This is a genomic window from Acidovorax sp. 94 (assembly GCF_003634645.1).
GTDB classification, from domain to species: domain Bacteria; phylum Pseudomonadota; class Gammaproteobacteria; order Burkholderiales; family Burkholderiaceae_C; genus Acidovorax; species Acidovorax facilis.
Map to the genome: position 1 here is coordinate 3,424,721 of NZ_RBJA01000001.1, position 54,375 is coordinate 3,479,095.

Here is a 54,375-nt window from a genome sequence, read left to right on the forward strand (position 1 = left end):
GGCGCGCAAGGCGCCCTTTGTATGGAAATAGCAATACTGTTCGCCCTCATCCTTCTCAACGGCCTGTTTGCCATGTCCGAGATCGCTCTGGTCACGGCCCGCAAAGCCCGGTTGCAAAAGCTGATTGATGAGGGCGATAGCGGCGCCGCCGCTGCCGTGAAGCTGGGCGAAGACCCCACGCGTTTTCTCTCCACCATCCAGATCGGCATCACATCGATTGGCGTGCTGAACGGTATCGTGGGTGAGGCCGCCTTGGCTGGGCCCTTGGCGTTGTGGCTTGAAGCACTGGGCGTTCCCATGCCTTTTGGCAGCTACGCGGCCACCGGCCTGGTGGTGGTGCTGATCACGTATTTCTCTATCGTGGTGGGTGAACTGGTGCCCAAGCGCATCGGCCAGTCGTACCCCGAGACCTTTGCCCGCCTGGTGGCGCGGCCCATCAACTTTCTGGCGCTGGCCACCAAGCCGTTTGTGCTGCTGCTGTCCACCTCCACGCGCACGCTGCTGCGCCTGATGGGTGTGAAGGAAACCAGCGGCAGCCCGGTGACCGAAGAAGAGATCCACGCCATGCTGGTGGAGGGCACCACTGCGGGCGTGATCGAATCGCACGAGCACACCATGGTGCGCAATGTGTTCCGCCTGGACGACCGACAGATCGGCTCGCTGATGGTGCCGCGTGGTGATGTGGTGTGTCTGGACATGGATGCGTCGTTTGAAGACAACCTCAAATGCATCGAAGAATCCGACCACGCACGCTTTCCGGTGGTGCGCGGCGGCATGGACAACATCCTGGGCGTGATCAACGCGCGCCAGTGGCTGTCGCGCACGCTGCGCGACAAGGCGCGCGGCGGCCTGGCCGACCAGCCGCTGCAGACAGCACTGTATGTGCCCGAAACCATCACGGGCATGGAGCTGCTGGACAACTTCCGCCTGTCGGACGTCCACATGGCGTTTGTCATCGACGAATACGGCGAGGTGCAGGGCATCGTCACGCTGCAGGACCTGATCGAGGCCATCACCGGAGAGTTTCAGCCGCGCGACCCGGAGACCTCCTGGGCGCTGCAGCGCGAGGACGGCAGCTGGCTGCTGGACGGCCACATTCCCGTGCCCGAGCTGAAAGACCGCCTGAACCTGGATGCCGTGCCCGAGGAGGAACGCGGCCGCTACCACACGCTGAGCGGCATGATCATGCTGCTGACTGGCCGCCTGCCCAAGGTGACCGACACCGTGCAGTGGGAGGACTGGAAGCTGGAAGTGGTGGACATGGATGGCAAGACCATCGACAAGATCCTGGCCACGCGCCTGACCCCCGAGGAAAAGGCCGAAGCAGACGATAACGGCGCGGGCTGACCTGGCCCCTCCATGGGGTACCGTCTCCGCCAGGGCCCGCCCTGGCGTTCTCTGCGGGCGAAACGGCTCAGTCGCTCAGCGGGCGTTCGGGTCGTCGTCAACGAAAACGGTGAGCACCCCGGTGTAACCATACAAGTGGTGGTGCGCAATTTCCCCACCGGCAAAGAACCCGGCCAGCGGCACGTCACCCAGCGCGTGGCGCACGATCTGCAGCTCGGCGCTGGGCCCGCCAAAATGCGGGCCGCCCCGGCCCGAACAGCTCACATAGATAGCCCCACAGATTCGCTGCCCTGTCTGCGGCGCCGCGCTGGCGCCTGAGGCGCTGTTGGCAGCTGCCATCTCGCCATCCGCGCTGGACGACGACACCAGCGACGCGGGCTCCAGCTCTTCGGGCGAGAGTTCTTCGCGGATCTCGGCGCAGATGCGCATGAGGTCGGCACGCGCCGCTGCCACGTTGCGCTGACAGAACGCCAGGTGCATGCCCGGCTCCACATGGTCGGCCAGGGCCACGCCCCGGCGGCTGCCGTCCAGCCCCACGATGTGGCGCACGCGTGTGTCGGTACCAAAGTGGCCTGTGCGGCGCTGGCCCTGGGGCTGCTCGCCCGCGCTGACCAGCCCGGCCAGCGTGGCGCGCACCTTGCGCAGCGCGGGCTGCGGGTCGCCACCATCCAGCGACACCTGCAGCGTATCGAGCAGCACGTCCAGCGCGGGCTCGCCATCGAGCGCTAGCACCACGTTGTCCTGCGCGGCGGTGATCGTGCGCAGCGCGCCCACGGGCTGGCAGCCCTGCGTAACGCGCGACACCAGCGCCACCCCGGCACCAAACGCCACGCCCGACAGGCCACCGTCAAACACCCCGCTGGCACCGCCCTGCCCGGCCATGTTGCCGTCGCCACCCACGGCAAACTGCACACTGCTGGTGCGGCTGGCAGAGAGGCCACCAAACAGGTAGCCCGTGTCGGTGCGTGCAGCCATCTCGGTCAGCAACTCGGCCAGTTCGGGCGTGCGGCCATCGGCATGCACCAGGGCGGTATGGGCCACAAACCCACTGCCCGGGTGTGGCGCATGCGTGGGCAGCGGCGCCACGCCCGAGAACACGCGGTACTGGTCTGCGGGCACATCCAGCAGCATGACCGACAGCGCGGGCTCGTCAAAGTACTCGGCGTTGTTGGCCGACACGCCCACCCCCACGGTGCCGCTCCAGTCGGTGACCTCGGGCAGTTCGCCGCTCAGGTAGTCGAGCAGCGCCTGGGCGTCGTTGCCATAGTGGTCGGTGATGTAGAGCAGGCCCAGGGTGGGCGCTGCAGCGTAGTCGGGCAACGCCATCTGGGCGCGCAGCTGCGCCAGCACCAGCGCGGCGGCCATGCGCCATTGGGGGTGGGTGGCATGGCCAGTGGGAAATAGTTTCATGGTGGTGATCTCCATGCCAGGGCGGTGGCGGGCAGATATTGCACCACCTGCGGGTTGTCACACCCGCCCACGTTGGCGTCAGCCCGCTCGCTTGCGGGCGGCTGGGCTGCGGGTGCTGCTGCTGGCCTTCTTGGCGGCGGGTTTTGCCGGGGTTTTGCGGGCTGCAGGCTTCTTGGCAGCGGCGGTCTTCTTGGCGGTGCCCGATGCAGCGGCGCGCTTGGCACCGCCCTGCATGGTCTGCATGCCCTTGGCGGCAAACTGGCTGGCCATGCCGGTCGCCGTCTTCAGGGCTTCTTTGGCAAGGCCCGTGGCCATGTTCTTCGTGGTGTCGATGGCGGTCTGCTTGGCCGCATCCTTCATGGCGTTGGCGGCGATCTGCTGGAACTGACCGGTGAGTGCGCCCCACCACTGCATGGGGTCCACCACGGTAGGCGCGGCAGCGGCCGATGCCTTGCTGCCTTTTGTTTTGGCCTTGGCAGGCGGGGCAGCGGGTTCGGCGTCGTCACCCTCGTCTTCGGCTTCTTCTTCGGCAGCACTCACACGTCCCGTAGCGCGGGCGGCGGCACCAGCCACAGCCTCGGCGGCGCCCGTCACGGTGTCGGCGGCTTTCTGTACGCCGCTCATCACGGTGTCAGCCGTCTTGAGCTTGAAGGCGTTGGCCACGTCCCCCATGCTGAAGTTCATGCCCTTCAGGGTGGCCAGGGTCATCTTCTGCACTTCCAGCGCCTGGATGGTGGCGGCCAGCGCGCGTGAGTTCTGCTCCAGCCAGAACTGCACGGCCTTGAGTTCGTCGATGCGCTTTTCCAGCTCTTCGACGCTGATGGTGGGCGCCACCCAGTTGCTGAGGTTGGGCAACTGCGGAATGCTGCTGGACGCCCCCTTGGCCAGGCTCTGCAGAAAGTCAAAACCGGGGACAAGTTTGCCGAAACCGAAATTCGATGTATCGCTCATAGCCGCTCCGCAAGAGGTGGACGAGGGTAGTCTGTGGTGGAGTCACAGCTTACTCCAATGCGTTGCGCAGGCGAAGCGGCCGGCGATGCGGAGATGTCAGTGTTTATGCCCATTCATCATGGTGCCTGCGGTGGCGCCACCGGGTGCTGCCGTGCCCACGGGCACGGTGAGGTCGAGCTTGCTTTCCACGCCCTTGGCGTCCTGAAACACCAGGGTGAGTGGCACCGAAGCGCCTTTGGCCAGCGGCGCCTTCAGGTCCAGCAGCATGACGTGGTAGCCACCGGGCTTGAGCTCCACCGTCTTACCCGCAGGCAGGTCAAGCGCAGGCACGGCGCGCATCTTCATGATGTCGCCTTCCATCTTCATCTCGTGCACTTCGGTGATGCCCGCAGCGGGCGACTCGGCGCGCACCAGGCGGGCGCCGTCCTGGGCGGTGAGGCGCATGAACGCACCGGTGGCCTTCTGGCCCTGCACGCTGGCGCGCGCCCAAGCACCTTCGACTTTGACGGCAGCGGTCTGTGCCCATGCGGGGGCGCTGGCGAGTACAGCGGCCAGTGTGGAAACCAGGGCGGCAGTGTGAAGCAGTTTTTTCATGATGGATGCCTTTCGGTGAGTGAGAGAACGAGAAGAAGCGAAGAAACGAAGAAGGGAAGAGGGACGGGAAAGGGAGAACAGGCCGTGGGCCGGACTGTCAATGATGGTGGGCAGCGGCGCCGCCCGTGGGCAGAATCTCCAGCGCTGCAGCGGGGGACTTCAGGTCCGAGAGTTTTTGGCCCGCCTTGGGCACCTCGGTCCAGTCGTTTTTGCCTTCCGCACAAACCTGGCGCACAGGCCAGTACACGGTGCCGGCCTGCTCGGGCGCCTGGGCCACGAGCACGAACTCATCGTAGTGCGCGCTTTGCAGCATGTCGTCCGGCGTCTTGGCCGTCCAGGTCACACGCACCACGTCTTCGGTGATGCTGCGGCCGTGGCTGGTATAGGGCTGGGCGAGCTTTTCGCGCTGTACATCGAGCGTCCAGCCCGGCTTGGGCATGGGGCGCGCGCCGCGCATGCCCGCCGGGATGTCCACCGCAATCTGCCGCGTGGGCGACGCACCGCACCCGTGGCCCACCTTGAATGTGGCCTTGTAGCCTGCGCCCGCCGGGGCGACCTGGTATTCGAGCACCACATGGGCGGATGCAGAGCCAAAAAGGCCTCCTGCGCCTGACAGCAAAGCGATTACAGCTATCTTTTTCATAGTATTCAGAGACATGGGATGTATTCCTTTCAGAGACTGACCTTGAGCTCAGCGAGGTAAGTGCGCTGCGGGTAGGGGTGGAAGTTCCAGAACTGGTAGTTGTTCAGGTTGTCGATGCCCACGGCCGCGCTGACCTGCTTGGTGATCTGGTAGCGCACGCGCACATCGGTGGTGAAGTAGCGGCTGGCGCCCTGGTAGGCAAAGCCGTTCACATCGGTGTTGTCCAGCGTGCTGTACTGCCGGCCGCTGTAGCGCGCGCCCAGGGTGTATGACCAGGTGTTGTCCGGCCGGTAGGTGGCCACGGCAGTGGCGCGCCACTCGGGGATGCGAGGTTGCCATTTGCCCACGCTGGCAGGGAACTTGTCGTTGCGGGTGATCTTGGAGTCCGTCCAGGTCAGGCTGCTGCCCAACTCCAGCCCGCGTACGAAGACGTTGGCAGCCTGGTACGACAGCTCAATGCCACGGGTAGCGATGGCGTCCACGTTCTGCACGTTGGTCACGTTGGGTGTGACGAGCACATTGGTCTGGGAGTACAACGCGTCTTTCGTGCGCTCAAAGAACGCTGTGAGGCGCAGCAGGCCATTGCCCATATCGCGCTCGGCGGTCAGCTCGGTGGTCCAGCTTTTTTCAGGCTTCAGGTTCGGGTCGTTGTTGATCAGCGTGCCGCTGCCACTGATGCCACCCTGGTACAGCTCGGACACGGTAGGCATGCGCACCGCACGGCCGGTAGAGGCCTTGAGCACCCACAGGTCATTGGCCTGGTAGGCCACCGCAGCCTTGGGCGACACATAGGTTTCGTTGCGCTCGGGGTGGCCCACGGTGGTGGTGGCGTTGCCGGTCTGGCCGTTGCTGGCGCTCCAGCGTTCGGCGCGTGCGCCGAGCACGGCCTTCCACTTCGGCGCGATCTTCCAGGTGTCTTGCGCCCACAGGCCCAGCAGTTGGGTGTCGCCGTTGAAGGCCTGGGTGCGGGCGCCTGCAGCGCCGTTGATCCAGTTCGTCGTGGCGTTCTCCACCGTTCGCAATTGGTAGCTGTCGCGCTGCAGGCCAAAGTCCACAATGTGCGCGCCCTGCACCCCATCGGGCCGCCAGGTGCCCTTGGCGGCCAGGGTGTTCCAGCCCGTGCCCTTGCTGTTGACGATGCGCCCTGCCCCGCCGTTCAGCGCCGCAGGCAGCGCGACGGTGGCAGCGCGCAGGGTGTCGGTCTGGTAGTCATACAGGCTGGCGGCCACCTCCCAGTCGAACGCGCCCTTGGTATTGCTCTTGACCGAGAGCCCGTGCATGAAGTGCGTGAGGTCTTCGTTGGAGACGTTGAAGTCCGTGGGCGCCAGCGCAAACGAGCGACCGTTGATGTTGACCGTGCCGCCGTACACCGCATTGCCATTGGCGTCGCGCAGGTAGCTGGTGGGGCGCCCCTCGGATTCGTTGTGCCACCAGCCCAGGGTGTAGGCCGCACGCACGGTGGGCGAAAAGTCGTAGGCGATCTTGGCCTTGATGTGGTCTTGCTGCGTGTGGTACTGCGTGGCCGTGCCCAGCAGGTACCAGGGCTGGTTGCTGCGGTTGAGCCCAGGCACCGCGCCCGTCACCGGCGTGCCCGCATTGCCCACGGTACCAGCGGACACGAGGCGCGTGGGGAAGGTGAGCGGCTGGCCTTCGCTGTCGGTCTTGTTGAAGTTGAGGAACCAGGACCAGTCGCCGTTCTTGTTGCCGACGGATGCGCTGACCTGCTTGCCAGCGTAGGTGGCGTTGGTGCCGTACAAATCGAACGGCTGATGCTGAACGCTGACCTGCCCGTGGGCCTCGAACTTTGTGGGCATGCGCGTGACGTAGTCCACCACCGCGCCCACCGAGTTGCCTGCGTAGGCGGCCGAAAACGGGCCGTAGAGCACGTCCACGCGCTCGATCTCTTCGGGCGTGACCAGCATCCAGCGCGGCGCGTTGGTGGGGCCGTTGCCCAGGTAGTTGCTGAGCAAAATGCCGTCGGCAAACACCATGGACCGCGCCGGGTTGCCCGTGCCCGAGGCGCGCGTGGACAACACGGCGTGGTTGTAGTCGCCGATGTAGCGCTTGCGCACCAGCAGGCTGGGCAGGTACTTGAGGGCGTCTTCGCTGTCGGTGGCGTTGATCGAATGCTCGATCTGCTCGCGCGTCACGCCCTCGACGGTGGTGGGGATCTGCGTGGGCAGCGAGGTGGGCTGGCCGCCGCTGATGGTGACCACGCCCAGTTCCTTGACGGGGGCATTGCTGTTGCCGGTGCTGTCGGCGGTCTGGGCCAACGCGGAAACACCCACGCAGAGTGCGAGGGGAAAGGCACTGGCCACGGCCAGCGCCATGCGGCTTTTGCGCATGGGAACTCCTGAATTTCAAGCCAAATAGGCTGCCAGCGCTTATCTATCAAGCGCAATCAGCTATTAAAAATATAGCAACTTCAGGAGAAGACCGGGGGCCCACGCGGCGGCAGCGGCGCGGCGGTGCGCGCAGCAATGTGCGCGGCAGGAATGGGGCGCAGGGCATGCGCCAGGGGGTGGACCACAGGCAGCAGGGCCTGCGACACGGGAGGCGGAGCGCCGACATGCGCGCACAGGGGGCAGTCCAGCGTGTGGCTGGACATCTCCTTGGCACCGTCATCGGTCTTGACCAGCAGCTTGATGGCGCCCGAGCCCGAACAGATCAGTTCCATCGCCTGCGGATTGACCAGCGGCGACGCCACCGCCACGCCGATGGACAACACAAACCACGCCAGCACAAGGCGGGCGAGCCAGCGAAGGCTGCGAATGGTTTGCAGGGAGGGCATGGGTGCGAATTGTAGGGGGCCTGGGTGCGCACCCCTTGACCGGGGTCATCTGCGCGACGGACTGCGCCCCCGCCCCCACCTAGGATGCGTGCTGCATTCACCACCACAACGGAGACGCCACCATGCTCACACTCTGCGGCTTTTCGGCCAGCAACTACTACAACAAGATCAAACTCGCCTTGCTCGAAAAGGGCCTGCCGTTCACCGAAGAACTGGCCTGGGTGGGCGAGACCGACCGCAGCGCCAGCCCGCTGGGCAAGGTGCCCTACCTGCGCACGCCCGAGGGGCCGCTGTGCGAATCGGCCGTGATGGCCGACTACATCGAGGCAGCCCACCCACAGCCAGCGCTGATCCCCGCCAACCCCTACCAGGCCGCCAAGGTGCGCGAGCTGATCACCTTTCTGGAGTTGCATCTGGAGCTGGTGGCACGCAACCTGTATCCCCAGGCGTTTTTTGGCGGAACCGTGAGCGACACCGCCAAGGAAAAGGTGGGAGCGCAGCTTGAGAAAAACATTGCCGCCTTCGGTCAGCTTGCGAAGTTCAGCCCCTACGTGGGCGGCGACGCCTTCACCCTGGCCGACTGCGCAGCCATCGTGCACCTGCCGCTGGTCAGCTCGGCCACCAAGATCATCTATGGCCGCGACTACCTGGCCGATCTGCCTGTGCGCGAGTACCTCACGCGCATGGCAGAGCGCCCCCACGTGCAGCGCGTGAACGCCGATCGCAAGACCAACACCGCTGAAATGCTGGCGCGGCCGCCCAAGCGCTAAGACCCTGTTCTAAACCCGCCCCCAGGCGCTGGGTCTTCATCCCTTGACCTTGGTCAACCGAGGTCATCGCGCACAAGCGCACCATGCAGGTATCCGATCACCCTTGAGGAGACACCGCATGGACAAGACCCAGGCCGCCCCATTCCGCCAACAATTGCTGGCCCAGCAATCCGAGCTGCTGGCCCAGTTGGCCGCGCAGCGCGGGGGCGTCATCGGCCGCGCCGAGGCCGCTGCCGACCACTTTGGTCAGCCCGAGGACCCGCGTGCCCAGCTCGCCACCGAGCGTGAACTGGAGTTTGCGCTGGACGAGCGCGAAACCACCCACCTGGCCGCCGTGGAAGCCGCTTTGGCCCGCATTGAAGCGGGTACGTACGGCGAATGCACAGACTGTGGCACCCACATCACCGCCGCACGCCTGCACGCCACCCCCGAGGCCGCACGCTGCGTGCATTGCCAGGAAAAGGCCGAGCAACACCGCCGTGCTGCGTGAGTTCGCTCACGCATTCAGGCCCCTTTTCCCTTCTTTCCCCGTTTTTTTTTGTCACTTCAAGAAAGCCGATTCATGAGCACTTTTCACGCAGTTGTCTGGATGGACCAGTCCGAAGCCCACGTGGTGATGTTCGACCGCGAGCATGCCGAGGCCCAGCGCATCAAGTCCCGCAGCCACCACAAGCACCAGGGCAAAGCCGACGACCTCACCGCTTTCTTTGCCGACGTCGCCCAGGCCTTGGCCGACACGCGCGAAGTGCTGCTGGCTGGCCCGGGCCTGGTACGCAACCAGTTCCGCGACTGGGCGGCCAAGCACCATGCTGCGGTGGCCGATGTGGTGGTGGACTCTGTGGCTGCAGACCACCCGACCGACGCCCAGCTGGTGGCCATGGCGCGCCAGTATTTCAAGAAATTTGACAACATGGCCGCCGACCCGTCTGTCGCCTGACAGGCCTCCAGGCCGCGCCCGCAGCGCAGCCTTGGCTGCTATCCTTTACGGGATGCGCAGCCTCTTTCACCTCGCCTTTCACGTCACCGACCTGGATGCCGCGCGCCGCTTTTATGGCGGCGTGCTCGGTTGCCAGGAAGGCCGAAGCACCGATACCTGGGTGGACTTCGATTTTTTCGGCCACCAGATCTCGTTGCACTTGGGCACCCCGTTTGCCAGTGCCCGCACCGGCCATGTGGGCGACCACCTGGTACCCATGCCGCACTTTGGCGCCATCCTGGAATTGCCCGACTGGCATGCGCTGGCCGCACGGCTGAAGGCCGCCAGCACCACCTTCGTGCTGGATCCGCAGGTGCGCTTTGAGGGCCAGCCCGGCGAACAGTGGACGATGTTCTTCCACGACCCCAGCGGCAATCCGATCGAGATCAAGGGCTTCCGCTCGCTGGACGCAGTGTACGCAACGTGAGCTACACCTTCGCGTCCGCCACCATCCTGCTCCTGCTGATCACCGATCCGCTGGGCAACATCCCCATCTTTGCCAACGCCCTGCGCGGCGTGGCGCCCGAGCGCCGGGCGCGGGTGATCCTGCGGGAGGTGCTGATTGCGTTTGCGCTGCTGCTGGTGTTTTTGTTTTTCGGGGCGCAGTTTCTGCAGGTGATGAACCTGAGCGATTTGTCGTTGCAGATTGCGGGTGCGGTGGTGCTGTTTCTGATCGCGCTGCGCATGATTTTTCCGTCGGCTGACGGCCCACAGGCAGAGCTGCCGGGCGAACCCTTGATCGTGCCGCTGGCCATCCCTGCCTTGGCGGGCCCCTCAGCGCTCGCCACTGTCATGCTGCTGGTGGCCCAGGCGCCGGAACGCCGCTGGGAATGGGTGGGCGCGCTGTGCGTCACCATGGCCGTGTGCGCCGTGGTGTTGCTGATGGCAGAACGCATCCAGCGCCTGGTGGGCGAACGCGTGGTGATGGCGTTTGAACGCCTGATGGGCCTGATCCTGGTCGCCATCTCGGTAGAGATGCTGATCCGGGGAATCAAGCAGCTCGCGCAGCAGCTGTAGCCGCCCCACGCACGCAAAACTGTTAGAGGGCGGGCCAAGGCCACCCCCGGAGCACTGGCATGCGCCCGCAACTGCGGAGCGCAACCGGTGTGCGGTCTCAACGGCGTTGCAGCTGCGGGATCGAACCCAGTGCGAACACCGAGTTGGGCACGCCCACCCGCGCCATCAAGGGGCGCGGCTTGGCGCTCAGCTTGGGGCGGGGGGCAGCAGGGGCCATCTCCTCGGCCACCACCCCCTTGGCATGCTGCTGCGCCACAAGGTCTTGCAAAGTCACCGACTGCAAGTACTCCATCACCCGTGCGTTGAAGGTGGACCAGAGTTCGCCCGTCATCGACTTCACTTGCGCAGCCTGGCCGGCACCCAGGCTCTGCAGATCGTCGGTCTTGAGGTTCTCGACGGCCAGGATGATCTCGGCCACTGAGATCTGGTCTGTGTTTCGAGCAAGGGTGTAACCGCCACCCGGGCCGCGTGTGCTGTCCACGAGCCCGGCACGGCGCAAGGCGCTGAACAGCTGCTCCAGGTACGACAGCGAGGTACCCTGCCGGGCGCTGATCGTCGAAAGCGCTACCGGCCGCATCTTCTGGCGCAGCGCCAGGTCGGTCATTGCCGATACCGCAAGTTGTCCTCGGGTGGTAATCCGCATCGTTGCTACTCCTTGTGAACGTTGACAGTTCCAGACCGCAACACCAATGGCTGCGGAAAGGGGCCAAGCGTTCAATGTAGGCGGTTTAATACTTCGCGTATATTCGTTTTATCAAAGTTGATTGATCGTTTTTTACGAAGCATTTATCACCATGAACTTCAAGCATCTGCGGTATTTCTGGACGGTTGCAAAGGCCGGAGGGGTGATGCGGGCAGGCGAGCAGCTGCACACCACGCCCCAGACGCTTTCTGGGCAGATCAAACAGCTGGAGGAATGGCTAGGCCACGACCTCTTTCGCAAGCGGGGGCGTGGGCTGGAGCTCACCAGCGAGGGTCGTGTCGCCCTGGGTTACGCGGAGCAGATTTTTACGCTGGGGGACGAGCTGGAAAAATCGATCCGCCTCTCCCGCGGCCACGCCAAACCGCTGGAATTTCGCGTGGGGGTTGCAGACTCGATCGCGAAGTCCGTGGCCTATCACCTTCTGGAACCCGCCTTGGGCATGCCTGAACAGGTGCACATGACCTGCCAGGAAGGAAAATTTCCAGAACTCATCGCCCAACTGAGCCTGCACAAACTCGATCTGGTGCTGGCCGATGAACCCGTTTCCAAAAAAATCGGCGTCAAGGCGTTCAACCACCCGCTAGGAACCAGTGGGATGAGTTTTTTTTGCGCTCCTGGCCTGAAGACGCAGCTACAGGGGTCCTTTCCCCAATGCCTCCAGGGCGCCCCCATGCTCATCCAAGGCCCCATGTCTTCCGTGCGCCAACAGCTCGATCACTGGTTTAACAAATACCAATTGCAGCCACGGCTCGTGGGTGAGTTCGACGACAGTGCGTTGATGAATGCTTTCGGCCGCGAAGGCCGTGGCGTTTTCACGTCCCCGACCGTTCTGGATGAGGAAACCACCGCACAGTTTGGTGTCGAAGTGATCGGCCGCACGACGGAACTGGTCGAGGAGTTTTTTGCGATTTCTGTGGAGCGACGCATCACGCACCCCTGCGTGGCAGCAATCACCAAGGCTGCCAAGGCAGATCTGTTCGGGAAATGAGTTTGCCGGGTGCCACCCCGCGCAGGACTCCACGATCGAAGACCTCCAGGCGGGCTCAGGATCGCCGAGGGGTCAGGTTAAGGCAGCTTTTTGCAGCCTCTCAACAAAACTCGGCCTCAGTCAGCCAACTCATGGAGCTGCTGTGATCAGCCCTGCGGCAAACACCAAGGCTCCCCCGATAGCCCAGGGCCAGGCCCTCGTTTGTGAAAACATGCCATGCCGGATGACGGCGACATGAAAGGCCATTTGCCGGGTTGGAAGAAATCACCTGGCAAGCCAGAGTGCCAATCCCGCACGGTCCGAGAGGCAGAAACAAAAACGCCCACTGTGTAGTGGGCGTTTTGTTCAGCAGAGGCCTGCCATGTTGGTTGCGCGAGAAGGATTTGAACCTCCGACCTTTGGGTTATGAGCCCAACGAGCTACCAGACTGCTCCATCGCGCGGTAAGAAATAAATTATACCCTATTATTCAGCTGCTGCCGAATTATTTTCGGTTTCAGCAGCACGGTCGACCAATTCGACCAGCGCCATGGGAGCGTTATCGCCCACACGGAAGCCCATCTTCAGAATACGGGTGTAGCCACCGGGACGCACCTTGAAACGAGGGCCCAGGTCATTGAAGAGCTTAGTCACGCTATCACGGTCGCGCAAGCGGTTGAATGCAAGACGGCGGTTTGCTACGGAGTCTTCCTTGGCCAGGGTGATCATGGGCTCGATCACGCGGCGCAGTTCCTTGGCCTTGGGAACGGTGGTCTTGATGACTTCGTGCTCGATGAGCGAATTCATCATGTTCTGCAGCATCGCGAGGCGGTGCGAGCTGGTACGGTTGAGTTTGCGGAGGCCGTGTCCGTGGCGCATGGTGCTTTCCTTTGAGTAATTAAATCAGGCAGCCGTATCAGGTACTGCCCGAGGCACTGTTCCCGGCGGGGAACCAAAAATTATAACTTAACGCTTGTCCAAGCCAGCTGGTGGCCAGTTTTCCAGTTTCATGCCCAGCGTGAGGCCACGCGATGCGAGCACTTCCTTGATCTCGTTGAGCGACTTGCGGCCCAGGTTAGGGGTCTTGAGCAGCTCATTCTCGGTGCGCTGGATCAGGTCACCGATGTAGTAGATGTTCTCGGCCTTCAGGCAGTTGGCGGAACGCACGGTCAGTTCCAGTTCGTCCACAGGGCGCAGTAGGATCGGATCGAACGTGGCATTGCCGCGTGGGCCTGCCGGTGCGTCGAACGCAGCCAGCTCGCCACCTTCCAGCTGTGCAAACACAGCCAGCTGTTCCACCAGGATCTTGGCCGATGCACGCACCGCGTCTTCAGCGGTGATGGCACCATTGGTTTCGATCTCGACCACCAGCTTGTCTAGGTCGGTGCGCTGCTCCACACGAGCGCTTTCCACGGTGTAGCTCACGCGCTTGACGGGCGAGAACGAAGCATCCAGCACGATGCGGCCGATCGACTTGGTCGATTCGTCAGCATAACGGCGCAGGCTGCCAGGCACGTAACCACGGCCCTTTTCCACCTTGATCTGCATGTCCAGCTTGCCGCCTGCCGACAGGTTGGCAATCACGTGATCGGGGTTGACGATCTCGACGTCATGGGGCGTCTGGATGTCGCGCGCGGTGACAACGCCTTCGCCATCCTTGCGCAGGCTCAGCGTGACTTCGTCGCGGTTGTGCAGCTTGAACACCACGCCCTTGAGGTTCAAGAGGATGTTGACCACATCTTCCTGAACGCCATCGATGGACGAGTACTCGTGCAGAACGCCTGCAATGGTGACTTCCGTCGCTGCGTAACCCACCATGGACGAGAGCAGGACACGCCGGATGGCGTTGCCCAGCGTGTGGCCGTACCCACGCTCGAACGGCTCCAGTGCGACCTTGGCACGATTGTGGCCAAGCTGCTCGACATTGATCGCCTTGGGTTTCAGCAAATTGGTTTGCATTCAGACTTCCTCTCAATACCCCCAGCTCGTTACACCGGTAAGGCTGGTGAAGCGCCTAAACCGCGATGCCTCGCGGTTCAGGGACGGTTTTCTCGAAATATGTACCGAGCGATTAGCGCGAATACAACTCAACGATCAGGGATTCGTTGATGTCGGCGCCAAACTCATCACGGTCAGGCACCTTCTTGAAGATGCCTTCAGCCTTGTCGGCATTCACTTCCACCCAGGCAGGCATACCCACTTGTGCGGCCAGTTGCAGGGCTTCCACAACGCGGTTTTGCTTCTTCGACTTTTCGCGCACAGCCACAACGTCACCCGTCTTCACGAGGTAGGAAGCAATGTTCACGGACTTGCCGTTCACGGTAATCGCCTTGTGCGACACCAGCTGACGGGCTTCAGCGCGGGTCGAACCGAAACCCATGCGGTACACGACGTTGTCGAGGCGGGATTCCAGCAGGAACAGCAGGTTGGCGCCGGTATTGCCCTTCTTGCCTTCAGCGGCTTCGAAGTAACGGCGGAATTGCTTTTCCAGCACGCCGTACATGCGCTTGACCTTCTGCTTTTCGCGCAGTTGCAGACCGTAGTCAGAGGTACGGGCACCCGAGGTGCGGCCGTGTTGACCAGGCTTGGAGTCGAACTTGGACTTGTCGGCGATCGAGCGACGGGCGCTCTTCAGGAACAGGTCCGTGCCTTCACGGCGGGAGAGTTTGGCCTTGGGGCCGAGGTAACGTGCCACTTGAGCTTCCTTTGTGTCATCTGCCGCAAACCATTGCGGGAGCCGCCTGAGGCGCTTGCGCGTTCACAGGCGGCGGTGGGCTTAGAGAGATTAGATACGACGACGCTTCTGAGGGCGGCAGCCGTTGTGCGGCACTGGCGTCACGTCAGAAATCGACGTGATGCGGATGCCCAGGGCACCCAGTGCGCGGACCGAAGATTCACGGCCAGGACCGGGACCCTTGATTTCAACGTCAAGGTTCTTGATACCTTGATCGATGGCAGCGCGGCCGGCCACTTCCGAAGCCACTTGGGCTGCGAATGGGGTGGACTTGCGCGAACCCTTGAAACCTTGTCCACCGGACGATGCCCACGACAAGGCATTGCCTTGGCGATCGGTGATCGTGATGATGGTGTTGTTGAACGAGGCGTGCACGTGTGCAATACCGTCCGAAACGTTTTTCCGGACCTTCTTGCGAACGCGCTGAGCTGCGTTATTGGCAGGAGACTTAGCCATGATGATCTTTCAATCTTTATTTCTTCAGTGCAGCTGCACCCTTGCGCGGACCCTTGCGAGTGCGAGCATTGGTACGGGTGCGCTGACCACGCATTGGCAGACCGCGGCGATGGCGGAAGCCACGATAGCAGCCGATGTCCATCAAACGCTTGATGTTCATCGTGGTTTCGCGGCGCAGGTCACCCTCAATGGTGAACTGCTCGATTTGCTCGCGAATTTTTTCCAGATCGCCGTCCGTCAGATCTTTGATCTTCTTGGAGTAAGCGATACCAGTTGCTTCGCAAATCTTGCGAGCGCGGGTGCGACCAATGCCAAAAATGGCGGTCAAACCGATTTCCGCGTGCTTGTGCGGCGGAATGTTAATGCCAGCGATACGTGCCATATGCGTCCTCTAATACTTTCCAATCAACCTTGGCGCTGCTTGTGACGCAGATCCGTGCAGATCACGCGCACCACACCCTTGCGGCGGATGATCTTGCAGTTGCGGCAGATTTTTTTGACCGAAGCCGAAACTCTCATTGCATTCTCCTAAAACTCTTCCATCCGTCCCGGCTGCTTCGCACGGAACACAATTTGTGCCCGCGAAAAATCGTGGGGCGCCAACTCAACCGATATTCAGTTCCTTGCAGGCAGTGTCGCAAGTGCAGCACTGCCTTCCTCATCATCAACCGCCTGCGTTGCCCTTGAAATTGGCTTTCTTGAGCAGCGACTCATACTGTTGCGACATCATGTAGTTCTGAACCTGGGCCATGAAATCCATGGTCACCACCACAATGATCAACAGCGAGGTTCCACCAAAGTAGAACGGAACGTTGTACTTCAAGATCAGGAACTCTGGCAGCAAGCACACAAAGGTGATGTACACAGCGCCTGCCAATGTCAGGCGCACCAGGATCTTGTCGATATAACGGGCCGTCTGTTCACCTGGGCGAATGCCTGGAATGAACGCACCGCTCTTCTTCAGGTTGTCTGCAGTTTCACGGCTGTTGAATACCAGAGCCGTGTAGAAAAAGCAGAAGAAGATGATGGCTGCAGCATAGAACATCACGTAGATGGGCTGACCAGGAGTCAACGCACCCGAGATATCCTTCAACCAGCGCATCGATTCACCTGCACTGAACCAGTTCACCACCGTTGCCGGCAGCAGAATGATCGACGAGGCAAAGATCGGAGGAATCACACCTGCCATGTTCAGCTTCAGGGGCAGGTGAGACGATTGACCACCATAAACCTTGTTGCCTACTTGCCGGCGAGCATAATTCACCAGTATCTTGCGCTGACCCCGCTCGACAAACACCACGAAGTAAGTCACCAGACCAACGACGAGGACGATGAAGATAGCGGCCAGAATACTCATGGCACCCGTACGAACCAGCTCCAGAAGGCCACCGATCGAACTAGGCAAACCAGCGGCAATGCCCGCAAAGATCAGGATCGAGATCCCGTTCCCCAAGCCACGCTCTGTGATCTGCTCACCCAGCCACATCAGGAACATCGTGCCAGCCGTCAAGCTGACCACAGCGGTCATGCGGAACCCGAAACCGGGGCTCAGGACCAAACCAGCAGAGCTTTCCAGCGCTACGGCAATTCCCAGCGACTGGAACAGGGCCAAGCCCAAGGTGCCATAGCGGGTGTACTGAGTGATCTTCCTGCGACCGGCTTCGCCTTCCTTTTTCAACTGCTCGAATGTGGGAACCACATAGGTCATCAACTGCATGATGATCGACGCCGAAATGTACGGCATGATCCCCAGAGCGAAAACCGTGAAGCGCGACAGCGCACCACCGGAGAACATGTTGAACAGATTCAGGATGCCGCCTTGCTGGCCACTGAAGAGCTGCTGGAGTTGGGCTGGATCGATGCCTGGCACAGGGATATGAGCCCCAATGCGGTACACGACCAGCGCAAGCAACAGAAAAACCAGACGACGACGGAGGTCGCCGAATTTCCCGGTCTTTGCAATTTGAGCCGCGCTAGTAGCCACAGATGCCTTCCTTCAGAGCCACACTCAGGCGACGCTGCCGCCAGCAGCTTCAATCGCTGCTTTGGCACCAGCCGTAGCACCCACGCCATTGAGCTTGACAGCCTTGGTCAGGGAACCGCTCTTGATGACCTTCACCACCTTGGCCAATTCACCAACCAGGCCTGCTTGCTTCAGAGCGAGGACATCCACTTCGGCCAGGCCGAGTTGATCCAATGCCGTCAGCGTCACTTCTGCGTTGAACTTGAGCAAGTGCGACTTGAAACCACGCTTGGGCAAGCGGCGTTGCAAAGGCATTTGACCGCCTTCAAAACCAACCTTGTGGTAGCCACCGGCACGAGACTTCTGACCCTTGTGACCACGGCCAGCGGTCTTGCCCAGGCCGGAGCCGATACCACGGCCTACGCGGCGCTTGGCATGCTTGGCGCCGTCTGCGGGCTTGATGCTATTGAGTTCCATGATCTATCTCTCAGAGGACTTTGACCAGATAGCTGATCTTGTTAATCATGCCGCGCACTTCGGGCGAGTCCTGCAGTTCGCTCACGCTATTGAGCTTGCGCAGACCCAGGCCACGAACGGTGGCGCGGTGCGATTCCTTGGTGCCAATCGGGCTGCGCACCAGTTGAATCTTGACGGTTTGTTGCGTTGTCATTTTCAAGCTCCGGTTCAGGCGAAGATGTCTTCGACTGTCTTGCCGCGCTTGGCCGCCACATTCGACGGGGTGGTCGAATTGACGAGCGCGTCAAACGTTGCACGGACCATGTTGTAGGGATTGGACGAACCATGGCTCTTGGCCACGATGTCAGTCACACCCAACACTTCAAAAACTGCACGCATAGGGCCGCCAGCGATGATGCCGGTACCCTTTGGAGCAGGTGCCATCATCACAACAGCAGCGCCATGGTGGCCGGTCACATTGTGGTGGATGGTGCCGTTCTTCAACGAGACCTTGACCATGTTGCGACGAGCTTCTTCCATAGCCTTTTGCACGGCAGCTGGTACTTCTTTCGACTTGCCCTTGCCCATGCCCACGCGGCCATCACCGTCGCCAACCACCGTCAGTGCGGCGAAACCGAGAATACGGCCACCCTTCACGACTTTGGTCACGCGGTTGACCGCGATCATTTTTTCGCGCAGACCGTCGTCTTGACCTTCGTTCTGCACTTTGGGTTGAAATTTAGCCATTTTGTATTCCGCTCCGCTTAGAACTGCAGGCCAGCTTCACGGGCTGCGTCGGCCAAAGCCTTGACGCGACCGTGGTAGGCAAAGCCTGCGCGATCAAATGCAACCTTCTCGACACCTGCAGCCTTCGCCTTTTCAGCGATACGCTTGCCGATGATCTGGGCTGCTGCGGCATTGCCACCCTTGCCCGAACCGCCGAGCGACTTGCGCACGTCGGCTTCCGCCGTGGATGCACTTGCCAGCACCTTGCTGCCGTCGCCGGAGATCACACTGGCGTAGATATGGAGGTTCGTACGGTTCACCGTGAGACGTGCCACGCCTTGCTGTGCAATGCGGATGCGGGTCTGGCGCGAACGACGAAGACGCTGCTCTTTCTTGGTCAACATGTTGCAGCTCCTTATTTCTTCTTGGTCTCTTTGATCGTGATCTTTTCGTCCGCGTAGCGGATACCCTTGCCCTTGTAGGGCTCAGGTGGACGAACAGCACGAATCTCAGCAGCGATCTGACCGACACGCTGACGATCTGCACCCTTGATCACCACTTCCGTGGGCGTCGGGGTGGCAACCGTGATGCCTGCGGGCATTTCGATATTGACCGGATGCGAATAGCCAACAGCCAGATTCAGCTTGGAGCCTGAGGCAGCGGCTTTGTAGCCCACACCTACCAGGCTCAGCTTCTTTTCAAAGCCTTTGCTGACACCGACCACCATGTTGTTGACCAACTGGCGAATCGTGCCGCTCATGGCATTGGCTTCGCGGGATTCGTTAGCAGGCTCAAAGCTGAGCTTGCCGTCATTGCTGGACACTTTCACCAGCGCGTTTTGCGCCAGCGACAGAGCGCCACCAGTACCCTTGACAGAGATCTGGTCATCTTTCACGGACACATCCACGCCTGCGGGGATGGTCACGGGCATTTTTCCTACTCGGGACATTTCAGTTTCTCCTCAATGCCGCGGGTTAGGCCACGTAGCAGAGCACTTCGCCACCGACACCGGTAGCACGCGCCTTGCGATCAGTCATCACGCCCTTGGGCGTCGTGACAATTGCCACACCCAGACCGTTCATGACTTGTGGAATGGAATCACGGCCTTTGTAGACACGCAGGCCAGGGCGACTGACACGCTCAATGCGCTCAATCACGGGGCGACCTGCGTAGTACTTCAGGGCAATTTCGAGTTCCGACTTGCCGGCTTCGGTTTTCACCTGGAAGCCGTCGATATAACCTTCGTCCTTCAGCACCTGGGCGATGGCAATCTTCACTTTGGAAGAAGGCACCAGAACCGTGGCCTTGGCGACCATCTGTGCATTACGGATGCGGGTCAGCAAGTCAGCGATGGGATCACTCATGCTCATGTTTAATCTCTCCTGCCTGCTTACCAGCTGGCTTTGGTGACACCGGGGATGTCGCCTGCAAAAGCCAGTTCGCGGATCTTGGCGCGAGCCAGACCGAATTGACGGAAGGTGCCACGTGGACGACCGGTGATTTCGCAACGGTTGCGCTGACGCGTCGGGTTGGCGTTGCGAGGGAGCTTTTGCAGGCCCAGGCGGGCTGCATCGCGCTCTTCATCGCTGCGCTTGGCATCGCCAGCGATTGCCTTCAGCTCCGCATACTTGGTTGCGTACTTGGCTGCCAGTTTTTCGCGCTTCAGTTCGCGCTGGATCAAAGCTACTTTAGCCATGCTTCGCCTCAGTTCTTGAACGGGAAACGGAAACCAGCGAGAAGCGCCTTGGCTTCTTCGTCGGACTTGGCCGTCGTGGTGATGCTGATATTGAGGCCGCGCAAGGCATCGACCTTGTCGTACTCAATCTCAGGGAAGATGATCTGTTCTTTGACGCCGATGTTGTAGTTGCCACGACCGTCGAACGCGCGACCAGAGATACCACGGAAGTCACGAACGCGAGGCAGAGCCACGGTCACGAAACGGTCCAGGAACTCATACATCTGCACGCCACGCAGCGTGACCATGCAACCAATGGCTTGGCCTTCGCGGATCTTGAAACCAGCGATAGCTTTCTTGGCCTTGGTCACCACAGGCTTTTGACCAGCAATCTTGGTCAGGTCAGCCACAGCGTTGTCCATCACCTTCTTGTCCGAGACTGCCTCGCTCACGCCCATGTTCAGCGTGATCTTGGTCAGACGGGGAACCTGCATCGGCGAGGTGTAGCCGAACTGTTTGGCCAGTTCGGGAGCGATCTTGTCGCGGTAAATTTCTTGGAGTCGTGCCATGTTTACCCCTTAGGCCGCCTTGATTTCAGCACCGCTGGACTTGAACACGCGAATGCGCGAACCGTCAGCCTGCACCTTGATGCCCACGCGATCAGCCTTGCCCGTAGCGGCATTGAAGATGGCCACGTTGGACTGATGAATTGGCATGGACTTTTCAACGATGCCGCCCGTCGTACCCTTCATGGGGTTTGGCTTGGCGTGCTTCTTGACCAGGTTGATGCCATCGATGACCACGTAGGAGTCATCCTTGCGCAGCGACACCGTGCCGCGCTTGCCCTTGTCACGGCCGGTCAGCACGATGACTTCGTCGCCCTTGCGAATCTTGTTCATGGCGCGTCCTTAGAGAACTTCAGGAGCCAGAGACACGATCTTCATGAACTTCTCGGTACGCAGTTCACGCGTCACGGGTCCAAAGATACGGGTGCCGATAGGCTCCAACTTTGCATTCAGCAACACTGCGGCGTTGCCATCGAATTTGACGAGCGAACCATCGCCGCGACGAATACCCTTCGCCGTGCGAACCACCACTGCACTGTAAACCTCGCCTTTTTTGACGCGGCCACGTGGAGCGGCTTCTTTGATGCTCACCTTGATGATGTCGCCAACGCTTGCATAGCGACGCTTCGAGCCACCCAGCACCTTGATGCAAAGGACGGACTTGGCGCCGGTATTGTCGGCAACCTCTAACCGAGATTCTGTCTGGATCATTTCAATATTCCCAACTTGCACCAGAAGACAACAGCCCCAGAGAACTTCTCAAGGGCTGCAAATCAGCCAGTCAGTCTTGGGCCCGTCGTCCGCACCGCAAACCATTTGCAGCACTTCCCGCTGGGCAGAAACTTCACGTAGGAAACGCGAAGCCCTCGATTATTGCAAAAGACTTTTACGAAGTCAAGCGCCCCATCAGGCCGGAACCTGCAAATACTGTTGCGCCAGCTCCAAAAAGGCATCCAGGTGGGGGTCGGCACCCAGCTCCGCACGCAGGATGTCAGCGACCGCTGGGGCTAGCTCGATGGCCTTGCGGGCATCGAGGAACAATAACCGGGAGCGGCGGGCCAACACATCCTCTACCGTGCAGGCGTATTCGTAGCGGGCGGCAAAGCGCACCATGGCTTCTGTCAGCCCCCCACCAAGATCGGTCTGCGCACCGGCAATGTCCCGGACAACCGCCGCCTCGCTCCCGTAGGAGTGCAGTCCCTGGGCATCACTGATGCGATGTTGAACAGCCCCTTCAGGGGTTCCCACCAAGGGCAAATGATTGGTCACACCCGACGGTTTTTCCGGCAGCAGGCCCGTGGTGAAGCATTTTTGCAACACATCTTCAGCCATAGCGCGGTAGGTGGTCCATTTGCCTCCCGTCACGGTGATCAGGCCACTGCGACTGGCGAGCACGGTGTGCTCGCGGCTGATTTTCTTGGTGTTGTCACCATCGTCGTCCTGCGGCTTCACCAGCGGGCGCAGGCCCACCCAGATACTCCGGATGTCTTCCACCTTGGGCGCACGGGTGAGGTAGCGCGCCGATTCGTCCAGGATGAACCGGACCTCTTCGCGGAAAGGCTGCGGCTCACGCACGATGTCCTGGCGCGGACTGTCAGTGGTCCCGAGAATGAGCTTTCCCAGCCACGGCACGGCGAAAAGAACCCGGCCATCGGCCGTCTTGGGAACCATCAAGGCATGGTCGGACGGAAGAAACTCCCGATCCACCACGATATGCACCCCCTGGCTGGGCGCCACAATGGGCTTGACGGGGCGGCCTATGGCCTCTCCATCCATCTGGCGCAAGGCATCCACCCATACGCCGGTGGCATTCACAACCGTACGCGCGCGCACGGTGAACTGCTGGCCACTGTCTGCGTCTTCACACACAAAGCCTGCAACCTTGCCAGCTTCGTGAATCAACGACCGCGCAGGGCAGTAGTTGACCACCAGGGCGCCCAGGCTGGCGGCCGTTCGCGCCAAGGCCAAGGCCAGACGGGCGTCATCAAACTGTCCGTCCCAGTACTTGACGCCACCCTTGAGGCCTTCGGGGCGGGCCGTGGGCAGGCACTCCAACGTGCGTGCGCGCCCCATGAATTCGGTGGCGCCCAAGCCCGCCTTCCCTGCCAAAGCGTCGTACATCTTGAGGCCGATACCGTAAAACGGCGTCTCCCAAAAGTGGTATGACGGCATCACAAACGGCAGGGGCTGCGCCAGGTGGGGCGCGTTGTGAAGCAAGGTCGTGCGCTCATGCAACGCCTCGCGCACCAGTGCGATGTTGCCTTGCGCCAGGTAACGAACACCGCCGTGTACCAATTTGGTCGCCCGGGACGAGGTTCCCTTGGCGAAGTCATGCGAGTCCACCAAGACCACGCTGAACCCTCGGGCCGCCGCATCCAGCGCCACCCCCAGGCCTGTAGCCCCACCGCCAATCACAGCCAGGTCATAGTGGTGGGGCTGGGCCAAACGCGCCAAAAGGTCGGCACGCCGTGTGGGAAGGGGAGCAGAGGCAGTAGTCATGGGGTGATTGTCCATGGGCGAAGCAAAAAATAAGGGTTTACCCTTGAATTTTTGTCACTTCGGGGGGAGATCCGGCCCCAGGCCTGCAAGGCACTGGGGACGGTCTTGAATGAAAAGGCAGCCAGAGACCTTGTGAGCCACGGCTGCCTGAAGCATCGTCACAGTAAGCAGGACGGCGGGTTAGACAGGCTTACCGCGCCTTGCCATCCTTCCAGGCCTGCAACAAGGTGCCGTACGCAATCGTCTGGCCCTTTGGCTTCTCGTTGGCCAACTTGGCCCACGGCGCTTGCTTGTCGCTCAGCCACTTGGCGGTGTCGCTCTTGGGGTTGAGCTTGGGAGCGCAATGGGCCATCCCAGCGCGTTCCAGACGGGCCATCACCTGGTCCATCTCGTCGGCCAGCGTGTCCATGGCGCCTTGGGGCGTCTTTTCCCCCGTCACGGCCTGGGCTACGTTCTTCCACCAGAGTTGGGCCAGCTTGGGGTAGTCGGGCACATTGGTGCCAGTGGGCGACCACGCCACGCGGGCAGGGCTGCGGTAGAACTCCACCAGACCACCCAGCTTGGGCGCCATGTCGGTCATGGCCTTGGACTGGATGTCGGACTCGCGGATCGGCGTCAGGCCGACCATGGTCTTCTTCAGCGACGTGGTCTTGGCGGTCACGAACTGGGCGTAGAGCCAGGCGGCAGCGGTCTTGTTGGCGTCGTGATCCTTGAAGAAGGTCCAGCTGCCCACGTCCTGGTAGCCGTTTTGCATGCCTTGCTTCCAGTAGGGGCCGTTCGGGCCGGGCGCCATGCGCCACTTGGGCGTGCCGTCGGCATTCACCACGGGCAGGCCGGGCTTGGTCATGTCGGCCGTGAAGGCGGTGTACCAGAAGATCTGCTGCGCGATCTGGCCCTGGGCAGGCACGGGGCCGGCCTCGCCAAAGGTCATGCCCGTGGCTTCCTTGGGCGCGTATTTCTTCATCCAGTCCACGTACTTGGTGAGGGCGTAGACGGCTGCGGGCGAGTTGGTCGCACCGCCACGGGCCACGCTGGCGCCCACGGGCGTGCACTTGTCGTCGGCCACGCGGATGCCCCATTCGTCGATCGGCAGGCCATTGGGCGCGCCGATATCGGCCGTGCCCGCCATGGACAGCCAGGCATCGGTGAAACGCCAGCCCAGGGATGGGTCCTTCTTGCCGTAGTCCATGTGGCCGTAGATGGGCTTGCCGTCGATGTTCTTCACATCGTTGGTGAAGAACTCAGCGATGTCTTCGTAGGCGCTCCAGTTGAGCGGCACGCCCAGGTCGTAGCCGTACTTGGCCTTGAACTTGTCCTTGATGTCCTTGCGGTCGAACAGATCGGCACGGAACCAGTACAGGTTGGCAAACTGCTGGTCAGGCAGCTGGTACATCTTTCCATCGGGGCCGGTCGTGAACTTGGTACCGATGTAATCCTTGAGGTCGATGCCGGGGTTGGTCCATTCCTTGCCCGCAGCACCCATGTAGTCGGTCAGGTTCAGGATCTTGCCGTAGCGGTAGTGCGTGCCGATCAGGTCCGAGTCCGAGATCCAGCCGTCATAGATGGACTTGCCCGACTGCATGGAGGTCTGCAGCTTCTCGACCACGTCGCCTTCCTGGATCAGGTCGTGCTTGACCCTGATGCCGGTGATTTCCTCGAACGCCTTGGCCAGCGTCTTGGACTCGTATTCGTGGGTGGTGATGGTTTCAGACACCACCGAAATTTCCTTCACGCCCTTGGCCTGGAGTTTTTTGGCTGCGTCGATGAACCACTTCATCTCGGCCATCTGCTGGTCTTTATTCAGCGTGGATGGCTGGAATTCGCTGTCGATCCACTTCTTGGCCTCGGCCTCGCCGGCCCAGGCAGCCTGCCCCATCGCCAGAGCCGCGGCGGCGAAAGCGATCGCCTTGAACTGCATCTTCATTGCTGTCTCCTCTCAGATTGAGACCCCCATTGGTAGACCGGCACCAACCCGGGGGGGAACCAGGCCAGGCCTTCGACACTACAAAAACAATAGCTACAAATGCTTACCCATCAGGCGCAAACGGCCATTTTTTCCTTAACCCTTGCGCATGATCAGCGCCAGCAGCGCCATCGACACCACAAAGCTGATCCAGATCGACGGGTCGCCCTGCAGGCTGAACCACTGGGCCAGCTTGCCGCTGATGCCCACAAAGATCAGGTTCACGTAGGCGGCCGACAGCAGCCCGATAAAAAGCCGGTCGCCGCGCGTGGTCTCCAGGGGCAGGAAACCCTTGCGCATGGTCGTGGGCGACTTGAGTTCCCACACCGCCATGCCCACCAGCATCAGCACGATGCACGTAAAGAACACTGCCACCGGCAGCGTCCAGGCCATCCAGTCAAACATGTCGCTGCCTCCTCAAACCCGGCCCATCGCGAAACCCTTCGCGATGTAGTGCCGCACAAACCAGATCACGATGGCACCCGGCACGATGGTCAGCACACCCGCCGCCGCCAGCGTCGCCCAGTCCATGCCCGAGGCACTCACGGTGCGTGTCATGGTGGCCACGATGGGCTTGGCGTTCACGCTGGTCAGCGTGCGGGCCAGCAGCAGCTCCACCCAGCTGAACATGAAGCAGAAGAACGCCGCCACGCCCACACCGGCCTTGATCAGCGGCAGGAAGATGGTCATGAAAAAGCGCGGAAAGCTGTAGCCATCGATGTAGGCCGTCTCGTCGATCTCGCGCGGGATGCCACTCATGAAACCTTCCAGAATCCACACCGCCAGCGGCACGTTGAACAACAGATGGGCCAGCGCCACGGCAATGTGCGTGTCCATCAGCCCCACGGTGGTGTAGAGCTGGAAGAACGGCAGCAAGAACACGGCCGGGGGTGTCATGCGGTTGGTCAGCAGCCAGAAGAACACATGCTTGTCGCCCATGAACTGGTAACGGCTGAACGCATAGGCCGCGGGCAGCGCCACCGTGAGCGAGATCACCGTGTTGATCGCCACATAGATCAGGCTGTTGATGTAGCCCGAGTACCACGACGCATCGGTGAAGATGGTCTTGTAGTTGGCCCAGGTGAAGTTCTGCGGGAAGAACGAGAAGCTCGACAGGATCTCCTCGTTCGTCTTGAAGCTCATGTTGACCATCCAGTAGATGGGCAACAGCGCGAACAGCAGGTACGCAATCAGGAACAGCGTGCGCTTCTGGAAACGTTTTTCATTCATGGCCGGCTCCTTCGTCGCTGACGGTGCCAACGCGCTGCATCCAGTTGTAGAGGATGAAACACAGCAGCAGGATGATGAAGAAATAGATCAGCGAGAACGCTGCGGCAGGGCCCAGGTCGAACTGGCCGACCGCCTTGGTCGTGAGGTACTGGCTGAGGAACGTGGTCGCATTGCCCGGTCCGCCCCCCGTGAGCACGAAGGGCTCTGTGTAGATCATGAAACTGTCCATGAAGCGCAGCAGCACCGCAATCATCAGCACGCCGCGCATCTTGGGCAGTTGGATGTACCGGAACACCGCGAACTTGCTCGCACCGTCGATGCGGGCTGCCTGGTAATACGCGTCGGGGATGGAGCGCAGCCCGGCAAACGCCAGCAGCGCGACCAGCGGCGTCCAGTGCCACACATCCATCAACAGCACCGTGAGCCACGCCTGCGTGGCGTTGCCGGTGTAGCTGTATTCAATGCCCATCTCCTGCAACATCCGGCCCATCAGGCCAATATCGGCACGGCCATAGATCTGCCAGATGGTGCCCACCACGTTCCAGGGAATCAACAGCGACAGCGCCACCACCACCAGCACGGCGGACGACTTCCAGCCCTGCGCGGGCATGGACAGCGCCAGCAGGATGCCCAGCGGAATCTCCACCGCCAACACAGCCAGCGAGAAGGTGATCTGCCGCCACAAGGCCGCGTGCAGCTCCTCATCGCGCATCACGGCGGCAAACCATTCGGTGCCCACAAACACGCGGCGCTCGGGCGAGATGATGTCCTGCACCGAGTAGTTCACCACTGTCATCAGCGGCAGGATGGCCGAGAAGGCCACGCAGATGATGACCGGCAGAATCAGGAACCAGGCCTTCTGGTTCACGGGCTTGGTCGTCGTGCTCATGCCAAAAGCTCCTCATTCTGGTAGTAGCAGGTGTGCTCACCCAGCACCTGCAGCCACACCGTGTCGCCCGCCGAGGGCAGTCGCGTCTCGGGGCTGAAGCGGGCCTTGAGCGTGTGCTCGCCCACCTTCGCGGTCAACATCAGGTAGGTGCCGATGTCCTGCACTTGCGCCACCGTGCAGGCAATGGCGCCGGGTTGCTCTGCCGATGCCAGCGCCAAATATTCGGGCCGAATACCCACCTGCACCGGGCCCGTTGGCAAAGTACGTCCCACAGGGGCGTGCAGGCGGTGGCCGACGATGCTGAGCTGGCCTGCGTCCACCTGCGCGGGCAAAAAGTTCATGCCTGGGGAGCCAATGAAATGCCCCACAAACACATGCTGGGGCCGCTCGAACAGTGCATCGGCCGAGCCCACCTGCACGGCGCGGCCACGCGTCATGACCACCACCTGGTCCGCAAAGGTCAATGCCTCGACCTGGTCGTGCGTCACGTAGATCAGTGTGAGCTTGAGCTCGTGGTGGATCTGCTTGAGCTTGCGCCGCAGTTGCCACTTGAGGTGCGGGTCGATCACCGTGAGCGGCTCGTCGAACAGCACCGCCGCCACATCGGCGCGCACCAGGCCACGGCCCAGTGAAATCTTCTGTTTCTGGTCTGCTGACAGCCCTGCGGCTCGCAGGTTCAGCTGATGGCTCATCTCCAGCATCTCGGCAATCACGCCCACGCGCTGCTTGATCTGCGACTCGGGCACCTTGCGGTTCTTCAGCGGAAACGCCAGGTTCTCGGCCACCGTCATGGTGTCGTAGATCACCGGGAACTGGAACACCTGCGCAATGTTGCGCTCCTGCGGGCTGGCGCGGGTCACGTCGCGGCCATCAAACAGCACCTTGCCATGCGAGGGCACGAGCAGGCCCGACATGATGTTGAGCATGGTGGTCTTGCCGCAGCCCGAGGGGCCCAGCAACGCATAGGCACCGCCATCCTCGAACTCCATCTTCAGCGGCAGCAGCGCGTAGTCGCTGTCCTGCTGCGGGTTCGGCTTGTACGAATGCGCCAAATCCAGACTGATGCGGGCCATCTCAACGCCCTCCTTGTACAGCGTTCGGGCGCGCGGGCGCCCATGCCAGCCGGCCGTCAGCACCAAACACATAGGCCTGGGCCGGGTCCAGGTGCAGCGTGATGGGCGTGCCCAGTTCAAAGTAATGCACCCCGGTCAACTGCGCCACCAGGTCGCCCCAGGGCGTGGCCGCGTGCACAAAGGTGTCCGAGCCCGAAATTTCGGCCAGCTCGACCACTCCGCCCACGCTGATGTCGCCCGGGCGCGCCACCACGCGCAGCGCACTGGCGCGCACACCCACCGTGAGCCCTGCCGCCGTGGCCACACCTTGGGACAGGGGCACGGCCAGTTCTGCGTCGCCCTCCAAGCGCACACCCCCTGGGACCGCCGATGCGGCAATGAGATTCATGGGCGGGTCGCTGAAGGCACGCGCCACACGCAGCGAGTTGGGCGCATGGAACACCTCGGCCGTGGGGCCGTACTGCAGCAACTGGCCTTCGTCGAGCACAGCGGTGTAGCCGCCGAGCAGCAGGGCCTCGCCCGGCTCGGTGGTGGCATAGACCACGGTGGACTGACCTGCAGCAAACAGCTGGGTCAGTTCTTCGCGCAACTCTTCACGCAGCTTGTAGTCCAGGTTCACCAGCGGTTCGTCCAGCAGCATCAGCGGCGCACCCTTGGCCAAGGCGCGGGCCAGTGCCACGCGCTGCTGCTGCCCACCCGACAGCTCGGCCGGGTAGCGGTCGAGGAACATGTCGATGTGCAGGCGGCTCGCAATTTCGCGCACGCGGGCGTCGATGTTCTTTTCGCCGCGCAGCTTCAGGGGCGACGCAATGTTGGCCGCCACCTTCATGGAGGGATAGTTGATGAACTGCTGGTACACCATGGCCACGTTGCGGTCGCGCACTGGCATGCCGGTCACGTCCACGCCATCCACCATCACGCGCCCGGCCGTGGGCGTATCGAGCCCCGCCATGATGCGCATCAGGCTGGTCTTGCCCGCCTGCGTGGCGCCCAGCAGCACCGTGACGGCGCCGCTGTGCAGCGCCAGGCTCATGTCGTGGAGCCAAGTCTGCGGCCCTACCTTCTTGCTGATGCTGTCCAGTGCCAGCTGCATCACGCAACCTTTCTAATGGCCCCCTGGGGGCTGTGTGGATCTGGCTTTCTGCTGCGCACGCAGCAAAGTGCCTCGTTTTCGATTGCGTTCATTTTTGTTCTTTTTTGATCGTATCGAATCAAGGTTTACCCTTAATGAGTTCCTTTTTGTTCGATTTAAAGTATCTCCACCCCATAAGCCGATTGATTCGCGTGAATACGAACCCCCGACAACTGCTGCTTCTCGAAGAAGTCCGCGCGCGCAAATCCGCCACGGTGGAACAACTGGCAGACACCCTGGGCGTGACCCTGCAGACCGTGCGACGTGACGTGCAGCGCCTGGCCGAGTCCGGCCTGCTCACGCGCTTTCATGGTGGCGTGCGCGTGCCCAGCTCCACGGTGGAAAACCTGGCCCACACCCAGCGCGAGACACTGCACGCCGAAGGCAAGGCCCGCATCGCGCGCGCCGTGGCCGAACAAGTGCCCAACGACTGCTCGCTGATCCTGAACATCGGCACCACGACCGAGGCCATCGCCAAAGCCCTGCTGCACCACCGCGGCCTGCGCGTGATCACCAACAACCTGAACGTGGCCGCCATCCTGAGCGGCAACCCCGAGTGCGAGGTCATCGTGGCCGGCGGCGTGGTGCGCGCCCGCGACCGGGGCATCGTCGGCGAAGCGGCGGTGGACTTCATCCGCCAATTCAAGGTGGACATTGCGCTCATCGGCATCTCGGGCATCGAGCCCGATGGCTCCCTGCGCGACTTCGACTACCGCGAAGTGAAGGTGGCGCAAACCATCATCGAACACGCACGCGAGGTCTGGCTGGCGGCCGACTTCAGCAAGTTCAACCGCCCAGCCATGGTGCAACTGGCCACACTGGCGCAAATCGACCGCCTGTTCACCGACGCGCCGCCGCCTGAGCCCTTCCCGGCCCTGCTGCAAGATGCTGAAGTCATCTGCACGGTAGCTGCATGACAGAAGGCCCTCCCGAGTCGCCTGCGGCGCCTTCCCCCGGTGGGGGACGATGCCCTCGCTGCGGGGAGGCCCTTGCACAGCGTCCGCTGGCCTGGGCCGCGCGCTGATCGACCGCTGTAGACACTACGTGGATTCATACATTTCGGAGCCCCTCGTCACCATGACCTACCTGCTCGCACTCGACCAAGGCACCTCCAGCTCCCGCAGCATCGTTTTCGACGAAGGCGGCCACATCGTGGCGCAAGCCCAGCTGGAGCTGCCGCAGATCTACCCCCAGCCCGGCTGGGTGGAGCACGACCCGCTGGAGATCTGGCGCACCCAGCTCGCCACCGCCCGCGATGCGCTGGCCAAGGCGGGCATTGCGGCCAACGCCGTGCGCGCCGTGGGCATCACCAACCAGCGCGAGACCACGGTGCTATGGAACCGCAAGACAGGCCAGCCCGTGCACCACGCCATCGTCTGGCAGGACCGCCGCGCCGAGCCCGCCTGCGCGCAACTGCGCGAACAAGGCCATGCCGCCACCATCCAGGCCAAGACGGGCCTGCTGGTGGATGCCTACTTCTCGGGCACCAAGCTGCAGTGGCTGCTGGACCATGTGCCCGGCGCCCGCGACGCGGCAGAGCGCGGCGAGCTGGCCTTTGGCACGGTGGACAGCTGGCTGATGTGGAAACTCACCCACGGCAAGGTGCATGTGACAGATGTGAGCAACGCCTCGCGCACCATGCTGTTCAATGTGCACACCAACCAGTGGGACGACGAACTGCTGGCGCTGCTGCGCATTCCCAGGGCGCTGATGCCCGAGGTGCTGCCGTCCAGCGCCCACTTTGGCGACATCGCGGCCGACCTGCTGGGCCACAGCATCCGCATCGGCGGCGTGGCGGGCGACCAGCAAAGCGCGCTGTTCGGCCAGGCCTGCTTCACCGCCGGCATGGCCAAGAACACCTACGGCACGGGCTGCTTCATGCTCATGCACACAGGCGGCACGTTCCAGACATCGCAAAACGGCCTGCTCACCACCAGTGCCGCACAGGCCACGGTGCAGCCGGAGTTCGCCATGGAAGGCAGCGTTTTTGTGGGTGGCGCCGTGGTGCAGTGGCTGCGCGACGGACTGCGTGCCATCTCCACCAGCAACGAAGTCGAATCGCTGGCGCAGAGCGTGCCCGATTCGGGCGGCGTGATGATGGTGCCCGCCTTCACCGGGCTGGGTGCCCCGTACTGGAAACCCGACTCGCGCGGCACCATCACGGGCCTCACACGCGGCACCACGCTGGGCCACATTGCGCGCGCGGCGCTCGAAAGCATTGCCTACCAGAGCGCCGCCCTGCTGCTGGCCATGAGCCGCGACGCCGTGGCCGCTGGCGGCGCACCTGTGAGCGAACTGCGCGTGGACGGCGGCGCCTGCATCAACGACCTGCTGATGCAGTTCCAGGCCGACCTGCTGGGCATTCCGGTGGTACGGCCTGCCGTCATCGAGACCACGGCGCTCGGGGCCGCGTACCTGGCCGGGCTGTCGAGCGGCGTGTACCGCAGCACGGATGAACTCTCGCAGCTGTGGCGCGCCGACCGGCGCTTTGTGCCCACGCTCAGCAGCGCCCGCGCGCAGGAGCTGATGGCGAACTGGGAACACGCCGTTCGCCAAACAGTAGCTGAGTAGCTCCCCCTGAGGCGCTGCGCGCCTTCCCCCTCTCTGCTTCGCTTTGCTGGCGGAGGGAGACGCTCCCAGCGCGGCGGGGCGGCCCTTGCGCGGGAGCACTGGCTTTGGCCACGCCGGTTGCACGAGTCTTCGAGCAACTCATAGGTCTAGCGGCGCTACCATCGGCTCTCCCTTTCCAGCCTGCCCGCAAAATGACCTCCCCCGCTCCAGCCACAGCAAACTCCTCCCTCCCCACCATCGCCTTCATCGGCGGCGGCAACATGGCCAGCGCCATCATCGGCGGGCTGATCCGCCAGGGCCACCCGGCCAGCCAGATCGAGGTGGTCGAACCCTGGGCCGATGCGCGCGCTGCGCTGCAAAAGAACTACGGGATCGAAGCCCAGCCTGAAGCGGGCCCTGCCCTGCAGCGCGCCCGCATCGTGGTGTGGGCCGTCAAGCCCCAGACCTTCCAAGATGCCGCCGCGCAGGCAAAAGCCCACACGCAACAGGCCTTGCACCTGAGCGTGGCCGCCGGCATCCGTTCGGACAGCATCGCCCAGTGGCTGGGCACCGAGCGCGTGGTGCGCACCATGCCCAACACCCCCGCGCTGGTGGGCAAGGGCATGAGCGCGCTGTATGCCCGCCCCGCCGTGGACACCGCCGAGCGTGCGCAGGTCGAGGCCATCATGGCGTCTACGGGCGAGTTCCTGTGGGTCGATACGGAAAAGCAGCTCGACGCCGTGACCGCCCTCTCGGGCTCGGGCCCAGCGTATGTGTTCTATTTCCTCGAAGCCATGACCCGTGCGGGCACCGGCATGGGCCTTACCGAGCAGCAGGCGCACCAGCTGGCCGTGGGCACCTTTGTGGGCGCGTCCGAACTGGCACGCCGCTCCGACGAGCCCCCGGCCGTGCTGCGCCAGCGCGTCACGTCCAAGGGCGGCACCACCTACGCTGCGCTGCAGTCCATGGAAGCAGCAGGCGTGGCCGCCAGCTTTGAGGCGGCCATGCGTGCCGCCGAGCACCGCGCCCACGAACTGGGCAATGAATTCGGCGCGTGAGCCTCTGAATTTCTAAGATTTTTTGGCTTCCAGCGCTTATCCATCAAGCGCCAGCAGCTATCAATTTGTGAGTAATTGCCGTAGCAGATAGCTGCCCGCAATGCCGGCAAACACCGTGGCGCCCAGCCAGTGGTTGACGCGGAACGCCTTGAAACACCCTTCGCGCGAGCGGGTCCGGATCAGCGTAAAGTGCCACAGCACCTGCGCCAGCGCAACGGCAATTGCTATATAAAATATAGCATTCAGTGCATATGGATAAAGCGCTAGGGCCCAAATAGACAAAAAAAGCAGATAGAACGCCACGATGGCCGGCACATCCCAGCGCCCCAGCGTGATGGCCGAGGTCTTGATGCCGATCTTGAGGTCGTCATCCCGGTCCACCATGGCGTATTCGGTGTCGTAGGCCAGCACCCAGAACAGGTTGCCCAGCCACATCCACCAGGCCACGGCGGGCACGCTGCCCTGCACGGCGGCAAAGGCGATGACGATGCCGAAATTGAACGCAATGCCCAGCACGGCCTGGGGCATGGAAATGATGCGTTTGGTGAACGGGTAGGCAATGGCCACCAGCACGGCGGGCACCGACCAGGCGATGGCGGCGGTGTTGGTGGTGAGCACCAGGCCAAACGACACCAGCGCCAGCACCGCGCCCAGGCTCAGCGCCTCTTTCACCGACACCGCACCGGTCGTGACGGGCCGCTGCGCCGTGCGTTTGACGTGTTTGTCAAAGTCGCGGTCGGCCACGTCGTTCACGCAGCAGCCTGCGCTGCGCATGAGGAAGGTGCCCAGCACAAACACCACCAGCAGGTGCCAGCCCGGAAAGCCGTCGGCTGCAATCCACAGCGCGCTCAGCGTCGGCCACAGGCACACCAGCCAGCCGGCGGGGCGGTCCCAGCGGATCAGGTCGAGATAGAGCGAAAAACGGCTGCGGGGGGAAACAGGGGACGACGACATGATGGGACCATTACAAGAGCAGGCTCCGCAGCAAGACGCTGCGGCGGGTGGCGGGCCACGGGCGCACAGAATGTAGCAGCAGCGCCGCGACTGGGGCACGCATCACCGGGGCCAGGTAACCGCCCCAGCGCGCGCAAAAAACCCGTTAAAGTCTCCGCTCGTTCCCCCAACGCACCGCCCCCTGGGGCACCAACGCATGCCCCATACATCGACCTCCCAGGCCGCCACGCGTTTTGCTGTCCCCCGCGGAATGCTGGTGGGATTTGTGATTGCTGCCCTCGCCACGGTGCTGATCGCGCTGGTGAACTTCCGCACCGCCCAGGTGCGCGCGCACGCTGTGGAAGCCATGGACGAGACCACGGTAACCATGCGCCACCTCAACCTGTTCGTGTCTTCGCTGAAAGACGCCGAGACCGGGCAACGCGGCTATCTGCTGACGGGGGACGACACCTATCTGCAGCCCTACAACCTGTCCCTGGGCGCCATGGAGCGCAACATGGCGCGCCTCAAGGAGCTGACGGACGACAGCGCCGTGCAGCGCCGCCTCGTCGTACAGATCGACGACCTGCGCCACGAAAAACTGCGCGAGCTGGGCGAGACCATTGAACTGCGCCGCTCGAAGGGCCAGGAAGCCGCCGTGGCCGTGACCCGCAGTGATGCCGGCCGGGTGCTGATGGACCGCATCCGCGACCTGGCGTCGGACCTGTCCACACTGCTGAACCAGCAGCTGGAAAACGAACGCAAGCAATGGGTGGAGGCGGCGGCCATGTCCACCTACTACTCCTGGGGCGGATCGTTCGTGCTGCTGGTGCTCATCTGCCTGTCGGCCGCCGCCAATGCGCGGGAGTACCGCCTCAAGGCCCAGCAGTCGTGGGTGGCGGCCGGCCTCAACGGGCTGAGCCAGCGCATCCAGGGCGACCACCGGCTGGAGGACCTGGGCCAGCTCACGCTCGAATACTTGGCGCAATACCTGCGCGCGGCCGTGGGGGCAGGCTATGTGGCCGACTGCAACGGCGCGCTCACCCTGTTTGGTGGCTACGCCCTGCCCCGCGAACGGCTGGAGCAGCGCCTGCTGCCCGGCGAAGGCCTGGTGGGCCAGGTCGCGCGCTCGCGCCAGATGCTGCATGTGCGCGATGTGCCCGCCGGGCACCTGATGGTGTCGTCCAGCACCGGCCAGTCCGCACCGACCGAGCTGCTGCTGGCGCCCGCCATCGAGAACGGCGAAGTGTTTGCCGTGATCGAACTGGGCTTTCATCGCCCGCTGACCGAGCCTGAGCGCACCCTGATGGAACGCGCCTCGGGCATTCTGGCGGTGGCGATCCGCGCTGGGATTGACCGCAACCGCCTGGAAGCCTTGCTGGAAGAAACCCAGCGCCAGTCCGAAGAGCTGCAGACCCAGCAGGAAGAGCTGCGTGTGAGCAACGAGGAGCTGGAGCAGCAAAGCCGCATCCTGCAAGAGTCGCAGGCCCAGATGGAGGTGCAGCAGACCGAGCTGGAGCAGACCAACGCCCACCTGGAGGCGCAGACCCAGCAGCTGGAATACCAGCGCGAACAACTGCTGCGCGCCCAAAGCGCCATGACGGACAAGGCCCGCGAACTGGAGCTGGCCAGCCAGTACAAGAGCGAGTTCCTGGCCAACATGAGCCACGAGCTGCGCACACCGCTCAACTCCACCCTGATCCTGGCCAAGCTGCTGTCCGACAACAAGCCGGGCAACCTGAGCGCCGAGCAGGTGAAGTACGCGCAGACCATCTACGCGGCGGGCAACGACCTGCTGGCACTCATCAACGACATCCTCGACCTGTCCAAGATCGAGGCTGGCCAGGCCACCGTGTCGGTGGAAACGGTGACGCTGTCCAAGGCACTGCAAACCCTGATCGACCCGCTGCGCCCGCTGGCGCAAGAGAAGGGCTTGACGCTCACGGCCACCGTCGCGCCCGACGCACCCGCCACGCTGGACACCGACCCGCAGCGCCTGGGGCAGGTGCTCAAGAACCTGCTGTCCAACGCGCTCAAGTTCACCGAGAAAGGCTCGGTGGCGCTGCATGTGTCGCGCAACCCGGACGACACGCTGTCGTTTGCCGTCAAGGACACCGGCATCGGCATTCCGGCGCACCAGCAGGAGCTGATTTTCGAAGCCTTCCGCCAGGCCGATGGCAGCACCCACCGCAAGTACGGCGGCACGGGCCTGGGCCTGTCGATCTCGCGCGATCTGGCGCAGCTGCTGGGAGGCTCCATCCACGTGCACAGCACGCCGGGGGAAGGCAGCGTCTTCACGCTGGTCCTGCCCCAGAAGCTGGTGCCTTCGTCGCCTGAAGCTGCGCCGGAAGCGCCGCTGGCGGCGCCTGCGCCAGCCCACGCGACGGCACCGGTCGTCGCATCGGTTCCTTCGGCCCCCGCGTTGCCATCCGTGGCGGCCCCCACCGCACCCGTAGCCCCGCGCCGCGCGAGCGCGCGCAGCATTCTGGTGATTGAGGACGACGTGCGCTTTGCGCAGATCCTGAGCGACCTGGCCGGTGAGATGGACTTCGACTGCCACCTGGCCCACAACGCGGCCGACGGCCTGGCCTACGCAATGCACAGCCTGCCCAGCGCCATCGTGCTGGACGTGAACCTGCCCGACTTCTCGGGCCTGGGCGTGCTCGACCAGCTCAAGCGCAACCCGGCCACGCGCCACATTCCGGTGCACGTGGTCTCGGTGGCCGACTACTCGCAAGAGGCCTTGGGCCGGGGCGCCGTAGGCTACGCCCTCAAGCCCGTCAAGCGCGACGAACTGGTGCATGCCCTGCAGCGGCTGGAAGCCAAGTTCACCCAGAACCTGCGGCGCGTGCTGGTGGTGGAAGACGACGAACGCCAGCGCGAGAGCGTGCGCCACCTGCTCACCAACGACGACGTGGAGATCGTGGGCGCAGGCACGGCGGCCGAGGCGCTGGCGCACCTGCGCGGCTCCACCTTTGACTGCATGGTGATGGACCTGAACCTGCCCGACCTGAGCGGCTACGAATTGCTGCAGCAGATGACGGAGCAGGACGGCGTCTCCTTCCCGCCCGTCATCGTGTACACAGGCCGCGCCCTGTCGCGCGACGAGGAGCAGCAACTGCGCCGGTTCTCCAAGTCCATCATCATCAAGGACGCGCGCTCGCCCGAGCGGCTGCTGGATGAAGTCACGCTGTTCCTGCACCAGGTGGAGTCCGAACTGTCGGCCGAACACCGCCAGATGCTGCAGGTGGCCCGTAACCGCGAGACCGCCTTGGAAGGCCGCAACGTGCTGGTGGTGGAAGACGATGTGCGCAACGTGTTTGCGCTCTCGAGCATCCTGGAGCCCACCGGCATCCGTGTGGAGATTGCACGCAACGGCCTGGAGGCCCTGCAGGCGCTGGAGCGCGCCGGCAGCGGCGGCAGCGGCGGCAGCGGCGGCAGCGGCGGCAGCGGCGGCCAGCCTGCCATCGACCTGGTGCTGATGGACATCATGATGCCGGAGATGGACGGCTACACCGCCATGCGTGAGATCCGCAGCCGCCCCGAGTGGCGCCGCCTGCCCATCATCGCGCTGACGGCCAAGGCCATGAAGGACGATCAGGAAAAATGCCTGGCCGCCGGGGCCAATGACTACATCGCCAAACCGCTGGACGTGGAGAAGCTGCTGTCCCTGGTGCGGGTGTGGATGCCCAAGTAGGCCCCGCCATGCCCCATCGCAAGGCCCGCACCGCCGACATCGAGCAGCGCCTGCTGATCGATGCCATCTACCACCGCTACCACTACGACTTCAGGGGCTACGCACAGGCGTCGCTCAAGCGGCGGCTGGCGTCGGCGTTGGTGCAGTTTGACTGCAAGACGCTGTCGCAGCTGCAGGACCGCGTGCTGCACGAGCCCGCCGTGTTCCCTGCGCTGCTCGAATACCTCACCGTGCAGGTAAGCGACATGTTCCGCGACCCCAGCTACTTCCAGGCGCTGCGCCAGGAGGTGGTGCCACTGCTGCGCACCTACCCGTCGCTCAAGGTCTGGGTGGCCGGGTGCAGCGCGGGAGAAGAGGTGTATTCGCTGGCCGTCCTGCTGCAGGAAGAAGGCCTGCTGGACCGCACGCTGATCTACGCCACGGACATCAACCCGCACGCGTTGCGCGCGGCAGAGTCTGGAGTGTTCGACGTGTCGCGGGTGGCGGCTTTTACCGAGAACCATGCGCGCTCCGGCGCCCGCAGCTCGTTGTCGGACTACTACGCTGCCGGCTATGGCCGCGTGGTGTTCGACAAGGGCTTGCGCGAGCACATGGTGTTCTCTGACCACAGCCTGGCCACCGACAGCGTGTTTGCCGAGGTCCATCTGGTGTCCTGCCGCAATGTGCTCATCTACTTCGAGCGCGACCTGCAAGACCGCGCCCTGGGGCTGTTCCGCGAGTCGCTGTGCCATCGGGGGTTTCTGGGTCTGGGGTCCAAGGAGTCTCTGCGGTTTTCAGCGCACACCGATGCCTTCGAGGACTTTGTGAAGGAAGACCGCATTTACCGCAAAAAGGCCGGGCTGTGAGCACCACCGACCTCGCGCCCAGACCAGCACCTTCCGGGGGCTACGCAGCCATCGTGGTGGGCGGTTCCTCGGGCGGTATCGACGCCTTGCTGGAACTGCTGCCCGCGCTGCCCGCCACGCTGCAGGCGGCTGTGCTAGTGGTGCTGCACCTGCCCCGGGACCGGCGCAGCCTGCTGGTAGATATTTTTCAGCCCCGCTGCGCAATGCCGATGCGCGAGGCTCAGGACAAGGATGCCATCACTCTGGGCTCGGTGAGCTTTGCGCCACCGGACTACCACCTACTGGTCGATGCTGGGCCCCAAGGCCCGCATGTGGGGCTGTCGGTAGACCCTCCCCTGCATTTTTCCCGCCCCTCCATCGACGTGCTGTTCGAATCGGCGGCAGACCACTACGGCCCCCGGCTGGTGGGCGTCCTGCTGTCGGGCGCCAATGAAGACGGTGTGCACGGCCTGCAAGCCATTCAGGCGGGGGGCGGCCTCACCATCGTGCAAGACCCCGCCAGCGCCAGCATGCCCACCATGCCGCAGGCGGCCATCGCGGCCTTGGCGGTTGACCACATCCTGCCCCCTGAAGGCATTGCCAGGCTGCTGGTGGACCTGCACCGCCGCCAGCAGCTTTGATACGGGCATATGCGTCCTTCCTTGAGAACCCCATCCACCCTCCCCACCGCCCATGCCCCAGACCGACCGCACCAAATGCCTGCTCGTTGACGATGTCGAGGAAAACCTGATCGCCCTGGAGGCGCTGCTGCAACGCGACGGGCTGGACATCCTCAAAGCCCAGTCGGGCCCCGAGGCCCTGGAACTGCTGCTGACGCATGACGACGTGGCCCTGGCCTTGCTGGATGTGCAAATGCCCGAGATGAACGGCTTCGAGCTGGCGGAACTGATCCGGGGCAGCGAGCGCACCCGGCACATTCCGCTCATCTTCATGACGGCGGGCTCACGCGAGCAGAACTGGCAGTTCCGGGGGTACGAGAGCGGGGCGGTGGACTTTCTCTACAAACCCATCGACCCGCACATGCTCACCAACAAGGCGAGCGTGTTCTTTGAGCTGCACCGGCGCAAGCAGGCGCTGGCGCACGAGCTGCGCGCGCGCACTGAGGCCTTGCGCATCAACGAAATGTTCATGGCAGTGCTGAGCCACGACCTGCGCACACCGCTGCAGTCCATCGTCGCGGCGGCCACCGTGCTCAAGCGCCAGCCGCCCCCCGACAAGGCGGTACTCATGGCCGACCGGGTGCTGGGCGCCAGCCAGCGCATGGGCCACATGATCGAAGACCTGCTGGACGTGACCCGCATTCGCCAGGCGGGCGGGCTGGCGCTGCAGCTGGGCTCCACCCACATGCAGGCGCTGGTGCAGCGCACGCTGGATGAGATGGCCACCAGCCACCCGGAACGCTACATCGGGTCCACCCTGCAAGGCGACCTGGCCGGCACCTGGGATGCCGAACGCCTGTGTCAGGTGATCACCAACCTGGTTGGCAACGCCCTGCACCACGGCAGAGTCGACCACCCTGTGCAGATTGCAGTGGACGGTACCAGCACTGAGGAGGTGAGCATCACGGTGTCCAACGGCGGCACCATTCCCCCTGTGCTGCTGCCGCATTTGTTCGACCCGTTCCGCAGTGGAGAGCGTGAGCCCGGCCGCCACCAAGGGCTGGGGCTGGGGCTCTTCATTGCGCACCAGATCGTGCGGGCCCACCATGGAACCATCGAGGCCCAGTCACGGGACGATGTCACGACCTTTCGGGTGAGGCTGCCGCGCCACTCGCCAGTACGCAGCCCCCGCAATTGACTGCGCGCAGCCCAGCACTACAGCGCAGGTCCCCACGACCAGGCGGGTGGCGTGATGAAGTAAAGGATGAACAGCGAGCGATCGGCGCTATCAAGCCTCAGCCGGCGGCTGAAGCCAGCGCTGTATGGATGGACTCGAGCAAATGCTCCAGTTCTTCCAGCTCAAAAGGTTTGAGCAATGCGCGCACGTTGGGCCCCCAACTGCGCGGGTGGCTACCCAGCTCGTAGCCGGAGCACAGCACCACCCACCGCTGCGGATCATCCGCCAGCAGCTGGCGGGCCAGTTCCGTGCCCGAAAGGCCGGGCAGGCTGACATCGGTCACCACCACATCAAAGACGTCCCCAGCATCCAGAGCCAGCGCCTCCTCGGCAGTGGCGCAGGGCGTGACCGTCCGGCCTTCACCTTCCATAAGCATGCCGATGGTCTCGCGCAGCTCCGGGTTGTCTTCAACGTACAGGATTCGCATACATCAGAGGGGATTGATACGCCATGCCGCCCTGCGAAGAAGGGAGCATGACCAAAACACGCATCATGCGCAGGCGATGGAACTGCGCCATGTAGGACAAGGCGCTCTTCTTCGCTGTGCTGCAGTGTTCTGCGCCCCTCGGGTAATGCGCGTGGAAGCTGCGAACCCTTTTACTCTTCGAGCAGCGAGCGCAGCATCCACGCCGTCTGCTCGTGCACCGTGAGGCGCTGCGTCAGCAGGTCGGCCGTGGGCTCGTCGCTGGCCTTGTCGGCCAGGGGGAACAGGCTGCGCGCGGTGCGGGCCACGGCCTCATGGCCTTCGACCAGCACGCGCACCATCTCCAGTGCCTTGGGCGGCTTGGCGGGCGCATCGGGCACCGTGGCCAGCTTGCCGAATTCGGCATAGGAGCCCGGCGCCACATGGCCCAGCGAGCGGATGCGCTCGGCAATCGGGTCCACGGCATTCCACAGCTCGGTGTACTGCGCCATGAACATGGTGTGCAGCGTGTTGAACATGGGGCCCGTCACGTTCCAGTGGAAGTTGTGGGTGGTGAGGTACAGCGTGTAGGTGTCGGCCAGCAGGCGCGACAGGCCCTGGGCGATGGCAGCGCGGTCCTTGTCGCTGATGCCGATGTTGATGGTGGGGGCGGTGGTCTTGGAGGCCTTGGCCATGTCATTGCTCCTGAAGTGAAGATGGATTCGACAGCAGATGCCCGCCGACCCGTCGGGCCTGGAGGCATCGCACCAAAAACACTGTAGCGCAAGGCCATGACCAGCGAGCCTGACCTGCGTCAGAGCCACACCACGGCAGCAGGACATCGCCCGCCAGCGCGGCACAGGCCAGGCCTGCCTTACGACAGCCGCTTGACCCCCGGCAGCTCGCAGGCATACACCGCGTTGCGCAATGACGCAATGGCTTCATACCGGGTAAAGCTGCGCCGCCATGCCAGCACCACGCGGCGCATGGGTGGCGGGCCGCCGTCTTCTTCGCGGATGGGCAGGTAGCGGATATAGCTTTCGTCGCTCTTGCGGCGGCGTGACACGGTGAGCAGCGCATCGCGCGGCACCGAAAGGCGCGGCACCAGCGTCACGCCCATGCCTGCGGCCACCATGTGCTTGATGGTTTCGAGCGAAGAGCCTTCAAACGACTTGCGGATGCCCTCGGCATTGCTCGCAAAGCGCGCAAATTCGGGGCAGACCTCCAGCACATGGTCGCGAAAACAATGGCCCGCACCCAGCAGCAGCATGGTCTCGCTCTTGAGTTCGGCCGCCGTCACAGACTTCTTCGCCGCCAGCGGGTGCGTGCTGGGCACGGCCGCCATGAAGGGCTCGTCATACAGCGGCGCCATGGCCAGGCCCGTGTCGGGGAAAGGTTCGGCCAAGATGGCGCAGTCGATCTCGCCGGTACGCAGCATCTCCAGCAGCTTGACGGTGAAGTTCTCCTGCAGCATCAGCGGCATCTGCGGCGTGCGCGTGATGGACTGGCGCACCAGCTCGGGCAGCAGATAGGGCCCGATGGTGTAGATGACCCCCAGGGTGAGCGGCCCCGCCAGCGGGTCCTTGCCGCGCTTGGCAATCTCCTTGATGGCCGCCGCCTGCTCCAGCACGCTCTGCGCCTGGCGCACGATCTCTTCGCCCAGCGGCGTCACCGAAACCTCACCCGCGCTGCGCTCGAAGAGCTTCACATCCAGCTCTTCTTCCAGCTTCTTGATGGCCACCGACAGTGTGGGCTGCGACACGTAGCAGGCATCGGCCGCATGACCAAAGTGCTTCTCCCGCGCTACGGCAACGATGTACTTGAGTTCGGTGAGGGTCATGGTGTGTTCCAGCAGGCCGTGTCATGCCTTGAGATAGTCGGATTTTCCACCCAACCAGCGCGCGACGTGCTTTGCGGCCAGGTCAGGATACCGGTCCAGCATCTGCGGCGCCAGTTCGCGCGCCCATTCGAGCAGGTGGGTGTCGGTCGCCAAGTCGGCAAAGCGCAGCAGCGCATCCCCCGACTGGCGCGCGCCCAGAAACTCGCCGGGGCCGCGAATCTCCAGATCGCGCCGGGCGATCTCGAAGCCGTCGTTGGTTTCGGCCATGGCGCGCAGGCGCTCCTTGGCGGTTTCGCCCACGCGGCCGCTGTCGTTGGTGGCATACAGCAGCACGCAGGCCGAGGCCGCCGCACCCCGCCCCACCCGGCCGCGCAGCTGGTGCAGCTGGCTCAGGCCAAAACGTTCGGCATGTTCGATGACCATGAGGGACGCGTTGGGCACGTCCACGCCCACTTCGATCACCGTAGTGCTGACCAGCACGCCCATCTGGCCACTGGTGAAGAGCGCCATCACGGCCTTCTTCTCGGCCGTGGGCATGCGCGAGTGCAGCAGACCGACCATGCAGCCAGGCAAGGCCTCGCTCAGATCGGCGTGGGTGGCGGTGGCGTTACTCAGATCCAGCGCCTCGCTCTCTTCGATCAGCGGGCACACCCAATACACCTGCCGCCCGGCCTCGACCTGGGCGCCGATGCGTGCGATCACCTCGTCCTTGCGGCTGTCGGCAATGAGTTTGGTGACGATGGGCGTGCGGCCCGGGGGCAGCTCATCGATGACCGACACATCGAGGTCGGCGTAGTAGCTCATGGCCAGCGTGCGCGGGATAGGGGTGGCACTCATCATGAGCATGTGGGGCTCCATGCCATGGGCAGCGAGTTTCTGCCGCAAGGCAAGCCGCTGCGCCACGCCAAAACGGTGCTGCTCGTCGATGATGGCCAGCGCCAGGTTCTTGAACTGCACCTGCTCCTGGATCACGGCGTGGGTGCCCACCACCAGCGCGGCCTCGCCGCTGGCCACCAGCGCCAGCATGGCGGCGCGGTCCTTTTTCTTTTGCCCGCCCACCAGCCAGGCCACCTTGCGGCCGCGCTCGGCCAGCAGGGGTTCGAGCCAGCCGATCATCTTGGCGAAATGCTGCTCGGCCAGGATTTCGGTGGGCGCCATCAGCGCGCACTGCCAGCCCGCGTCCATGGCCAGGCAGGCGGCCAGGGCCGAGACCACGGTTTTGCCCGAGCCCACATCACCCTGCAGCAGCCGGTGCATGGGCACCTGGCGGGCCAGGTCGGCTGCAATTTCTTCGCCCACGCGGCGCTGGGCGGAGGTGAGGCTGAAGGGCAGCACGGCCAGCAACTGCTCATGCAGCGGCAAGGCACCGTCGGCGGCTTTTTGGGCGCGCAACACGGGCGCACGCAGCATGTCGCGTGCGCGGCGCGACTGCTGCTGCGACAGCTGCTGGGCCAGCAACTCCTCGGCCTTGAGGCGCTGCCACGCGGGGTGGCTGTGGTCCTCCAGCGTGGAAAGCGCCACATCGGGCGTGGGGTGGTGCAAAAAAGTGAGCGCCTCGCGCAGGCTGAATAAGCGCTGGAGGCCATTTTGGCCATAAACCCGAGTCACCGGCGGCTCGGCACCGGGTGGCAGGGTGTCTGACAAGTCCACCCGCGTCAGCGCGCCCACCACCGCACGGCGCAGGTAGGGCTGGGGTAAACCGGCCGTGGTGGGGTAGACGGGCGTCAACGCCGCAGGCAGCTCGCCGCCCGCCACGCGGAACGCCGGGTGCATCATCTGCCGCCCCCAGAAGCCGCCCTTGATCTCACCCCGGATGCGCAGGCGCGCACCCACGGCGAGGGTTTTCTGGTGCGAGGGGTAGAAGCTGAAGAAGCGCAGCTCGCATGAGCCGGTCTCGTCCTCCACCTGCACCAGCAGCTGGCGGCGCGGGCGTAGCTGAATCTCGCAGGCGGTCACCGTGGCTTCGATCTGCACCATCTGCCCGTCGCGCGCATTGGCCAGCGGGGTGATGCGGGTTTCATCCTCGTAGCGCAGGGGCAGGTGCAGGGCGAGGTCGATGTCACGTTGGAGCCCCAGCTTTTGCAGCGCCTTTTGCGCTACCGACGCGCCGCCTTTGGCGGCAGCAGGGGCTGCCGAAGCCTTGGCGCTAAGGGAAACTCTGGGGGCTGCGGCGGGCATGTAGCGGGTTCTGCGAACGACAAGGGCGGGGCAAAAAGGCTACCATGGTTACCGTTGATTACGCCTAAAGACGGGCGTTTATTCAGAGTCCAGGTCCCCTACCATGCTCAAGCGCATTCACATTCAGCATCTCACCCTGGGCATGTATCTGCACGAGTTCTGCGGGTCATGGATGGACCACCCGTTCTGGCGGGCCAAGTTCTTGCTCAAAGACCCCGGGGACCTGGCCCGGATACAAGCCACTGCCATCCAGGAAATCTGGATTGACACCGACAAGGGGCTGGACGTGGCGGCGGGCACCGCGTCGGTGTCGCGCGAGGAGGCCGACGCGCAGATTGACACCGACTTCAGCCGCCTGGAGGACCTGCCGCCCATCAAAGTCACGCTGCCATCCCCACCGCCGCCGCCCAAGCGCAACCGCAATCCTGCGGACATGCACAGCGAACTCCAGAAGGCCGCTGCCATCTGCGTGAAGTCCAAGGAGGCCATGGTCTCGATGTTCAACGAGGCCCGCATGGGCCGCGCGGTGGACTCTGCAACGGCACAGAACCTGGTGGAAGAAATCTCGGATTCCGTCACCCGCAACCCCGGCGCGCTCATCAGCCTGGCGCGCCTGAAAACGGCCGACGACTACACCTACATGCACTCGGTGGCGGTGTGCGCGCTGATGGTGGCCCTGGCCAAGCAGCTCAAGCTCAAGGACGACCAGCAGCGGCTGGCGGGCATGGCAGGCCTGCTGCACGATCTGGGCAAGGCGGCCATCCCGCTGGCCGTGCTCAACAAGCCTGGCAAGCTCACCGACCAGGAATTCACCGTGGTGCGCAGCCACCCGGTGGAGGGCTACCACATGCTCAAGGAGGGCGGCAACGTGCCCGACGCCGTGCTGGACGCCTGTCTGCACCACCATGAAAAAGTCGATGGCTCCGGCTACCCCGACAAGCTGCAGGGCGAAGGCATCAGCGTGATCGCGCGCATGACGGCCATTTGCGACGTGTACGACGCCATCACCTCCGACCGGCCCTACAAGCGTGGATGGGACCCCGCCGAGTCACTGCGCCGCATGGCCGAGTGGACCAAGGACCATTTCGACGCCCGCATCTTCCAGGCCTTTGTCAAAAGTATCGGCATCTACCCTGTGGGCTCGCTCGTGCGCCTGACCTCGGGCCGCATCGGCGTGGTCACCGAGCAATCGGCCGCCGCACTCACCGCCCCCATGGTCAAGGTGTTCTTCTCGACCAAGTCCGACCTGCGCATCCCCCCAGAAATGGTGGACCTGTCTGCCCCGGGCTGCACCGAGAAGATCGTTGCGCGCGAAGACCCCGACAAGTGGCGCTTTCCGGACCTGAACGAGCTATGGTCAGGCTTTGCCGAGAAGGTCTGGTAGCCCGATGCCCGCACTGATCACCCTCACGCTGAACCCCGCCCTCGACCTGGCCACCACCACCGACCACGTTGCACCCACCCACAAGCTGCGCTGCGGCCCGGTGCAGCGCTTTGCGGGTGGCGGAGGCATCAACGTGGCGCGGGTGCTGCACCGCCTGGGCGCAGATGTGTGCGCCTGGGCGCTGGCGGGCGGTGCGGCGGGCACACAGGTGCGGCAGTTGCTGGCCGCGGAGGGCGTGCCCACGCTGCTGCAACCAATTTCGGGCGATACGCGCGAGAACTTCTCGGTGGTCGAGACCACCACAAGCCAGGAGTTTCGTTTTGTGCTGCCCGGCCCCACGCTGCAGGCCAGCGAGTGGCAGGCCTGCCTGGATGCGCTGGCTACCCACACACCGCCACCCCGCTGGCTGATTGCCAGCGGCAGCCTGCCGCCTGGCACGCCGGACGACTTCTACGCCCAGCTGGCGCGCGCCGCATCCGGCCGGGGCGTGCGGGTAGCCGTCGACACCTCGGGGCCGCCGCTGGCGGCGGCATTGCAGGCCGGGGTGGCGCTGGTCAAGCCCAGCCTGCGCGAGCTGCGCGACGTGATGCAACAGCCCCTGGAGCACGCCGCCGACTGGTGCACTGCCGCCCAGTCGCTGGTGCGCAGCGGCGCCGCCGACACCGTGGCCCTGTCGGTGGGCGAGCAAGGCGCCGTGCTGGCCACGCGGGAGGGGGTATGGCAGGCGCCAGCGCTGAACGTGCCCGCTACGACCGGCACCACGGGCGCTGGGGACTGCTTTTTGGCGGCGCTGGTCTGGGCGCTGGACCGGGGCGATGCGCCTGCCGAGGCGCTGCGCTGGGGCGTGGCCGCAGGCGCTGCCGCCTTGCTGCATCCGGGCACCACCCTGGCCCAGGCCGATGACGTGCAACGGCTGGTGCACAGCGTACCGGCACCGGTGGCATTCACCACCTCGCCCTAGCACCGCGCCTGCAGGGGCTGCAGCCCCGTGGGACAATCGCGCCTTCCGCAATTTTTACCTTGGCACGGGCCCGTTCGGCCCTCAAGCACGATGACTGATCTCTCCAGCGGCGCAACCAGTGCGCCCCTCGCCTCCGGCGGCCCTTCCACGCCCCGCGTGTTCACCCTCAGCGACTTCGACTTCTCGCTGCCCCCCGAACTCATTGCCCAGCACCCCGCGCCCGAACGCAGCGCCTCGCGCCTGCTGGACGGCCGCGCCATGCAGCCGGTGGACCGCATCTTTCGCGAGCTGCCCGGCCTGCTGCGCGAGGGCGACCTGCTCGTCTTCAACGACACGCGCGTGGTCAAGGCACGCATCTTTGGCGAGAAGGCCAGCGGCGGCAAGCTGGAGCTGCTGATCGAACGCGTGTTGCCCGCAGAGGCTGGCAACCCAGGTAATGAAGTCGTGGCCCACATGAAGGTCAGCAAGAAGCCCCTGCCCGGCAGCGTGGTGCACATGGCTGGTGGCCGCAAGGCGGGCGGCTTTGACGCGCAGCTGCTGGGCCGCTGGCCCACCGAGGACGGCCCGCTGTTCCGCTTTGCGCTGCACGGCCCCGCAGGCGAGTCACCCTGGGAGCTGATGGACCGTCACGGCCACCTGCCGCTGCCGCCCTACATCGAGCGCCAGCAAAACACCGACCACGACCCGGACGCGGCCGAGGACAGTCAGCGCTACCAGACCGTGTTTGCGCGCAACCCCGGCGCCGTGGCCGCGCCCACGGCCGCGCTGCACTTTGACGAAGGCGTGCTGGCCGACATGGCCGCACGCGGCATCGAGCGCGCCAGCGTCACGCTGCACGTGGGCGCAGGCACCTTCCAACCCTGCAAGACCGAGAACCTGGCCGAGCACCAGATGCACAGCGAGTGGTACGAGATTCCCCTGGCCACGCTGGCCGCGCTGGAGCGCTGCCGCCAGCGCGGCGGCCGCGTGGTGGCCGTGGGCACCACCACCGTGCGCACACTCGAATCCTGGGCGAAGACGGGCCAGGCCTCTGGCGACACCAACATCTTCATCACGCCGGGCTTTGCATTCCAGGTGGTGGATGTGCTGGTCACCAACTTCCACCTGCCCAAGAGCACGCTGATGATGCTGGTGAGCGCGTTTGCGGGATATGCCCACATCATGGGCCTGTACCGGCACGCGATTGCCCAGCAGTACCGCTTCTTCAGCTATGGCGACGCCATGCTGCTGGAGCGTGCACGCAGCACGCCGTGAGTTCCTCAGGCCCTGCGACGTCGACCAGCCCCGCAGCCCGCCGGCGTGCGGCGCTGGCGGGCATCGCGCTTGCCGTCACGGCCTGCGCGTTTTTTGCCGTGTTGGACACCGCGAGCAAGCTGGTCAGTGCGGGTGTTCCCATCGTCATGGCGCTGTGGATGCGCTATGTGTTCCAGTCGCTGCTGACCACCGCCTTCGTGCTGCAACGGGCGGGGCGCCCTGCCCTGCGCACCACACAGCCCCGCTTCCAGGCCTTGCGCGGTGCGCTGTTCGCCATGACCAGCCTGTTCGGCTTCATTAGCCTCACGGCCCTGCCGCTGGCGGAGTTCACGGCCATCGTGGCCACGGTGCCGCTGTGTGTGACGGTGGTGGCGGCCCTGTGGCTGCACCAGCCCGTGAGCCCTTTGCGTTGGCTGCTGGTGGTGACGGGCCTGGCGGGCACGCTGGTCATCATCCGGCCCGGTGGCGAGGCCTTCACCTGGGCGCTGCTGTGGCCGCTGTGCATGCTGGCTGCGGGCACGGGCTACCAGGTGTTGAGCAGCAAGATGGCAGGCCAGGAGAGCCCCGCCACCACGCAGCTCTACACCAGCTGGATCGCCACCGCGCTGGTGTCGCTGGGCGTGCCGTTCTTCTGGCAGCCGGTGAGCGACCCGTGGCTGTGGGCAGGCATGTTCACCATGGGCCTGTCGAGCGCGGTGGGCCACATGCTGCTGCTCCATGCCTATGCGCGCACCACGCCGGTGACGATTGCGCCGTTCCTGTATTCGCAAATCGGGTTTGCCATGCTGGCGGGCTGGCTGGTGTACCGCCATGTGCCCGATAGCTGGTCGATGGCCGGGATCGCTGCCATCGTGCTCAGTGGCGCGGCCAGCACCTGGCTGACCGTGCGGGAAACGCGCTGACGGCACTGCCCAGCGCCGCCCCAGCATTCAGCGGCAGGTGCTGGTTGGCGCAACGCGAGGCGCAGCCCCCATGGACGGAGGCTGGTTGGCCGAACGCAACTCCACACAGTAGGTGCCCCAGGGGCCCGCAGCCTGAACCATGCGCTGGCCCTCTGCGCCGCGCAGGTCGCGCTCGGCAATGCCAGATCCCAAGGCACCCGCTGGAGCGACTTCCCAGCGCTGATGCGGCGGCTGTGGTTGCTGCGCCCCTTGCCGGCGCTGCCAGGCCCGCTCGCGCTGGAGCGCCCGTGCCACATCGTCCATGCTGGGAGCAGCCAGTGGGGCATCACCCGGCCCGGATGCCGGCGCCTGCGGCGCGGGCGCAACCGGCAGGGCGGCAGTCAAGCCCTCCACGCTGCCATCAGGCGCAGCAGGCTCCACAGCGATCGGCCGCCCGCTGCGGGTAACGGCCTGCTTTGGGCCCTGCCCGCTGGCAACGGGTGTGGCGCTCCGGGTTGGAGCGGCAGGCTGGGGAACGGCAGCTGGCAACGGCTCGCTGGGTGCCGTGGACGCGGGCAGCAGCGCCAGCGTCACCCATACCATGGCAGGTGCATCGCTGCGCTCGGGCGAAGTCCGCAGAGCACCATCGCTTCTGCTCAGCATCGCCAGAACCAACCCATGCAGCAACAGCGCCCCAGCTACTGCCCAGGCCAATCGCGGGCCGGAGCCGCGCGGGCCTCGCACTGCCCTAGTCGCCCTGGGCCAAGCCACCAGCCTCGCCACGCGAAAGCGCCTCGCTATCCTTCGTGTCCGCATCGGGCACCCAGGCCAGCAAGTCTGCCGGCTGACACTGCAGATAACTGCAGATGGCGGACAGGGTCTCGAAACGCACGCCCTTGACCTTTCCGCTCTTGAGCAGGGACAGGTTGGCCTCGGTGATGCCCACATGGGCCGCCAGATCGCGCGACTTGACCTTGCGGCGCGCGAGCATTTCATCCAGGGTCACGACAATCGCCATGGGAATTCCTTCGCTGGCGAGTTGCTAAACAAACGCATCCGCTTCGGCTTGCAGGCGGTGGCCCTCGGCCAGCACGTGCCCCAGGAGCAACATCATCAGTCCCACGACCAATACGCTCATTTCAAACGGTCCCACGCCCAGCGCCACCAGGCCGTTCTGCTGGCCGGAAGCCAGCCAGGACAGCAGCGCCGTCACCCCCGCCTGGTAGACGAGTGAAGTCACGAACATCGCCAAAAAGCCCCAGCCCACGCCACGGAACCCGTGCACCACCGCCGGCCCGAACACGGCCCCGGCCAGAAAGGACCGGCAGATGCGATGCACGCACAGCACCGCATACAGCATGGCCGCAGCGGGAATGCACTCCAGCGCCACGCCCACCCAGCGCCAATGGGTCTCCATGGAGGGCGGCGGTGTGAGGCCGACCAACAAGGCCTGCGAGGGCACCACCGACAGCGGCATCCAGCCACCCCAACCCGTTTCATGCCCGATGGCCGCCCAGCGCGCCATCGACAACACCAGCGATACCAGGGCACACGCCCAGCTGGCCGCGAGAAGGCCCCAGGCCAGGCGGCGAAACGAGGGGCTGTGAACAGAAGATACCGATGGGGGTAAATGTTGCGTCATGGTTGGTGAGTTTTTCTGTAAAACAATAATAATATACCGTCAAACAGAAATTTACTACCATGCTTTTTTTCCTAACGCCCCTGCGCCCTTTGGCTTTTCTCCGTGCTTTATCGTGTCTTTTGGCCCTGGTGCTGCTGTCGGCCTGTGGCAGTGTGCCGGTGTCATCACTGTGGAAGCTGCGGCAGCTCCAGCTGGAGACGCTGGACCCCGCCGCGCTGCGCGCCGCCGTGGTACACAGCCCGGGCCTGCAGCTTCATGGCAACGCACTGGAGCTCACGGTGAGCGTTTCGCGCACGCTGCGCAAGCCCGGGGGAGCCATCGCCACCGAGCGCCTGGAAGAAAAATTGCCCCTGCAGGAGCTGCGCAGCACGGCCGATCGCAGCGTGCTCGCGGAATATGAAACGTCCCGGACCCATGTGCAGGTCTGGCGGATCGACCCAGCCGCCCTGCCGCGCCTGCAGGCTCTGCGAGAGCGGGCCATGGGCTGGAAAGGCACGGACGATGGTTCCCGTCAGTTGGGCCTGGGGCTGGAACTGTCGGGCTGTCAACAAGGCGGCTCCGGCAGCCGCGTCGTGACCACCCTCTTGCGATTCACCGAAACGGGGGAATACATCCCGCTGGTGCGCAACCTCGACCTTGCGGAGACGATGCCAGCGCACGAGCTCGCCAAGCGGTTTCCGGCCTGCACAACGCGCTGAGCCGCCTCAGTGCGCTGCGCGCAAGGCCGTCAGAACGCTACCGCGTGCCCGTCCTTGCGCGGGTCGGAGCCTGCGATGTAGCTGTTGCCGTTCTTCAGCACCAGCTGGGCGCCGCCAAAGGCGAACACGCCGTTGCCCTCTTCCACCGTCACCTCGTGCCCACGTGCACGCAGTGCGGCGACCACGGCGGGGTCAAAGCCTGGCTCCACCGCCACGCCCTTGCCGCCGGTGATGCGCCAGCGCGGCGCATCAGCGGCTGCCTGCGGGTTCTGGCCGTAGCGCAGCACGCGCAGTGCCATCTGCGTGTGGCCCTGGCTTTGCATGGGGCCGCCCATCACGCCAAACGCCATCTGCGGCGTGCCGTCGGCATGCATGGCAAAGGCCGGGATGATGGTGTGCGAGGGGCGCTTGCGCGGCGCCACCTGGTTGGCGTGGCCCGGGATCAGGTTGAAGCCGTGGCCCCGGTTCTGCAGGCTGATGCCCGTGCCCGGCACCACCACGCCCGAGCCAAAGCCCATGTAGTTGGACTGGATGAACGAGACCATCATGCCGGACGCATCGGCCGCAGCCAGGTACACCGTGCCGCCGGGGCGCGGCGCGCCGTAGCCAGGGTCGCCAGCGCGCGTGGTGTCGATCAGCGCGGCGCGGCTGCGCAGGTAGTCGGGGTGCAGCAGCGCATCGGGCTTGACGTGCATGGCGTCGATGTCGGCGTTGTACTGGTGCAGGTCGGCAAAAGCGAGCTTCATGGCCTCGATGCTGGCGTGCACGGTTTCCACGTCGTCCAGCGGGTGCTTGCCAATGCCATGCGCGTCGAGCATGCCCAGCGCCATCAGCGCGGCAATGCCTTGGCCGTTGGGCGGGATCTCGTGGATGACCGAGTCACCAAACCGCTGCTGGATGGTGCCCACCCAGTCGGCCTGGTGCGCGGCCAGGTCGGCCATGGTCATGGCACCGCCGTTGGCCTGCGCATGGGCGGCGATGCGCTCGGCAATCACACCGCGGTAGAAGGCCTCGCCCTCGGTTTCGGCGATCAGCTCCAGCGTGCGTGCATGGGCTTCACTGCGGAAGATTTCGCCTGCCTGGGGCACACGACCATTCGGCATGAAGCACTCGGCAAACCCGGGCTGCGTGCCCAGCTTGGCCGCGCCGAGCGCCCACAGGCGGGCGATGGTGGGCGACACCGGAAAGCCATTGCGCGCGTAGTCAATGGCGGGCTGGGCCAGCTGCGCAAACGGCAGCTTGCCCAGGCGCTTGGACAGCGCCACCCAGGCCGACACGGCGCCCGGCACAGTGACGGCGTTCCAGCCCGTCTCCGGGATGCCGCCCAGCTTCTCGAAGTATTCAGGCGTCCACGCCGCAGGCGAGCGACCCGAGGCGTTCAAGCCGTGCAGCTCCTTGCCATCCCACACGATGGCAAACCCGTCGCTGCCCAAACCGCAGCCCGTGGGCTCCACCACCGTGAGCGCCATGGCGGCGGCAATGGCGGCATCCACCGCGTTGCCACCCGCCAGCAGCATGCGCAGGCCCGCCTGCGCGGCCAGCGGCTGCGAGGTGGAGACCACGTTGCGGCCCATGACCGCGCTGCGGTTTGAGGCGTAGGGAAGGGACCAGTCGAGGGCTTGGGTGTTCATGTAATGGGACTCCATGGCGGGCAAGGACCCGCTCGGATGAAAACTGGCGTGCCCCAAACAAGGGACACCGAGGAAGGGCCGCCCCGCACCGAGGGTGTCGTCCCCTCGCCCGCATCGCGCAGCGGTGCGAGAGCGGGGGGAAGGCGCGCAGCGCCTCAGGGGGGTTACTCAATACTTATTTTGTGCTGGCGAATCACCGCCGCCCAGCGGTTGCTATCGGCCTGCACCATGCTGGCGAACTGCGCGGGCGTGCGCGGCGCAGCGGGCTCCACGCCCAGCTTGGCCAGGCTCTCGGCCACTTCGGGCGCCTGCACGGCCTTGGCAAAGGCCTTGTGCACCTTCTCGACCAGCGCGGGCGGTGCGCCAGCGGGCAGGTACACACCGAACCAGGTCACCGACGAATAACCGGGCAGGCCGGACTCGGCCAGCGTGGGCAGCTCGGGCGCCAGGGTGCTGCGCTTTTCGCTGGTCACCGCGATGGCGCGCAGGCGTCCGGCCTTGGCATGGGGCATGCCGGTGGGCAGCGAGTCAAACAGCACGTGCGTCTGCCCGGCGATCAGATCAGGGATAGCCAGCGCCGTGCCCTTGTAAGGGATATGCGTCATCTCCACACCCGCCTGCGCGCTGAAGGCGGCCGTGTTCAGGTGCACGATGGTGCCGTTGCCGCTGGTGGCGTAGTTGAGTTTGCCAGGGTGGGCCTTGGCATAGGCAATCAGTTCGCCCACGGTCTTGACTGGCAGCGAGTTGGTGACCAGCAGCACGCTGGGGGCGTCAGCCACATGGGCCACCGGCGTGAAGTCCTTGCGCGGGTCATAAGCCAGCTTGGGCATGAGGTGGGGCGAGATGGCATGTGTGCTGCTCGTGGTCAGCAGCAGGGTGTAGCCGTCGGGTGCGGCCTTGGCCGCCTCGGCAGTGCCCAGGGTGCCGCCCGCGCCGGGCTTGTTGTCCACCACCAGCTGCTGGCCCAGGTCGGCCGCCACGCGCTGGGTGACCACGCGGGCCACCAGGTCGGTTGCGCCGCTGGCCGGAAAGGGCACGATCACCCGCACAGGGC

General features: G+C 64.1%; 60 protein-coding genes and 1 tRNA gene (1 of these 61 running past the window's edge). 19 read left to right on the forward strand and 42 right to left on the reverse strand.

Features of this window, described 5'->3' with window-relative positions; all coding sequences use genetic code 11:
• The first annotated feature begins 21 nt into the window (after positions 1–21).
• On the forward strand, positions 22–1,347 hold the full coding sequence (locus tag C8C94_RS15750; RefSeq protein ID WP_055395363.1) for a hemolysin family protein: 1,326 nt from the start codon (positions 22–24) through the stop codon (positions 1,345–1,347).
• Between the two features lie 75 nt (positions 1,348–1,422).
• On the opposite strand, the gene C8C94_RS15755 is transcribed toward C8C94_RS15750, so the two are convergent.
• From C8C94_RS15755 to C8C94_RS15780, 6 genes are all read right to left on the reverse strand, one after another.
• Entirely contained in the window at positions 1,423–2,757 is a 1,335-nt protein-coding gene (locus C8C94_RS15755; RefSeq protein ID WP_121422905.1) for an FIST N-terminal domain-containing protein, read from the reverse strand.
• A 78-nt stretch (positions 2,758–2,835) separates the two neighbouring features.
• On the reverse strand, positions 2,836–3,708 hold the full coding sequence (locus C8C94_RS15760) for a PhaM family polyhydroxyalkanoate granule multifunctional regulatory protein (RefSeq protein WP_055395361.1): 873 nt from the start codon (positions 3,706–3,708) through the stop codon (positions 2,836–2,838).
• A 96-nt stretch (positions 3,709–3,804) separates the two neighbouring features.
• On the reverse strand, positions 3,805–4,302 hold the full coding sequence (locus C8C94_RS15765; RefSeq protein ID WP_055395359.1) for a copper chaperone PCu(A)C: 498 nt from the start codon (positions 4,300–4,302) through the stop codon (positions 3,805–3,807).
• A 97-nt stretch (positions 4,303–4,399) separates the two neighbouring features.
• Positions 4,400–4,960, reverse strand: a complete 561-nt coding sequence (locus C8C94_RS15770; protein WP_199731276.1) for a YcnI family protein — start codon at positions 4,958–4,960, stop codon at positions 4,400–4,402.
• Positions 4,961–4,974: 14 nt separating this feature from the next.
• A complete protein-coding gene (locus C8C94_RS15775; RefSeq protein WP_121421385.1) occupies positions 4,975–7,290 on the reverse strand; it encodes a TonB-dependent receptor in 2,316 nt (771 codons plus the stop codon).
• Positions 7,291–7,370: 80 nt separating this feature from the next.
• Complete coding sequence (locus tag C8C94_RS15780; protein ID WP_121421386.1) at positions 7,371–7,736, reverse strand: DUF2946 family protein; 366 nt, start codon at positions 7,734–7,736, stop codon at positions 7,371–7,373.
• Between the two features lie 122 nt (positions 7,737–7,858).
• On the opposite strand from C8C94_RS15780, the gene C8C94_RS15785 reads away from it, so the two are divergent.
• The 5 genes from C8C94_RS15785 (at position 7,859) to C8C94_RS15805 (ending at position 10,499) form a co-directional block, all read left to right on the forward strand.
• Positions 7,859–8,506 carry a glutathione S-transferase gene (locus C8C94_RS15785; RefSeq protein ID WP_055395350.1) on the forward strand — a complete coding sequence of 216 codons (648 nt, stop codon included), beginning with the start codon at positions 7,859–7,861 and terminating at the stop codon, positions 8,504–8,506.
• A 118-nt stretch (positions 8,507–8,624) separates the two neighbouring features.
• Positions 8,625–8,996, forward strand: a complete 372-nt coding sequence (locus C8C94_RS15790; protein WP_055395348.1) for a TraR/DksA family transcriptional regulator — start codon at positions 8,625–8,627, stop codon at positions 8,994–8,996.
• A gap of 72 nt (positions 8,997–9,068) precedes the next feature.
• Positions 9,069–9,443, forward strand: coding sequence for a hypothetical protein (locus C8C94_RS15795; RefSeq protein ID WP_121421387.1), 375 nt, complete (start codon positions 9,069–9,071; stop codon positions 9,441–9,443).
• A 52-nt stretch (positions 9,444–9,495) separates the two neighbouring features.
• Positions 9,496–9,909: a VOC family protein gene (locus C8C94_RS15800; RefSeq protein WP_121421388.1), complete on the forward strand. Its 414-nt coding sequence runs from the start codon at positions 9,496–9,498 to the stop codon at positions 9,907–9,909.
• Positions 9,906–10,499, forward strand: a complete 594-nt coding sequence (locus C8C94_RS15805; RefSeq protein ID WP_055395343.1) for a MarC family protein — start codon at positions 9,906–9,908, stop codon at positions 10,497–10,499. Before C8C94_RS15800 ends, C8C94_RS15805 begins: the two co-directional genes overlap by 4 nt.
• 97 nt (positions 10,500–10,596) lie before the next feature.
• Here C8C94_RS15805 and C8C94_RS15810 read toward each other — a convergent pair whose 3' ends face one another.
• Positions 10,597–11,142, reverse strand: a complete 546-nt coding sequence (locus C8C94_RS15810; RefSeq protein ID WP_121421389.1) for an Rrf2 family transcriptional regulator — start codon at positions 11,140–11,142, stop codon at positions 10,597–10,599.
• Between the two features lie 151 nt (positions 11,143–11,293).
• Between C8C94_RS15810 and nhaR the strand changes: the two genes are divergently transcribed.
• Positions 11,294–12,190: a transcriptional activator NhaR gene (gene nhaR / locus C8C94_RS15815; protein WP_055395375.1), complete on the forward strand. Its 897-nt coding sequence runs from the start codon at positions 11,294–11,296 to the stop codon at positions 12,188–12,190.
• A 365-nt stretch (positions 12,191–12,555) separates the two neighbouring features.
• On the opposite strand, the gene C8C94_RS15820 is transcribed toward nhaR, so the two are convergent.
• The 25 genes from C8C94_RS15820 to C8C94_RS15940 form a co-directional block, all read right to left on the reverse strand.
• Positions 12,556–12,632: transfer RNA gene (locus C8C94_RS15820), tRNA-Met, on the reverse strand.
• 22 nt (positions 12,633–12,654) lie between these two features.
• Positions 12,655–13,047, reverse strand: coding sequence for a 50S ribosomal protein L17 (gene rplQ / locus C8C94_RS15825; protein WP_008906513.1), 393 nt, complete (start codon positions 13,045–13,047; stop codon positions 12,655–12,657).
• An 87-nt stretch (positions 13,048–13,134) separates the two neighbouring features.
• On the reverse strand, positions 13,135–14,127 hold the full coding sequence (rpoA, locus tag C8C94_RS15830) for a DNA-directed RNA polymerase subunit alpha (RefSeq protein ID WP_008906514.1): 993 nt from the start codon (positions 14,125–14,127) through the stop codon (positions 13,135–13,137).
• A 112-nt stretch (positions 14,128–14,239) separates the two neighbouring features.
• Positions 14,240–14,863 carry a 30S ribosomal protein S4 gene (rpsD, locus tag C8C94_RS15835; RefSeq protein WP_055395681.1) on the reverse strand — a complete coding sequence of 208 codons (624 nt, stop codon included), beginning with the start codon at positions 14,861–14,863 and terminating at the stop codon, positions 14,240–14,242.
• 90 nt (positions 14,864–14,953) lie between these two features.
• Positions 14,954–15,358, reverse strand: a complete 405-nt coding sequence (gene rpsK, locus C8C94_RS15840) for a 30S ribosomal protein S11 (RefSeq protein WP_005793662.1) — start codon at positions 15,356–15,358, stop codon at positions 14,954–14,956.
• Positions 15,359–15,374: 16 nt separating this feature from the next.
• Positions 15,375–15,740: a 30S ribosomal protein S13 gene (gene rpsM, locus C8C94_RS15845; protein WP_008906516.1), complete on the reverse strand. Its 366-nt coding sequence runs from the start codon at positions 15,738–15,740 to the stop codon at positions 15,375–15,377.
• A 23-nt stretch (positions 15,741–15,763) separates the two neighbouring features.
• The gene (gene rpmJ, locus C8C94_RS15850) at positions 15,764–15,877 is read right to left on the reverse strand and encodes a 50S ribosomal protein L36 (protein WP_005793651.1); all 114 of its coding nucleotides are present in this window, start codon (positions 15,875–15,877) and stop codon (positions 15,764–15,766) included.
• Positions 15,878–16,022: 145 nt separating this feature from the next.
• Positions 16,023–17,342: a preprotein translocase subunit SecY gene (secY, locus tag C8C94_RS15855; RefSeq protein WP_055395679.1), complete on the reverse strand. Its 1,320-nt coding sequence runs from the start codon at positions 17,340–17,342 to the stop codon at positions 16,023–16,025.
• Between the two features lie 24 nt (positions 17,343–17,366).
• On the reverse strand, positions 17,367–17,798 hold the full coding sequence (rplO, locus tag C8C94_RS15860; protein ID WP_055395677.1) for a 50S ribosomal protein L15: 432 nt from the start codon (positions 17,796–17,798) through the stop codon (positions 17,367–17,369).
• A 10-nt stretch (positions 17,799–17,808) separates the two neighbouring features.
• On the reverse strand, positions 17,809–17,991 hold the full coding sequence (gene rpmD, locus C8C94_RS15865; protein WP_007861725.1) for a 50S ribosomal protein L30: 183 nt from the start codon (positions 17,989–17,991) through the stop codon (positions 17,809–17,811).
• Between the two features lie 14 nt (positions 17,992–18,005).
• On the reverse strand, positions 18,006–18,524 hold the full coding sequence (gene rpsE, locus C8C94_RS15870) for a 30S ribosomal protein S5 (protein WP_008906520.1): 519 nt from the start codon (positions 18,522–18,524) through the stop codon (positions 18,006–18,008).
• 17 nt (positions 18,525–18,541) lie between these two features.
• Positions 18,542–18,907 (reverse strand): 50S ribosomal protein L18, encoded by a 366-nt coding sequence (gene rplR / locus C8C94_RS15875; protein WP_005793639.1) that lies wholly within the window; start codon positions 18,905–18,907, stop codon positions 18,542–18,544.
• Between the two features lie 11 nt (positions 18,908–18,918).
• Positions 18,919–19,452, reverse strand: a complete 534-nt coding sequence (rplF, locus tag C8C94_RS15880; protein WP_055395675.1) for a 50S ribosomal protein L6 — start codon at positions 19,450–19,452, stop codon at positions 18,919–18,921.
• 25 nt (positions 19,453–19,477) lie between these two features.
• On the reverse strand, positions 19,478–19,873 hold the full coding sequence (gene rpsH, locus C8C94_RS15885) for a 30S ribosomal protein S8 (protein WP_008906523.1): 396 nt from the start codon (positions 19,871–19,873) through the stop codon (positions 19,478–19,480).
• Positions 19,874–19,893: 20 nt separating this feature from the next.
• A complete protein-coding gene (rpsN, locus tag C8C94_RS15890) occupies positions 19,894–20,199 on the reverse strand; it encodes a 30S ribosomal protein S14 (RefSeq protein WP_007861712.1) in 306 nt (101 codons plus the stop codon).
• 8 nt (positions 20,200–20,207) lie between these two features.
• A complete protein-coding gene (rplE, locus tag C8C94_RS15895; RefSeq protein ID WP_055395671.1) occupies positions 20,208–20,747 on the reverse strand; it encodes a 50S ribosomal protein L5 in 540 nt (179 codons plus the stop codon).
• 9 nt (positions 20,748–20,756) lie between these two features.
• Positions 20,757–21,077 (reverse strand): 50S ribosomal protein L24, encoded by a 321-nt coding sequence (gene rplX / locus C8C94_RS15900; RefSeq protein ID WP_055395669.1) that lies wholly within the window; start codon positions 21,075–21,077, stop codon positions 20,757–20,759.
• Between the two features lie 9 nt (positions 21,078–21,086).
• Entirely contained in the window at positions 21,087–21,455 is a 369-nt protein-coding gene (gene rplN, locus C8C94_RS15905; protein WP_007861702.1) for a 50S ribosomal protein L14, read from the reverse strand.
• Positions 21,456–21,650: 195 nt separating this feature from the next.
• Entirely contained in the window at positions 21,651–23,243 is a 1,593-nt protein-coding gene (locus C8C94_RS15910) for a glycerol-3-phosphate dehydrogenase/oxidase (RefSeq protein ID WP_121422906.1), read from the reverse strand.
• A gap of 190 nt (positions 23,244–23,433) precedes the next feature.
• On the reverse strand, positions 23,434–25,167 hold the full coding sequence (locus C8C94_RS15915) for an ABC transporter substrate-binding protein (protein WP_121421390.1): 1,734 nt from the start codon (positions 25,165–25,167) through the stop codon (positions 23,434–23,436).
• 135 nt (positions 25,168–25,302) lie between these two features.
• Positions 25,303–25,611 (reverse strand): DUF2160 domain-containing protein, encoded by a 309-nt coding sequence (locus C8C94_RS15920; RefSeq protein WP_121421391.1) that lies wholly within the window; start codon positions 25,609–25,611, stop codon positions 25,303–25,305.
• A 12-nt stretch (positions 25,612–25,623) separates the two neighbouring features.
• The gene (locus C8C94_RS15925; RefSeq protein WP_055395662.1) at positions 25,624–26,436 is read right to left on the reverse strand and encodes a carbohydrate ABC transporter permease; all 813 of its coding nucleotides are present in this window, start codon (positions 26,434–26,436) and stop codon (positions 25,624–25,626) included.
• Positions 26,429–27,325 carry a carbohydrate ABC transporter permease gene (locus C8C94_RS15930; protein ID WP_100408926.1) on the reverse strand — a complete coding sequence of 299 codons (897 nt, stop codon included), beginning with the start codon at positions 27,323–27,325 and terminating at the stop codon, positions 26,429–26,431. The genes C8C94_RS15925 and C8C94_RS15930 overlap by 8 nt, the downstream gene beginning before the upstream one ends.
• Complete coding sequence (locus C8C94_RS15935; protein ID WP_121422907.1) at positions 27,322–28,398, reverse strand: ABC transporter ATP-binding protein; 1,077 nt, start codon at positions 28,396–28,398, stop codon at positions 27,322–27,324. Before C8C94_RS15935 ends, C8C94_RS15930 begins: the two co-directional genes overlap by 4 nt.
• A 1-nt stretch (position 28,399) precedes the next feature.
• On the reverse strand, positions 28,400–29,491 hold the full coding sequence (locus C8C94_RS15940; protein WP_121421392.1) for an ABC transporter ATP-binding protein: 1,092 nt from the start codon (positions 29,489–29,491) through the stop codon (positions 28,400–28,402).
• Positions 29,492–29,682: 191 nt separating this feature from the next.
• Here C8C94_RS15940 and C8C94_RS15945 point away from each other — a divergent pair, with 191 nt between their 5' ends.
• The 3 genes from C8C94_RS15945 to proC all read left to right on the forward strand — a co-directional run bounded on the left by C8C94_RS15945 (position 29,683) and on the right by proC (position 33,138).
• Positions 29,683–30,447 (forward strand): DeoR/GlpR family DNA-binding transcription regulator, encoded by a 765-nt coding sequence (locus C8C94_RS15945; RefSeq protein ID WP_121422908.1) that lies wholly within the window; start codon positions 29,683–29,685, stop codon positions 30,445–30,447.
• A 160-nt stretch (positions 30,448–30,607) separates the two neighbouring features.
• Positions 30,608–32,101 (forward strand): glycerol kinase GlpK, encoded by a 1,494-nt coding sequence (gene glpK, locus C8C94_RS15950; RefSeq protein ID WP_121421393.1) that lies wholly within the window; start codon positions 30,608–30,610, stop codon positions 32,099–32,101.
• 191 nt (positions 32,102–32,292) lie between these two features.
• Positions 32,293–33,138: a pyrroline-5-carboxylate reductase gene (gene proC, locus C8C94_RS15955; RefSeq protein ID WP_121421394.1), complete on the forward strand. Its 846-nt coding sequence runs from the start codon at positions 32,293–32,295 to the stop codon at positions 33,136–33,138.
• Between the two features lie 60 nt (positions 33,139–33,198).
• Here the strand turns inward: proC and ubiA are convergent, their stop codons facing one another.
• Positions 33,199–34,092, reverse strand: coding sequence for a 4-hydroxybenzoate octaprenyltransferase (gene ubiA, locus C8C94_RS15960; protein WP_121421395.1), 894 nt, complete (start codon positions 34,090–34,092; stop codon positions 33,199–33,201).
• A gap of 196 nt (positions 34,093–34,288) precedes the next feature.
• On the opposite strand from ubiA, the gene C8C94_RS15965 reads away from it, so the two are divergent.
• The 4 genes from C8C94_RS15965 to C8C94_RS15980 are packed head-to-tail and all read left to right on the forward strand — an operon-like array spanning position 34,289 to position 40,410.
• Positions 34,289–37,768, forward strand: coding sequence for a response regulator (locus tag C8C94_RS15965; protein WP_121421396.1), 3,480 nt, complete (start codon positions 34,289–34,291; stop codon positions 37,766–37,768).
• 8 nt (positions 37,769–37,776) lie between these two features.
• The gene (locus C8C94_RS15970) at positions 37,777–38,613 is read left to right on the forward strand and encodes a protein-glutamate O-methyltransferase CheR (RefSeq protein ID WP_121421397.1); all 837 of its coding nucleotides are present in this window, start codon (positions 37,777–37,779) and stop codon (positions 38,611–38,613) included.
• Entirely contained in the window at positions 38,610–39,233 is a 624-nt protein-coding gene (locus C8C94_RS15975) for a chemotaxis protein CheB (RefSeq protein ID WP_056065346.1), read from the forward strand. Before C8C94_RS15970 ends, C8C94_RS15975 begins: the two co-directional genes overlap by 4 nt.
• A gap of 52 nt (positions 39,234–39,285) precedes the next feature.
• Entirely contained in the window at positions 39,286–40,410 is a 1,125-nt protein-coding gene (locus C8C94_RS15980; RefSeq protein WP_121421398.1) for a response regulator, read from the forward strand.
• Between the two features lie 97 nt (positions 40,411–40,507).
• Here the strand turns inward: C8C94_RS15980 and C8C94_RS15985 are convergent, their stop codons facing one another.
• The 4 genes from C8C94_RS15985 to recG all read right to left on the reverse strand — a co-directional run bounded on the left by C8C94_RS15985 (position 40,508) and on the right by recG (position 44,870).
• The gene (locus C8C94_RS15985) at positions 40,508–40,876 is read right to left on the reverse strand and encodes a response regulator (RefSeq protein WP_056065339.1); all 369 of its coding nucleotides are present in this window, start codon (positions 40,874–40,876) and stop codon (positions 40,508–40,510) included.
• Positions 40,877–41,046: 170 nt separating this feature from the next.
• On the reverse strand, positions 41,047–41,547 hold the full coding sequence (locus C8C94_RS15990; protein ID WP_055395640.1) for a Dps family protein: 501 nt from the start codon (positions 41,545–41,547) through the stop codon (positions 41,047–41,049).
• 179 nt (positions 41,548–41,726) lie between these two features.
• The gene (locus C8C94_RS15995) at positions 41,727–42,692 is read right to left on the reverse strand and encodes a LysR substrate-binding domain-containing protein (RefSeq protein ID WP_121421399.1); all 966 of its coding nucleotides are present in this window, start codon (positions 42,690–42,692) and stop codon (positions 41,727–41,729) included.
• 21 nt (positions 42,693–42,713) lie between these two features.
• Positions 42,714–44,870 carry an ATP-dependent DNA helicase RecG gene (recG, locus tag C8C94_RS16000; protein WP_121421400.1) on the reverse strand — a complete coding sequence of 719 codons (2,157 nt, stop codon included), beginning with the start codon at positions 44,868–44,870 and terminating at the stop codon, positions 42,714–42,716.
• Between the two features lie 103 nt (positions 44,871–44,973).
• Between recG and C8C94_RS16005 the strand changes: the two genes are divergently transcribed.
• From C8C94_RS16005 to C8C94_RS16020, 4 genes are all read left to right on the forward strand, one after another.
• On the forward strand, positions 44,974–46,254 hold the full coding sequence (locus C8C94_RS16005) for an HD-GYP domain-containing protein (protein WP_121421401.1): 1,281 nt from the start codon (positions 44,974–44,976) through the stop codon (positions 46,252–46,254).
• Positions 46,255–46,258: 4 nt separating this feature from the next.
• Complete coding sequence (locus tag C8C94_RS16010; RefSeq protein WP_121421402.1) at positions 46,259–47,215, forward strand: 1-phosphofructokinase family hexose kinase; 957 nt, start codon at positions 46,259–46,261, stop codon at positions 47,213–47,215.
• A gap of 90 nt (positions 47,216–47,305) precedes the next feature.
• Entirely contained in the window at positions 47,306–48,469 is a 1,164-nt protein-coding gene (gene queA / locus C8C94_RS16015) for a tRNA preQ1(34) S-adenosylmethionine ribosyltransferase-isomerase QueA (protein WP_121421403.1), read from the forward strand.
• On the forward strand, positions 48,466–49,371 hold the full coding sequence (locus tag C8C94_RS16020) for a DMT family transporter (protein ID WP_121421404.1): 906 nt from the start codon (positions 48,466–48,468) through the stop codon (positions 49,369–49,371). The genes queA and C8C94_RS16020 overlap by 4 nt, the downstream gene beginning before the upstream one ends.
• Before the next feature lie 27 nt (positions 49,372–49,398).
• Here C8C94_RS16020 and C8C94_RS16025 read toward each other — a convergent pair whose 3' ends face one another.
• From C8C94_RS16025 to C8C94_RS16035, 3 genes are all read right to left on the reverse strand, one after another.
• Positions 49,399–50,013 carry a hypothetical protein gene (locus tag C8C94_RS16025; protein WP_121421405.1) on the reverse strand — a complete coding sequence of 205 codons (615 nt, stop codon included), beginning with the start codon at positions 50,011–50,013 and terminating at the stop codon, positions 49,399–49,401.
• An 85-nt stretch (positions 50,014–50,098) separates the two neighbouring features.
• Complete coding sequence (locus tag C8C94_RS16030) at positions 50,099–50,368, reverse strand: helix-turn-helix transcriptional regulator (RefSeq protein WP_121421406.1); 270 nt, start codon at positions 50,366–50,368, stop codon at positions 50,099–50,101.
• A gap of 24 nt (positions 50,369–50,392) precedes the next feature.
• On the reverse strand, positions 50,393–50,992 hold the full coding sequence (locus tag C8C94_RS16035; protein ID WP_082437325.1) for a DUF2975 domain-containing protein: 600 nt from the start codon (positions 50,990–50,992) through the stop codon (positions 50,393–50,395).
• A gap of 59 nt (positions 50,993–51,051) precedes the next feature.
• Between C8C94_RS16035 and C8C94_RS16040 the strand changes: the two genes are divergently transcribed.
• Positions 51,052–51,690: a hypothetical protein gene (locus C8C94_RS16040; protein WP_147433268.1), complete on the forward strand. Its 639-nt coding sequence runs from the start codon at positions 51,052–51,054 to the stop codon at positions 51,688–51,690.
• Between the two features lie 29 nt (positions 51,691–51,719).
• On the opposite strand, the gene C8C94_RS16045 is transcribed toward C8C94_RS16040, so the two are convergent.
• A complete protein-coding gene (locus C8C94_RS16045) occupies positions 51,720–53,321 on the reverse strand; it encodes a gamma-glutamyltransferase family protein (RefSeq protein ID WP_121422909.1) in 1,602 nt (533 codons plus the stop codon).
• Between the two features lie 164 nt (positions 53,322–53,485).
• Positions 53,486–54,375 carry the 3' portion of a tripartite tricarboxylate transporter substrate binding protein gene (locus C8C94_RS16055; RefSeq protein WP_121421408.1) on the reverse strand. It continues 94 nt past the right edge of the window, so 890 of the gene's 984 nt are visible here — the last part of the coding sequence; its start codon lies beyond the right edge, outside the window; its stop codon occupies positions 53,486–53,488.

Coding starts and splice junctions, on each gene's coding strand:
- rplF (WP_055395675.1), bottom strand. CDS start 19,452: ATGTCCCGAGTAGGAAAAATGCCCGTGACCATCCCCGCAGGCGTGGAT.
- C8C94_RS16030 (WP_121421406.1), bottom strand. CDS start 50,368: ATGGCGATTGTCGTGACCCTGGATGAAATGCTCGCGCGCCGCAAGGTC.
- C8C94_RS15765 (WP_055395359.1), bottom strand. CDS start 4,302: ATGAAAAAACTGCTTCACACTGCCGCCCTGGTTTCCACACTGGCCGCT.
- rpoA (WP_008906514.1), bottom strand. CDS start 14,127: ATGCAAACCAATTTGCTGAAACCCAAGGCGATCAATGTCGAGCAGCTT.
- C8C94_RS15750 (WP_055395363.1), top strand. CDS start 22: ATGGAAATAGCAATACTGTTCGCCCTCATCCTTCTCAACGGCCTGTTT.
- C8C94_RS15930 (WP_100408926.1), bottom strand. CDS start 27,325: ATGAGCACGACGACCAAGCCCGTGAACCAGAAGGCCTGGTTCCTGATT.
- C8C94_RS16035 (WP_082437325.1), bottom strand. CDS start 50,992: ATGACGCAACATTTACCCCCATCGGTATCTTCTGTTCACAGCCCCTCG.
- queA (WP_121421403.1), top strand. CDS start 47,306: ATGACTGATCTCTCCAGCGGCGCAACCAGTGCGCCCCTCGCCTCCGGC.
- rpsN (WP_007861712.1), bottom strand. CDS start 20,199: ATGGCTAAAGTAGCTTTGATCCAGCGCGAACTGAAGCGCGAAAAACTG.
- glpK (WP_121421393.1), top strand. CDS start 30,608: ATGACCTACCTGCTCGCACTCGACCAAGGCACCTCCAGCTCCCGCAGC.
- rpsH (WP_008906523.1), bottom strand. CDS start 19,873: ATGAGCATGAGTGATCCCATCGCTGACTTGCTGACCCGCATCCGTAAT.
- C8C94_RS15935 (WP_121422907.1), bottom strand. CDS start 28,398: ATGGCCCGCATCAGTCTGGATTTGGCGCATTCGTACAAGCCGAACCCG.
- C8C94_RS15980 (WP_121421398.1), top strand. CDS start 39,286: ATGCCCCAGACCGACCGCACCAAATGCCTGCTCGTTGACGATGTCGAG.
- rplX (WP_055395669.1), bottom strand. CDS start 21,077: ATGAACAAGATTCGCAAGGGCGACGAAGTCATCGTGCTGACCGGCCGT.
- C8C94_RS15770 (WP_199731276.1), bottom strand. CDS start 4,960: ATGTCTCTGAATACTATGAAAAAGATAGCTGTAATCGCTTTGCTGTCA.
- C8C94_RS15910 (WP_121422906.1), bottom strand. CDS start 23,243: ATGACTACTGCCTCTGCTCCCCTTCCCACACGGCGTGCCGACCTTTTG.
- C8C94_RS15780 (WP_121421386.1), bottom strand. CDS start 7,736: ATGCCCTCCCTGCAAACCATTCGCAGCCTTCGCTGGCTCGCCCGCCTT.
- C8C94_RS16045 (WP_121422909.1), bottom strand. CDS start 53,321: ATGAACACCCAAGCCCTCGACTGGTCCCTTCCCTACGCCTCAAACCGC.
- C8C94_RS15995 (WP_121421399.1), bottom strand. CDS start 42,692: ATGACCCTCACCGAACTCAAGTACATCGTTGCCGTAGCGCGGGAGAAG.
- rpmJ (WP_005793651.1), bottom strand. CDS start 15,877: ATGAGAGTTTCGGCTTCGGTCAAAAAAATCTGCCGCAACTGCAAGATC.
- C8C94_RS15790 (WP_055395348.1), top strand. CDS start 8,625: ATGGACAAGACCCAGGCCGCCCCATTCCGCCAACAATTGCTGGCCCAG.
- C8C94_RS15775 (WP_121421385.1), bottom strand. CDS start 7,290: ATGCGCAAAAGCCGCATGGCGCTGGCCGTGGCCAGTGCCTTTCCCCTC.
- C8C94_RS15800 (WP_121421388.1), top strand. CDS start 9,496: ATGCGCAGCCTCTTTCACCTCGCCTTTCACGTCACCGACCTGGATGCC.
- C8C94_RS16025 (WP_121421405.1), bottom strand. CDS start 50,013: ATGCTGAGCAGAAGCGATGGTGCTCTGCGGACTTCGCCCGAGCGCAGC.
- rplN (WP_007861702.1), bottom strand. CDS start 21,455: ATGATCCAGACAGAATCTCGGTTAGAGGTTGCCGACAATACCGGCGCC.
- rpsK (WP_005793662.1), bottom strand. CDS start 15,358: ATGGCTAAGTCTCCTGCCAATAACGCAGCTCAGCGCGTTCGCAAGAAG.
- C8C94_RS15990 (WP_055395640.1), bottom strand. CDS start 41,547: ATGGCCAAGGCCTCCAAGACCACCGCCCCCACCATCAACATCGGCATC.
- C8C94_RS15965 (WP_121421396.1), top strand. CDS start 34,289: ATGCCCCATACATCGACCTCCCAGGCCGCCACGCGTTTTGCTGTCCCC.
- C8C94_RS15920 (WP_121421391.1), bottom strand. CDS start 25,611: ATGTTTGACTGGATGGCCTGGACGCTGCCGGTGGCAGTGTTCTTTACG.
- proC (WP_121421394.1), top strand. CDS start 32,293: ATGACCTCCCCCGCTCCAGCCACAGCAAACTCCTCCCTCCCCACCATC.
- rplE (WP_055395671.1), bottom strand. CDS start 20,747: ATGGCACGACTCCAAGAAATTTACCGCGACAAGATCGCTCCCGAACTG.
- recG (WP_121421400.1), bottom strand. CDS start 44,870: ATGCCCGCCGCAGCCCCCAGAGTTTCCCTTAGCGCCAAGGCTTCGGCA.
- C8C94_RS15755 (WP_121422905.1), bottom strand. CDS start 2,757: ATGAAACTATTTCCCACTGGCCATGCCACCCACCCCCAATGGCGCATG.
- C8C94_RS15925 (WP_055395662.1), bottom strand. CDS start 26,436: ATGAATGAAAAACGTTTCCAGAAGCGCACGCTGTTCCTGATTGCGTAC.
- C8C94_RS16005 (WP_121421401.1), top strand. CDS start 44,974: ATGCTCAAGCGCATTCACATTCAGCATCTCACCCTGGGCATGTATCTG.
- ubiA (WP_121421395.1), bottom strand. CDS start 34,092: ATGTCGTCGTCCCCTGTTTCCCCCCGCAGCCGTTTTTCGCTCTATCTC.
- C8C94_RS15760 (WP_055395361.1), bottom strand. CDS start 3,708: ATGAGCGATACATCGAATTTCGGTTTCGGCAAACTTGTCCCCGGTTTT.
- rpsE (WP_008906520.1), bottom strand. CDS start 18,524: ATGGCTAAATTTCAACCCAAAGTGCAGAACGAAGGTCAAGACGACGGT.
- rpsM (WP_008906516.1), bottom strand. CDS start 15,740: ATGGCACGTATCGCTGGCATTAACATTCCGCCGCACAAGCACGCGGAA.
- C8C94_RS15940 (WP_121421392.1), bottom strand. CDS start 29,491: ATGCAGCTGGCACTGGACAGCATCAGCAAGAAGGTAGGGCCGCAGACT.
- rplQ (WP_008906513.1), bottom strand. CDS start 13,047: ATGCGCCACGGACACGGCCTCCGCAAACTCAACCGTACCAGCTCGCAC.
- rplR (WP_005793639.1), bottom strand. CDS start 18,907: ATGTTGACCAAGAAAGAGCAGCGTCTTCGTCGTTCGCGCCAGACCCGC.
- C8C94_RS15810 (WP_121421389.1), bottom strand. CDS start 11,142: ATGCGGATTACCACCCGAGGACAACTTGCGGTATCGGCAATGACCGAC.
- C8C94_RS16040 (WP_147433268.1), top strand. CDS start 51,052: ATGCTTTTTTTCCTAACGCCCCTGCGCCCTTTGGCTTTTCTCCGTGCT.
- C8C94_RS15915 (WP_121421390.1), bottom strand. CDS start 25,167: ATGAAGATGCAGTTCAAGGCGATCGCTTTCGCCGCCGCGGCTCTGGCG.
- C8C94_RS16010 (WP_121421402.1), top strand. CDS start 46,259: ATGCCCGCACTGATCACCCTCACGCTGAACCCCGCCCTCGACCTGGCC.
- C8C94_RS15785 (WP_055395350.1), top strand. CDS start 7,859: ATGCTCACACTCTGCGGCTTTTCGGCCAGCAACTACTACAACAAGATC.
- C8C94_RS15970 (WP_121421397.1), top strand. CDS start 37,777: ATGCCCCATCGCAAGGCCCGCACCGCCGACATCGAGCAGCGCCTGCTG.
- rpmD (WP_007861725.1), bottom strand. CDS start 17,991: ATGACAACGCAACAAACCGTCAAGATTCAACTGGTGCGCAGCCCGATT.
- C8C94_RS15985 (WP_056065339.1), bottom strand. CDS start 40,876: ATGCGAATCCTGTACGTTGAAGACAACCCGGAGCTGCGCGAGACCATC.
- C8C94_RS15795 (WP_121421387.1), top strand. CDS start 9,069: ATGAGCACTTTTCACGCAGTTGTCTGGATGGACCAGTCCGAAGCCCAC.
- nhaR (WP_055395375.1), top strand. CDS start 11,294: ATGAACTTCAAGCATCTGCGGTATTTCTGGACGGTTGCAAAGGCCGGA.
- rplO (WP_055395677.1), bottom strand. CDS start 17,798: ATGGAACTCAATAGCATCAAGCCCGCAGACGGCGCCAAGCATGCCAAG.